Genomic DNA, 51,987 nt, shown 5'->3' on the forward strand with positions numbered 1-51,987 from the left:
ATACATGCTTGCTAAGCAGGTATCACTTTATAGAATATTACGGTGCGATGAAAGGGTATATATTATTTGTTTTTACTTTTTTATTATTGTTTTCGGCTCGGGGGGAGGAGCCGGGGCAGAAAGAACTGTTAAAGAAAGAGGTGGACGAATATATTCGTAGGGCGCATCAAAGTACTTATGCAGATCCGGTAAAGGCTGTTTCGTATTCCAATACGGCAATATTGAAAGCCGAATTGTCGGGGGATGCAAATCTTATTTGTTTGTCGCTGCTGGCACTGGGACGTTCTTACATCAATCTGGGATCGTTCGATATGGGCTTTGAAGCGTTTTATAATGCATTGGATAAATGTCCGTCCGATAATAAAGGATTGTTAGCAGAGATTCATGTAAATATCAGTTATTTGTATATCAGTCTCGGGGATGTTAAGAAAGCTTTTCAATTTGTAGATAAAGGGCTGGAATATTTTTGGGAATTGCAGGATTCTTCAGGAATAGCCAGGTGTTATAATGCCAAAGGATTGGCTTATGAACGCTCGGAAAATAATCCGAAGGCAGAAGAGTGTTTTAAATACGCGCTCAAGATTAATCGTGAACTGAACGATTCCAAAAATGTGGCGGCGAATCTGAATAACCTGGGATTGCTGGAAGAAAATCCGGATGAAAAAATCAAATGGCTGGAAGAAGCCGTTCAAATCAACAGGTCCTTGGGAGCAAATTGGTCGTTGGCGGAAAATTACAATAATCTGGCCACGCAGTATTTCAACAAGCGGGATTACAACAAAGCCTTGGAATGGTTGCAGAATGCTTTTATTCTGGCCAATAATTTAAGTGCAAAAGAGTTGATTTGTGATAATTACCGCTATCAGACCTGGGTTTATAATGCACTCGGCAATTATAAGAAAGCCTACGAATGCATGCAGAGCCTTTATGAAATAGAAAAGGTTATGCTGTCGGAGCGGAAAATCCGGGAAATCGAACTGAATGTCGCGGACCGGCGTTTTAAATCGCAGCAGCAGGAATTGAATCTGAAGCAAAAGGAATTGAAGATTAAAGGACTTCAGCGGGATATGTCGGTAATGCTGGCTATCGGCTTGGGGATTTTATTGTGTCTTTCTTTCGTTGTATGGAGGGTGCGGCAGCGTCGCAAATTGATCTTATTGGAAGCTACTCAAAAAATCGAAGCGCAACAGAAAGAAATGATGCAGCTTCAACTCGAAAAAACAGAGAAGGAACGTGAGAATGTCCAGATCGAGTTGGAACATAGTAAAAAAGAATTGACGAACTTTGCCTGTTATGTGCGTAGTAAGAACGAATTGATCGAAAAAATCAAATCGATGATCAAAGAGTCTTATAAGGAAGCCAAACCTGATGTAAAGGCGCAATTGAAAACAATAAATGCTTTTATTACCCAATACCAGAATAAAGAAGATAATCTCGGTTCTTTGATTACGGAAATCGATCGTATTAATGCTGAATTTGTCGTGCGTCTGACAGAAGCCCATCCGGATTTATCCAAAAACGAGAAACAACTTGCCTCTCTATTGCGAATCGATTTTACGACCAAGGAAATTGCACTTTTGGTCGGTTCGACTCCCAAAACCGTCAATATGGCCCGTTACCGGTTGCGTAAAAAGTTGGGTTTGGAAACGGACGAGGGATTGAATGAATACATGAAAAAGATGTAATATTGGAAGGGTTTTGCTGAACTTTCTAAATTTTTTATCATTATTTATATAAATTGGCCTGAATGTAGGTTAAATTTTGTTATCATCTGGTTGTAAATAAGATGTTTAATTTTTGTAATGTAGGTATAAAACGTCTTTAAAATCCCGTTTTGTAGTACTCATATAAAAACGAAAACGATTTCGTTGGAGGTGGTTTAATTAATATTGTATTCGGAAAATTGACTGAAATTAACAATCAAACCATAATTGAGTATGAACAAAGCTAAAATTTTTTTGACTTTTTTCCTGTGGTTTTGTATGATTTGTATTGCGATGGGGCAATCCTCGCCAAAACATAATCATCGACCGGGAGAAAAATGTTTAGATTGTAGAGCCTCGGAAGTAAATGAGGTCGCTGCAAGAGAAGAAGCGGAGTATTTGAAGACCCGTCCTTTGAAATCGCGTGCAAAATCGGTTCGGGTGACAACCCCGCCGGACGATTTTGAATATGTAATACCGGTCGTATTCCATGTTTTTGGTGCAGAGTATGACAACGGGGCAAAAATAACTGTCGATCTTATCCGGAATGCTTTGGTGGAAACCAATAAGGATTATTGGGGATTGCAGGCTGACTGGCAACAGTTGCATCCGGAGCGGGATCCTTTTAAATGTCCCCTGAAAATAACATTTCGTCTGGCAGAAAAAGATCCGGACGGAAATCCGACGACCGGTGTTACCTTTCATGATTGGAACTCGGGTTTCGGTAACGGTGGCGGATACGATGCCGAGATACAAAAATATGCCTGGGATAACTACCGGTATATGAATGTATACATCATGCAGGATTTGTACAATGATGGAGCTACCAATAACTCGGGTGTGGCCTGGTATCCTTCTGTCAGGATGAGTGATGCGAACCTGGCCCGTGTCGTATACAACGGAAGTTATATCGGAACGAATACCGACTCGGAGTTCCGTTCCGTATTGACCCATGAGTTCGGGCACTTTTTTAATTTGATGCATACGTTTGAAGGATGTGAGAACGGTGAGTATACTTATCCGAATGATGAGATAGACGACACGCCGGTTCATCTTAAGAACTCGAATCTTCGGGAAGGCGATAAGAACCCTTTCGGTGAAGTGATAGACGTGTGTAATTTTATGAACTACCCTCGTGAATACAAGAATTTCACCAAAGGACAGGTAGCTCGTATGAAAGAGGCTTTGATGCATGAGGCACGCGTTACCTTATGGCAGGAGGAAAACCACAAAAAGGTGTTCTATACAGAACCGACGCCGCGGATTGAAGTTGCAGAAAATACAATACGTGAAGCTGCTGCGAACGACGGTTCGTTTACGGCTGTATATAAAATTTTATTGCGCGATTGTAATTTAAAAGTAGTGGAAGGTGAATATCTGGCAGCAACGGATTATACGGTAAAAGATTTGCCGGAAGGTGTGACCCTGAAATTAAAAGCGGCTCCTGAAAATTATCTGGAAGGTGAACTTACCGGAAAATTTGCAGCTCATGCAGCAGCTAATAACGGTTCTTTTTCCGTAACCCTGAAAAACTCGATGTTAACGGAGGGGACGATCCTGAATCCGACCTTTACTTTGAACTATACTTTCCGGGATACTTATACTATTATATATGGTGATGCCGGAAATATTTCCATTTCTCCTGCGAATACCTGGAAATTCTTTTCTTTAGGGGCAGGCAATGCAGAATACGGAGCCTGGTATTCCAATAACAGCGATATTGTAGATGCTTATAAATTGCAGAGTTATAAAAAACCGCTTGTTATTTATCCGGGAACATTGAATATCAAGCCGTTGATCTTGGGTGAGGTTATTGATGAGAATGCAAGCTGGGGAACGCCGGCGGATGAATATGCAGGTGTTTTTGATTTGAAATCGCCGGATTATAACGAATGGGTGGGGCAGAATGCTTATGTCGGCATACAATTCGTTGCAAACGGCGAAACGCTTTACGGCTGGATGAATATCAGTTTCAATGCGGACGGTAAAGGATATACGATTCATGACTGGGCTTATAATACGGAACCGGGAGGAGCGATCAAAGCCGGGGAAACGGCTGACGGTATTCAGGAAAAGGTACAGGTATCTCCGTCGGAAGTCGTTGAGGATGTGGTAAATGACGGAACTGTAAATGAAAAAGTATCCCTGAAAATATCCGGGGTAACTTCGGAGTTTACAAAATCCGGTCTTTTGGTGGCTGGTACCGATTATACAATTACCGGCATACCTGAAGGTTTGGCTGTTAAAATTTCTTTGACAGATAAAACGAATGGAGTGATCGATATCAGCGGTAAAGCTGTACAGCACAGTGAGGCGGATGGAAAAACGATAAAGATCGACTTGAATAAAGCGTTGGTAAGCAATGCTAAGATCGGAGGTCTTTCACAGAAGATAAAGATTGTGTTTAAAAATCCGTATGATATTTTCTATAATGATATGGATGATTTGTGGTGTGCACCGAGCGGAAGTTGGGGAGAATTCAGTTTCGGTATCGGTAATGCCGATTATGAAGTGTGGTATGCTGAAAAATTGGGCGGAAAATACAAATTGGTAAGTGCGAACAATCCGTTGATTGTTCATAAAGGAACTTCAAATATCGTAGCTTTGGAGTTCGGGCAGACGATAGGGGAGACATTGATGGAAGGTATGGAATGGAAACAACAGAAAACAGGTGTTCCACAGCCGGAAATCGACGAAAGTATGCTGGATGTAAAATCTGATACTTATTTGGATTGGGTTGGAAAAACCGCTTATGTCGGTATTCAGTTTGTGAATGACGGATTGTTGCATTACGGTTGGATCGGTATCCGTTTCGAGGCCGACGGCAATATGATGACGGTGGAAGATTGGGCTTATAATGAAGCTCCGGGTGAACCTATTCAGGCCGGTTATAAGAAAAAAGATCAGAAACCTTATCTGGCTTGGACGACAACAGAGTTATACGAACCTGTTATTAACGACGGTAGTCTGGATTCTGTATCTGTATCGGTAAAAGGAGCGGAGTTTGCTGTGGCAGCCGGAGAGAAATTGACGGCAGGTACTCATTATACGGCTGATGGTTTACCGGCCGGATTGAGTGTTGCCGTGCAGGTGATCGATAAAGTAACGGCGCAGATACAATTGATCGGTAAAGCTCAGAATCATGCGGCTGCCGATAGCATAAAAGATTGGAACATTGCATTTAAAGATGCTGCTTTTACAAAACCCGTAGAGGAAAAGGAACATAAGTTCAATATTTATTTCCGGGATCCTTTCGGTATCGTATATGTGGATATTGAGGACGTTATTTGTAATGCAAGCAATACATTTACTCATATTTTCCCGGTAGCCGGACATAAAGAGATCGACTTTGCAGTGTGGTTTGATGACGAAGGGGCATTGCGTTTGGAAGCTTATAAGCAAAATATAATTTGTACCAATGCGGGGGAAAGCACTGCATTTGTGAAACCTTTGGATAAAGGTTACCTGATTGCGAATGAAGATTTATGGAACATCGGTGGTGATTGGCCGAACGAGCACTGGATTTTTGGACCTAATTATACGGATTGGGCCGGAAAAGAAGCTTATCTCGGTTTTGCATTCCAATTGGAGGGTAATTTCCATTTCGGTTGGATGCGCTTGGAGGTTACAGCCGACGGTTCTTCCTATACTGTAAAAGATCTGGCTTATCATTCCGGACCGATGACTCCGGTGCGTGCAGGCGATAACGGAACTTTAGAGCCGCCGTTTTTAGTGGCTAAAAATACGACTTTCCATGAGGGAATAAATAATGACGGTGCAGTAACGGATTCTGTCGTGATCGATCTGGTTTTTGGAAAATTTGCCAAGACTTCCGGTGTATTACAGGCCGGGACCGATTATACGTTTGATGGATTGGGAGAAGGACTGACCCTGGTTGCCGAATTGAGAGGGGATGAAAAAGTTGTGCTGAAAGTAAACGGTAAAGCAGCAGCCCATGATAAAGCAGCTTCTGTGAAGAATCTGAAGTTTTCGTTTAAAGATGCTGCATTTGTAGCCGGTACGAATTTGGCGAAAAAAGATGTGCGTCTGGCATTCGAGTTTTTGGATCCTTATAAAGTTGTGTATGTGGATATACCTAATTTCGAATGTTCCCGCTACAATACCTGGACAATTTTGGATATTGACGGTAACGCTTACGGAGTATGGTATGATATTAATGACAGATTGTCTTTGCGTTTGGAGACTTACGGTGCTCCGTTGATTTGCGAGGGTACCAGCCGGAATATTGCACCGGTGAAAGCGGGAGAGATTATCGGAGGTGCTTCTAATTGGGTGGACGGCGGTGATTGGCCGGACGAGCATTTTATTCATCATCCGGATTATACCGTTTGGCGCGATAAGGAAGCCTATATCGGTATTAAGTACGATTTTCAGGGACATACCCGTTACGGATGGATCCGGATTGAGGTTGCCGCTGACGGTCAATCCTATATTGTTAAGGACTATGCTTACAATGAAATGTTTGATGAACCGATCATGGCAGGGGCACAGACACAGCAAAACCTTATGGTTTCGTTTGCTGCCGACAAAACCCTGACATACGAAGGTTTTGATATTGATTTTACAAACTATAGCTATTCGGCTTTGCCGGTAGAAAGCTATAAATGGACTTTTGAGGGTGGAACGCCTGCTGTATTCGAGGGAGAGAAGCCCGGTAAAATTACGTATCATACGGCCGGTTCTTATGCTGTCGGATTGGAAGTAAAAACAGCCGATACGACTATTACTTTGACTCGTAAAGATTACATTACGATTGAGCCTGTTATGTTGAAAGCCGATTATACGGTTTCTGCATCCAGTTTGGTAGAAGGTGGAAAAGTAATGTTTACGGATGCGTCTACCGGTTCGTTCGATGTTGCAAAATGGGAATGGACTTTCGAGGGAGGTCAGCCTGCTTCATTCGAAGGTCAGCATCCGGGAGAGGTGACTTATGCAACAGCCGGAGATTATGAGGTGATATTAAAAGTAACGGATGAAAAAGGACGTGTACATACCCGTTTTGCGACACCGGGCGTGACCGTGTTCCCGGCCGATTATAGAGATTATTGTCAGGTAAGCGTAACACCTCCGACAGAAAATACTTATTGCTATATCAAGAATGTGATTTTCGGAGAACAGAATAATGCATCCGAATCCGGTAATTACACGGATTATAGCCGTACAGTACAGTTTGCTGCCCAAAAAGGTGAGGTTTTACCTTTCGATGTGGATCTGAACACCAATAATCAGGAAGCCCGCGTAATGGCTTGGATCGATTGGAACGGTAACGGTACCTTTGAAGATGCTGAAGTTGTAGCCAGCTATATTTCCAATTACGACAAACCGGAACATTTGACGGTTACCGTGCCGGAAGATGCAGCAGAAGGTATTGTCGGTATGCGTGTAAGGGTAAAAATCGGAGATAAGGTACTTAAACCTTGTGAGGATGAAGGATATTACGGAGAAGTAGAAGATTATTCATTGGTCATCAGTCAGCCTGCAAAATCAGGAGATATTTTGGCCGATAAACAGAATATCAAGAACGGGGAATATGTGACTTTCCGGGCTAATATCAATGAAATCACCGAAGCCGGTGTTGAATCTTATAAATGGATTTTCGAGGGAGCAACACCTGCAACTTCCGGTGAACGTGTTCCTGCTCCGGTACAATATACGGAGGTCGGTGTACATCCGGTGGTTTTGGAATTGACCTTACAGGGAGGAGAGAAGAAGATTGTCGAGAAGAAAAACTTTATTGTAGTCAATCCGGCTACTACTCTGGCAAGATTCGAGGCTTCGTCTACCGATATTGTGAAAGGCGGTAGTGTGAACTTTATCGACCGTTCGGAAAGTTCTGCCGGAATCGCTGCCTGGGAATGGTCGTTTGAAGGCGGTATGCCTGCCACATTCAGCGGACAGACTCCGCCCGATGTATTTTATAATCAGGCCGGACTTTACGAAGTCGTGTTAAAGATTACCGATGTCAACGGTGCAACCCATACACTTATTCAGCCGATGCTGATCAATGTGTATGAAAATACAAATACTTATTGTCAGATCGCCGATAAAGGAAGTTATTATTCCATTATCAATGTAGCTGTCGGAGATCAAAAACATGAGACGACTCATGCGCCTGAAAAATGGGTGAATGACTATACGGATTTTGCTTTTGTATTGTCCAAAGACAGTGCCCTGCCGTTTGTGGTGGATTTAAGTATGGATGGAACCCCTGCCAAAGTAATGGCTTGGGTGGATTGGAATCAGGACGGTACATTCGACGAAGCAACCGAAACGATTGCCCGTTATCAGGATGATGCAAAACCTGCCGAAATCATGATAACCGTACCGGCAGATGCCAAAGAAGGAGCAACCCGTATGCGGGTGCGTACCTCTTATTACAACTACCGTACTCCGTGTGATCAAATGGAAAGTATGGGAGAACTGGAAGATTATACGGTTATCGTAAAGAAGGAACGTCCGACCGGCTATATCGTGGCGGACAATACCAATCCGGCAATTGCCGAACCCGTACAGTTTACCGCTTTTGTCAATCAGATTACCGATGAGAATGTGACCGGTTATAAATGGACATTTAATGGCGGAACGCCGGCTCAAAGTACGGACCGGAAACCGGCTGAAGTGACTTATGCAGCAGAAGGTGTATACGATGTTACTTTGGAATTGACCTTGGAAGGTGGAGTGAAGAAGAATATTACGATGTATGATTTTATCACGGTCGGAGAGAAAGCTCCTGAGGTAAATGTTGATTTTACGGCTACTCCAATGGAAGTCTTCGCAGGATCGGCTGTCGATTTCAGTGCATCTGCAACAGGAACCGGCTCGGTGACAGGGTACTCATGGACTTTCGAGGGCGGCACGCCTGCAACCTCTACTGTGGCAACGCCGGCTGTCAGTTATGCAACTTCCGGCAGTTACGACGTGACCTTGGTTGCTACGTTAAACGACGGATCACAGCGTACAGTGAAGAAGAGCAATTACATTACAGTGAACCCTTTCTTGCTGAGAGCTGCTTTTACCGCTTCGTCGACAAAGGTGAACAGCGGTACGGATGTTGTATTTACAAATACCTCGATCGGGGCTGAAACTTATAGTTGGGATTTCGGTGACGGTTCGGGAACTGTTACGACTGAAAATGCAACACATGCTTTTGCGGCTGCCGGTACGTATACGGTTACATTGACTGTGACCGGTAACGGAGAAACGCAGACGAAAAGCGTTGTGATTGTTGTTTCTGCAATGAAACCTGCTGATTGTATGCCGACAGGGTCGTATACCGAATGGGCTACAATAAAGAAGGTGCAGTTCGGGGATATCAGTAATGATGTGGACAGAACACAATTTTATCATGATTTTACCGGAAATGCTCCTTTTGTTATGGAAAAAGGACAAAATGTTTCATATACTTTGCAAGCTAAGAATTCAAATTGGCCTGTTGGTATCTATGTGTGGGTTGACTGGAATAACGATGGACATTTTGACGATGCAACTGAGCGTGTGTTAGCTTTCAGAGCAGATCAAGAGTCGGACCCGGCAACCGGAACGATTACAGTACCTGCCGGTGCTGCAGAAGGAGTATTGAGAATGCGGCTTGCTACTGATTATTTTAATGAGGACATTGCAAATAATCCATTATTAGCCTGCGGTAGTCCGTATGCAATTGAAGAATATGCCGTACGTATCGGAGCTGCAGGAGGGGATGACGAATTGGTGATGAATATCGTTGCCGATAAACCGGCAGTACGTGAAAACGAAACGGTAATCCTGAGTGTAGAAGGGGCTCCGGAAGGTGCTGCATACGCCTGGACATTTGCAGGAGCTAAGACCACTACCAGTACTGAAGCACAACCGGTTGTCAGCTATGCAGCTGCAGGCGCTTATGATGTACAGGTTGTTGTAACGCCTCAGGGGGGAACGGCAAAGACGTTGCAGGAAAATCGCTTTATCGTAGTCAACTTGGCCAAAGTATCGGCTGATTTTACAACGGATAAAACGTTATGTGCAGTAAGTGAAGAAGTAAACTTTGCTTCGACTTCTACGGCAACTGCTACTATTCAATCTTTGGAATGGACATTTGAAGGTGGTGTTCCGGCTACCAGTACAATGGAAAATCCGGTTGTAACTTATGCAACGCCTGGAAAATACGATGTAACCCTGAAAGTAACGGATGAATTCGGAAAGACCGATACGAAAGTAATGCCGGCTTTTATCGAAGCCAGAGAATTTATCAAGGCTGATTTTATGGCCAGTGCCAAAGCCGCTGCTGTCGGTGAACCGGTAAGTTTTACCAACCGTTCGGTTGCTGCTGTAAACTATACATGGACTTTTGACAACGGAGAGCCTGCTGTTTCGACTGAGACGAATCCGACTGTAAGTTTCAAGGTGAAAGGAGCTGCCATGGTAACGTTGGTTGCAGAAGATGCCGATGGAAACAGAAGTGTCAAGAGTGAAGTACTGACTATTACTTCCAAGGCATTCGGCGCTATTCAATTGGATAATCTGGTGCAGGAGTATGACGGTCAGGTAAAATCGATTGATTTTACAGCTACTCCGTCTGAATTGAAAAATGATATCCGTGTCGAATACAAGCAGAACGGTGTGGAAGTAACTCCGAAAGATGCCGGTATCTACGATGTAACTGCGTCTTATGCCGGAACGATTCCGTATAGCGTGGAGGATGTTCATGCTCAGTTGGAAATACGTAAAATGCCGATTCAGATCGTTGCTTCCAATTTACGTCAGAATTATACCGGTGAGACATTGAAGGCAGAGGTTACTACTGTTCCTGCCGGATATGAAGATATGGTAACGGTGAAATATATGCAGAACGGTGTAGAGGTGGCTGAGCCGAAGAATAGCGGTAATTATGTGTTGATTGCCGAGTTGGAAGCCGATAATTATATGGCAGAACCTTTGGAAACCGAATTTGCTATCCGGAAAATAGACGGAACTGTAAGCATTATACTGGAACGGGAATACATCTTTGACGGTACTCCGAAATATGTTGCTAAGGTGAAGACTATACCGGCAGACCTTGAAACGAGAGTTACTTATAACGGAAGTGAGGAAGGTGCGGTAGAAGTCGGAGAACATACTGTCATCGCTACGATTACGGATGTAAATTACGAAGGTGTTGTTTGGGAAACTATGGTTATTAAACCGGCTGCACCGGAAGTGAAGATTCAAAAAGACAGATTTGTTTATGACGGTAATCATCACGATCTGGAATTTACGACTGTTCCGGAAAATCTGGATTATGAGATTATTTACCGGAAAGACGGAGAAGTGACGAATACGGTTGTCGACGGCGGTATTTACGAATATGCTATTCAGATTATCGATGAAAATTACGACATTGTTACGACCGGTGAAATGGAGATTACCAAAGCGTTGGCTGTCGTTCGCATTTCCGATTTGCGTTTTACCTATGACGGGAATACGAAAACGGCTGCTGTTGAAACGAATCCTGCCGGATTGGCTGTGGATGTGACTTACAACGGTTTCGCACAGTTACCCTATGCTCCGGGCGAATATACGGTGTTTGCTGAAATCCAGGATCAGAATTATCGCGGATACAAAACGGCAACAATGCAGATTGTTCGTAAGGGGGCCGATATGAAGATCATGGACTTGGTCGTATCCGACGGTACACATGATTGTATTTTCCGTATTCCGGAATTGGCCGGGATCAAGAAGAGTCTGGTGATGTACAATCAGCAGGGAGTCGTTATCTATGAAACCAAAGATTATTACGATGATTTCGATATGAGAGACCTGCCTGCCGGTACTTATTACTATATCTTGAAGTATGTAGAGAATGGTAAACCTCAGGCTGTTAAGAGCTTCGTGGAAGTGATCAGAAAATAAAAGCAAAAGCGGGTTACGGGCTTTTGCCTGTAACCTGCTTCCCTGCTGCTTAAACGATAAAGTAAGTAACAATGAAAAAAATTATATTGGTAATAGTAGCTTGCTGTATGGCAGGAACTATCTGGGCACAAACGGCATCTCAATACCTGGAATTGGCGAAACATCCGGAGTTGGTGAATCCCTCTTACGAGAGCGGTCAGAAAGGTATCAGTGCACTGGTATTGTATGGTGAAAAATGGTCGGGCTTTAAAGGGGCTCCGAAAACAACCGGATTCAATGCCCGTTATGGATTCAATAAATTTGTCGGAGTCGGTGTTAAAGGTGATTTCGAAAAAGTAGGACACCGGCATAACAACATCATCGGAGCGAATGCCGATGTAAATATCCGGATAAGTGAGCAATCCTATCTGGGATTCGGTCTGTATCTGGGAGCGGAAATGTGGCATTATTCGTTAGAAGATGCCGTTAACAGCGATAATGGTATGGTACTTGAAAATTACGATAGAAGTAATTTTATCGGAGGATTCGGTTTGACTTACCGTTGGAAAAGATTAGTGGTTGGCGCCAGTTCGTATATTTCGTTTTATGCGGATGAAACGAATATGGCCAATTGTTATTTCACCGGCTCCTATGATATTTCCGTCTCTAAAAACTGGTACATCCGTCCGCTGGCGATGTATTGCTACAATAATAAATTTGATAATTTTTACGAAGCCGGGGCGATGTTCGGTTACCGGAATCTGGCCGGAGTTGGTGCAACTTACCGTGAAAACCAGGGGATAAATATTATGGCGAACGTAGAGGTTATTAAAATGTTGACGGTAGGAGCTTGTTATGGAATCAATACCGGGGAATTGTCGGATTTGTCCAAAAAGTCATTTGAAATATCATTGGGTTTCAAGATGAACAGGGATTAAGGGATTATTTGTCGAGCGTTTGGTTGTATCATGGGGAGTGTTCCCGGGCAATCAGACGGCTGACAAATAGGTAAATTAACAATTAAGAATTAGAGATATGAAAAGAATATATTTAGTATTGATTCCGCTTGCCGCTCTGCTTTTTTCGTGTGAGAGCGATACGCCTGCACCTGCGGTGAAATTGACGGTAGGGGGACTTCATATGCGGGATGTTGTGTTGCAGGATAAGGATATCCCGGTCGTATTTGATGTTATAGCCGACCGTCCGGTAAACGAGGATACACATATTTTGTTATCGGTAAACGGAGAGACAACGGCTAAGCTGAATAAGCATTTTAGGATAGAAAAGTCTACCCTGTGGATTGGTAAAGGCAATAGCAAAACATATGGGAAACTGATTATTTTGCAGGAAAACTTTGCCGATGGGGACGCACAAAAAATCCGTATCGATATGAGTAGTTCTGATGCCGTTTTTGCCGATACCTCTTATATCGTATGCAATATTACGATGGGAGCTATTCGTTCTCCGCGTCCGGAATATTGTTTGCCCGAGTCGAACTGGGGTATGTATGCCGGAATCAATGGGTTTGAATTTGCCGGCATCAACAATGCGGTTTTGACTGCCGATGCTGCCGACTATTATGGGAATTCTGCCGTTGTGAATTATTCTGATATTCGGGGAGAAGCGGTAAAAGGGGAAACCTATAGCTACAAGTTGACTCCGGATTGGTGGAAAACAGGAGATGGGGATATTTATGAAATTGTATTCTTTATCGACTGGAACCGGGACGGGCGTTTTGACGGGAAAGACGAACTTATTTTGCGTCGGGATATGGATAAAGCTGCTGCTGCTAATCCGTTGACAGGTGAGATTACTATTCCGGCGGATGCGTCGGTCGGTCTGACCGGTATCCGGGTCGGTTTCTTTGCTAAACCCGATACAGATATCGATAATGGGGGATGCGGTTATATTGATTCCGGCGAATTTGAAGATTATACATTGTTTATTTCTGATCCCGAGTAAATTTTTATTTCGTATTTGAAAAATATCTGAAATGTAGATTTCTGCAAAAAGTTATTTTATTGGTTTATAGTATATTGGTTTGTGACGTGTAGATTTAAAATACCTGTAAAATAGCTTTTTGTAGGCTCGGAATGTGTAAAATTTAAAACGATTGTGTAGTTGCCATTCTATTTTTGCGTAACGATTTTTTATTATCAATAAATATAAACACCAGAACAAATGAAAAAGTATGTTTTACAAGCGTTATTGGTTGTGTGCAGTTTTCTGATTATTCAGGGCTGTAGTGATGACGATAATGCCATTGATTTGAAGGAAGTGAGTTCGGCAGCGGCAGCGGTGCCTGCCAAAGTTTTCTTTGCCCAGGGAGCGACGGAGGCTGCAACGGTTCAGTTGAGTGTGGCTGTCGATGCGAAATCTCCGGAAGCCATCGGGTTTGAAGTAAAGGTTGCTGATAATAGTGAGGTGAGTGCTGATAAAGTGACCTTTTCCCGGGAACATTTTACGATAGAAAAAGGAAAGCGTTCTTTTGAATTTAGTTGTACAGTGGAAGCTGATGCAGTAGAAGCAGGTATGACAAAACTTTTAAAGATCGATTTTATGTCTCAGAATGCCAAGGTTTCTCATTTGAATTTAGAAGTTCCTGTGGAGGCAGAAAAGGTTGAAGAACCGAAGCCGGAACCGGAACCGGAACCAGAACCGGACAATACGATTGTGTATATTGCCGATTTTAAAGGTACCGTAGATATGGATAAACAGAATTGGTTGGCTGTTATGCTCAATGAAGTGCAGGTTGCCGGTTTCTTCCAGACTTCTGTTGCAGTTGGAACAGCTCCCAGTGCCAAGAGAATTCATTTTGACAATTACGGACAGGATATTATCGGTGTGGCAGAAGGCGATTTGATCCATATCACACCGCTGGAAGAAGGGGCTGTAATTGGAGAAGGTGCGTCTTGGGTTGCTAATCCTGAATGGGCGGATGATGCTAATTACGTATATATGCCGGTATTGTATTCCGGAGCCTATACGGAATGGGAAGGAAAAACAGCTTATATCGGTGCGAAAATCAGCCTGTCCGGTAAAGTGTCCGGAAAGATTTGCAATGCCTGGATTAAAATTACAGTATCTGCCGGCGGTGAATGTGAGGTGGATGGAATAGCTTACGATGCGTGGGGATACGATATCAAAGCCGGACAGACGGTATCGGAAAAGTGATAAATATTAAATCTAAATAATATAGCATGAAAAATAAAGCAATAGGTAAGATGAAGTACTTGCAACAAGTACTGCTTATGATGCTCGTTTGGTTTATACCTTTCGGGGCAATGGCGCAAAGTTATTCGTTGAAGGGTACGGTGGTTGATAATAAGGGAATCACAATTCCCGGCGTAAATATCCTGATCAAAGGGACGACTAACGGTGTCGCTACTGATATTGACGGTAATTTTGAATTGATCGTGGATAAAGGAAACGTATTGGTCGTGTCTTTTACCGGTTATAAAACACAGGAAGTTCCGGTAACAGGACAGAACAATCTTAAAATCACTTTATTGGAAGATATAGAGCAGTTGGAAGAAGTGGTGGTGATCGGGTACGGTACGTTGAAAAAAAGTGATTTGACCGGTGCGATTGCTTCCGTCGATGGGGAAACGTTGGCTAATAAATCGACAATTAATCCAGCAGAAGCTTTGCAGGGACAGGTACCGGGTGTCAGTGTGGCCCGTTACGGCGGTTTGGCAGGACAGGGTGTTTCTGTAAAGATTCGGGGTGTCGGTACTTATGGCAGCAGTGAGCCTTTATATATTATTGATGGTTTTCCCGGAGATATTTCAACTTTGGCACCTCAGGATATCAAATCTATGGAGATTTTGAAGGACGGTGCTGCCGGAGCGATTTACGGATCGGTTGCTGCTAACGGAGTGGTGATTATTACGACGAAAAGTGGTAAAAAAGGAGAGGTGAAAGTCGATATCAATTCGTATGTTTCCATCAAAAAAGTGACCAATCTTTTCGATATGCTGGATGCTGAAGGTTTCCGGAAATTGGGAAAAATGATGCATGACGAATACAATAAATATGCTCCGATTCAGAAGCCCATGCCGGGGTATGTAACCAAAGATCCCAGAGCCAATACCGACTGGCAGGACGAAGTGTTCCGTACTGGTTTTGCTCAAAGCCATAGTGTTTCTGTCAGAGGAGGTGGAGATGTAACTCAATTCTCTATTTCAGCTAATGTTTACGATGAACAGGGAATTGTTTTGGATAATGACTTCTTGATGCAGAATGGACGTATGAAGATTAATACGAAAAAATCAATTTTTGATATTTCGGCTAATTTAGCTTACACAGCTAAAAAATACAATAATCCTGATTTTGCTTTATCGGAAGTCTACCGTTCCAGTCCTTTGACTCCGGTGTTGGATCCGACACAGAAATACGGTTATGGTATAGCCAGTACGACAGACGGTTTGGCTTCTACGCGGAATCCTGTAGCGGATGCACATTTCAGACATAATAAAACAAAAGTACAGGATGTGGTAGCTAGTTTTGCGGTAGCAGCTAATTTTACAAAATGGTTGCAATTTAAGACATCATACTACTATAATGGAACGAATACACAGTATTATGAAAATGCACCGGATTATATTGCCAGTCCGACACAACCAGACCTATATCCCTATGTATATGAGAAACGTACTTATTGGCAAAGCCAAGTGATTGATAACTATATAACATTTAATGATAAATTTGGAAAGCATGCTGTGACGGCTATGGTCGGTGTTTCTGTTCAAATGGATAGGAGCAGTTATGATGGATTAAATGTAGAAGGAAAAACGACAGTGGACGGAAAGGATGAACCGGCTGGTTTCCCGAATCCGAACTGGAATACTCCGAATGCAGGAGTTGGCGGTACCTATACGGGTGAAGGAACTCGGACTGAATATAATCGTTTATCTTATTTTGGACGTATCAATTATTCGTATGCCGATCGCTATCTGTTACAGGTAACGGTACGTCGCGACGGTTCTTCTAAATTCGGACCTGAGTCTAGATGGGCAACCTTCCCTTCTGTGGCTGTAGGCTGGAGAATCAGTGAAGAAGAATTTTTCCCGAAAAATACAATTATTTCCAATTTGAAATTAAGAGGAAGCTGGGGACAATTGGGTAATGAAGGACGCTTGAAACTTTATGAATATTTGGCGTTGATGACGCAAGGAAACGGCGGAAGTCTGGGATATGTACAAGGAACCGGTAAAAACCCTTGGGTTGCTACTATAGCCAATATGATGGAGAATCGGGGAGTTAAGTGGGAAACCAGTGAGTCAATGAATATCGGTTTAGATTATGCGTTGTTTGACGGTAAGTTATCCGGTTATGTGAATTATTACAATAATAAGACTCGGGATTTGTTGATCCCGAAAGTGCTGGCTCCTTCTGCCGGTATTGGAGACCCAACCTTGAATGTGGGAACGATGCAGAATACCGGTATCGAATTGGATATCAATTATCGGGAAAGCCGGGGTGAATTAAACTGGAATGCCGGATTTAATATCGCTTTCATGAAAAATAAAGTGAAAGAGATGGCAAATAAAAATCAGATCTTATACGGTAGTTACAGTGCAACACAAACCAGATCAGGCAAGGCAATAGCAACATTTTATCTGTATGAAACGGACGGTATATTCCAGAACATGGCGGAAGTATATGCACATAGTAAAGACGGTAAGCTGATTCAGCCGAATGCCAAACCGGGAGATATCCGTTTTAAAGATAATAATGGAAACGGAGAGATTGATGCAGCTGATAAAGTGGCTATGGGATGTGGTGCGCCGAAAGTAGAAGCTAACCTTTCCTTAGGCCTTGAATATAAAGGATTTGATTTTTCAGCTTTATTCGGTAGCGGTTGGGGCCATAAAATATACAATTACAACCGGGTAAGATCGGAAAGTATGGATGAAATCTATAATATGTTCTCTTCGACCTTAAATGCCTGGACTCCTGAAAACCGGAATACCAATATGCCGCGTGCCGTATTGGGTGACCCGAACCAAAATAAGCGCGAGTCGGATCGTTTTCTGGAAGACGGAGATTTTATCCGCTTACGTCAGATACAGTTAGGCTATACTCTGCCGAAAGCCTGGTTGAACAAAATCAATATGGAGAAGATTCGGGTATATGTAAGTGCAGATAATTTATGGACTTGGACTAAATACAGTGGTGTAGATCCAGAATTTGCTCAAGAAGAGGTATTGAATACCGGTATCGACAGTAGTATTTATCCGTTTACCAAATCGTGCGTATTCGGATTGCAGGTGACATTTTAATTAAACGGACTTATAAAATCGATAGATATGAAAAAAATATTAAATCTGATATATGTACCTTTGCTGGTATTAGGGTTGTCCGGATGTGAGGATTTTCTGTCAGTTGAATCTCCAGATCAATCGACTTCCGGTAACTATTGGACAACTCAGGAGGCAGCTTTATCCGGCTTGTCGGCCGCTTACTCGCAGTTATATAATGGAGGCGGATGGCGATTTCACGAATACGGTTATACTTTGGAACCTTTCCGGGAAGATATGATTTCCATGGGCCCCGGAGCTTCCGGTTATGGTTATATGACCTCTATTTTTAATTTTACCTACAATGCCAGTAGCAGCCTTCCTGCTTATTTATGGAATTATAATTATTGGGGATTGAGTTATTCCAATCAGGTAATAGATAAAGTCGGAGCTATGGACCCTGCCGTATTTGAACAAGGAATGCAGGAGCGTATTATTGCCGAAGCCCGCTTTATGAGAGGTTATTATCACATGAAATTGTTATTGAATTGGGAAAAGATCGTTGTACGGGAAAAATACATCACTTCTGAGGCAGATATCGATAAAGCCTTATCTCCTCGGGATTATGCCTGGGATTTTATCGTGAAGGATTTCAAATATGCAGCCTCTAAATTACCGATGACACGTGGGACTTCCGATAAAGGACGGGCAACTTCTGCTGCTGCAAATGCTTATCTGGGATATGCTCTTTTGACCCGTTCTTATGAAGAAACGGCTCGGAGAGACGAATTTCTGACAGCGGCTGCAGAGGCATTGAAACCTGAAAATTTTGTAGGTTATAGCTTGGTACCGATGAACCAATGGTTGGGAATGTTTAACGGAACGAATGAGAATTCAAGCGAATCTATTTTTGAAATTCAGTTTTCACCGGTAACTTCCGGAAATGCTTATTATAAGCATCAGATGCACTATTGGGTTGCTTCGGAGGAACTTGGCGGTTGGGAAGGTATTTTACCCTCAGACGGATTGGTAAAAGAGTTTAAAAAAGAAGGAAAAGTTTCGACCTTGGGTGGATATGATTCCCGTATGTATTCTACTTTATTTTTTCAGGATGATTATTTCAATGATGATAATGGTAAAGTCATGGGAGAAAACTATGATTACTGGTTCTGTGAATGGAAAAAGGGTACGGATGGTAAATATTATCCTGATTTAACGACGGCCTATAATAAGCCGGTATTTAGGAAATTTATTCCAATAGATGCATCTGCAATGGTGCCTGACGAAACGGCAATGAATATCATGTTGATGCGTTATGCTAATGTGATGTTGATGCGGGCAGAGGTATTGAATGAGCAAAATCATCCGGAATTGGCTAAGCCGATCATTAATGAATTGAGGGCTCGTGCCAATATGCCGGGAATGAAAGGTTCTTCTCAGGCAGAAGTAAGAGCACAGATCGAACACGAACGTATTGTAGAATTTGCACTGGAAAACTACCGTTTCTATGATTTACGCCGTTGGGGAAAAGTGAAGTCAGCACTGGAAGCTGTCAGTCGTACCGGATTCGATCCCTCGCGCCATAACTTCCTGTTTACTCCGCAAGGTGAGATTGATTCAAATGGACAGATAAAAAAATAGTTAGATTAGGCTGGGTGGAATGTCCCGCTTTTGGGGCATTCCACTTTTTAAAAAAAATTGTAAATTGCGTGCGTTTTATATAACGTCATACTGAAATTATGCTGATAGTAATAGGATTAATGGTAAGTGGTATCCTGTTGGGATATTTGTTCCGGGAGAAAAATCTGAAATTTGTTCAGAAACTGATTACTCTTGCCATATTCGCCTTATTGTTTTTGTTAGGATTGAGTGTAGGTACAAACGATCAGATTATGGATAATCTGGATACGATAGGCTTAGATGCTCTGGTTATTACATTCGGAGCTATTGTCGGGAGTGTATTGTGTGCCTGGGGGATTTATAAATTTTATTTTTCAAAATAAAAAAGATTACGAATTGGCAATAAAAGAAATAATCATTGTCAAAAGTCATCAATTAGAAAAGAAATCCTCATTCGTCATTTGAATCAGAGGAATTGTTTTAAACGTGGGGAATATATGTTAGGAAGTTTAATTATAGTAACTTTTTTTGTACTGGGAGTTGTACTCGGACGATTTGTTGAGATGCCGGGTTTTATTACGGAAAATGATCCGACTTTGTATGCTTTGTATGTTTTGATGTTTTTGGTAGGTGTCAGTATTGGAAGTGATAAAAAAGCATTGCGGGCATTGCGGCAGCAAAACATAAGAATTGCATTGGTTCCGCTGGGAACAATCCTGGGAACATTGGGCGGTTCTGCCTTGATTAGCTTTTTCTTGCAGCACAGAAGCATGACTGATTGCCTGGCTGTAGGTTCCGGATTTGGTTACTATTCGTTGTCTTCTATTTTTATTACGCAATATAAGGGAGCCGAGCTGGGGACAATCGCTTTGGCTTCCAATATTATCCGGGAGTTGGTGACATTGCTGGCTGCCCCCTTTTTGGTGCGTTACTTTGGGAAACTGGCGCCTATATCTGTGGGAGGAGCGACGACAATGGATACGACTTTACCGATTATCACCCAGACTTCAGGTAAGGAATTTGTCGTTGTATCGATTTTTCACGGTATAACGGTAGATTTTACCGTACCTTTTCTGGTTACTTTTTTTTGTACGATCTGATTTTTATCAACTGGGAAAATATATAGAATGGCGACCTAAAGTTGCTATAATGGGATAGATGTTGTAATTTTTAATGGATTTGAGATGAAAAGATATATCTTCATTGTATGGGTTCTACTGTCTTGTTTTGTCGGAAAAGCGCAGTACACAGGAATGGAAAGAGAAAATCCGGCTGTTAATCAAATAAACCGGGAGCGGATGCATGCTCATTTTATTCCCTATACCAAAGAGGCTGATGCTGTTGCTAAGGAACGGAAGGCTGCTTCGCGGGTATCCCTAAACGGTATATGGCAATTTAAATACTCCGTAAATCCGGCCAGCCGTCCGCAGGATTTTTATAAAAAAGGGTTTAAGACCAAAGGATGGAACAAGATAGAGGTTCCGGGAAGTTGGGAATTACAAGGATTCGATGCTCCGATATATACGGATACAAAATATCCTTTCCCGGCAAATCCGCCTCATATCCCGGCAGATTATAATCCTGTCGGATCTTACATCCGGGAATTTACATTGCCTGAAAACTGGACGGGTAAAGATATTATTTTACATTTCGGCGGTGTTGAATCGGCTTTTTATTGCTGGTTAAACGGGGAATTTGTCGGATATAGTGAAGACAGCCGTTTACCGGCGGAATTTGATATTACCCGCTTGGTGAAAAAGGGAAAAAATAAATTGGCTGTAGAGGTATATCGTTACAGTGACGGTTCCTACCTTGAATGTCAGGATTATTGGAGATATAGCGGTATTGAGCGTGACGTATGGCTGATCGCCCGTCCGTTGTCGCGTATGCGTGATTTTGAAATTTCACAGCAATTGGTAGATAATTACCGGAACGGGGATTTTCAGGTGAAAGTAATGGCTGAAAAACGGGGACTGACACCGGGGACTGCTTTTGAAGTGAAATTGCTGGACAAGGACCGGGTGATCTTTTCGGAAAAATCGGCAGTAAAATCCGTTTCGGATACCTTGCATGTATTTTCGAAAAAGGTGATGGATGCCCGGAGATGGACGGCTGAAACGCCGGAATTGTATACATTGGTAATCAATACGTTGAATCCTACGGGTAAAGTGACCGAATCTGTGGCTCATCGCTTGGGCTTCCGGACGGTGGAAATCCGTAACGGCATGTTGCAGGTGAACGGGGTGCCTGTTTTTATCAAAGGGGTCAATCGTCATGAGCACGATCCGTATAAAGGAAGAAGTGTCAGCTATGAAAGTATGCTACACGATATCACTTTGATGAAGCAATTCAATATCAATGCGGTACGTTGCAGTCATTATCCGAATATAGAAGAGTGGTACGAATTGTGCGATGAATATGGTATTTATCTGGTTGATGAAGCCAATCTGGAGTCACACGGTATGGAAGATACTGAAGTCGGCACATTGGCAACTACTCCGGAGTGGATAACTCCATTTATGGAAAGAATGAGCCGCATGGTAGAACGGGACAAAAACTATACATCCGTCATTACCTGGTCTTTGGGAAATGAATCCGGTTACGGAGAGCATTTCGAAACAACGTATCACTGGACCAAACAACGGGATACGACTCGTCCGGTACAATATGAAGGTTCGGGCCGTGAAGGCGCGACCGACATTTATTGTCCGATGTATGCCCGGATATGGCGTTTACGCGAACATGCCAATCAAAGACGTTTGGAACCATTGATTTTGTGCGAGTATGCACATGCAATGGGAAATAGTGTCGGAAATCTGCAGGATTATTGGGACCTTGTATACAAGTACGATCAATTGCAGGGGGGCTTTATCTGGGATTGGGTTGACCAAACTTTTGCTATAAAAGATAAAAACGGGAATCCGATCTGGGGATACGGCGGTGATATGGGATATGTGGGCGTGAAAAACGATTCTAATTTCTGTGCTAACGGATTGGTTGCTGCCAACCGTTTCTTACATCCCCATATCTGGGAAGTGAAAAAGGTGTATCAGGGCATCCATTTCGCCGGTGAGCCTTTCCAGCCCAATCGTCTGAAAATAACCAACCGGAATGATTTTGTGACTTCCGGTGTCTACGATTTTATCTGGAAAATAAAAGCTGACGGAAAGGTGGTAGCACAAGGTGTTTTAAATGTACCGGAGGTGCAACCTCACGGGTTTGCAATAGTGGAACTGCCGCTACCCGTTTTACAACCGTTGGCCGGTACGGAATATTTCTTACATCTTGAGGCCCGTACCAAACAAGCAACCGACCTTGTACCTCAAGGTCATCTGGCAGCCAGTGAACAATTCTTATTGCCGGTGGAGGTATTGGCACCTGTTGCACCTGCAATTGAAGGCACTCTGGCTTTGACGAAGGAGAATAAGCAAATCCGGGTTTCCGGTGCGACTTTTGAAGTTCGTTTTTCGGAAGAAACCGGAGACCTTACCGGATTGAAATATGACGGGAAAGAAATGTTGAAAGAAGGATTGCGCGCTAATTTCTGGCGGGCACAAACGGATAATGATGTTGCCAATCGTATGATGCAACGGTGTGGGACCTGGCTGAATGCAGGTAAGGAGATGGTTTTGCAGCAACTGGAAACTCATTCCTCCGGTAACCGGGTGATTGTATCCGCTGTTTATCGGATGCCGGAACAGGCTTCTGTGTATAAGGTCGTATATACTGTATATGCAGACGGAGCCGTGAATGTCGACAATGTATTTCTGGCCGGACAGAAGGCTTTGCCTGAAATGCCTCGTTACGGGATGCGGATGATATTGCAGAGTGAATACGATCAGATGACATGGTTCGGACGCGGACCGCATGAAAACTATTTCGACCGGAAGTCTTCTGCCGATATCGATTTATATAAAGCTACGGTGTGGGAGCAATTTCATCCTTATGTGCGCCCGCAGGAAACGGCCAATAAGTCGGATGTACGCTGGTGTGCTTTACGGAATAATGACGGAAATGGGATATTGGTTATCGGGGCACAACCATTGAATGTGAGCGCCTGGAATTTCCCGATGCAGGATATTATGCATGTTAGCCCGAATGTTGAAAGAAAGCACGGCGGGAGTATCCTGAAACAGGATATGGTATGGTTCAATATCGATTTACAGCAGATGGGGGTCGGCGGAGATACATCCTGGGGAGCGCAAACGCATCCAGAATATACGATTACTCCGGATAATAAGCATTATTCCTTTACGATCGTACCTTTACGGTCCGGAGACGAGCCTTTAAAGCTTTCTAAAAAAGGCTACGGGAAGTAGAAATAAAATAGTTAGGTTAAAAAATAAATGCAATGAAAAAATTCTGGTGGATTGGGTTTGTGGCTTTAGCAGCGTTCGGATGTTGCCGTAACGAAGCTTGTAAAGAAGAACAGGCCCTGAAGTATCCGAACATTTTGGACATCAATTACACGCCTGAAACAATTCGTGGAGGGGCCGGTTGGTTTACCGATCAGGGTGCCTGGATGGGGTTTACGCTCCCGACGGCAGAGAAATTTACGAATGGATTTTGCGGTCCTTTCGATTTGGATAATCGTCATTGGTTAAGCCGCTCATTGGTAAGACCGGGATTTATTGATAACGGCAAAGTCGTTTCACCGGAAGCTTTTCAGGCTGACAGTATGGCTTATTTCCCGGGACAACTGTATATGCAGAGTAGTTTCTCGGATATCCGCATAGTTCAGCGGCTCTTTTTTACAGATAAGAATCATGCCTTGCTCGTATGTGAAAGCAATCGGAAGATCGACTGGTTTTTCGAGGGGAAACTTTGGGATGAAGACGATACGGTGGAAGTCCGTGATAAAAGTCTGATCATTTATTTGCCTCGGGGAGAAGTTGCTGCGGTGACTTTTCAGAACGATGCGGAATTGATGCAAATGTCTTCCGTATATAAAGCTTCATTTAAGCAGGTTGCCGATGTGCGGGCGGCTGTTTTCTCCTTTTTTAATACGAAGGAGGAAATGGAAGCCGGATTACCGGTGGCTGAAACAATCCTGGAAAACATAAAAGCCGAAAAGGCGGCTCATTGCAGCAGATGGAACAATTACCTTTCCAGTGTTTTGCGGACAGATATGCCTGCTGCTTATGACCGCGTAGCCGTGAAGGCGATGGTAACGCTTTTGGCTAATTGGCGGAGCAGTAAGGGAGATATGCTGCATGACGGAATGGTGCCTTCACATGCCGTTGGATATTTTGTCGGCTTTTGGGCTTGGGATACCTGGAAACAGGCCGTTGCAACCGTACATTTTGAGCCTGAATTGGCAAAGAATCAAATTCGTTCCATGTTCGATTATCAGGATGAGTACGGAATGATAGCCGATTGTATCTATAGCGATAAACGTGAAAATAATTATCGCGATAGCAAACCGCCTTTGGCAGCCTGGGCTGTGATGGAAGTGTTTCGTCATACGGGAGATACGGCATTTATCCATGAAATGTATCCTCAATTGTTGAAATATTACCGTTGGTGGTATCAATACCGGGATCATGACCGGAACGGTATTTGTGAGTTCGGTGCAACTGACGGAACCGAAGAAGCCGCTAAATGGGAGAGCGGTATGGATAATGCGGTTCGCTTTGACGAGGCCACTATGGTCCGGAATGCTGAGAATGCCTGGAGCTTTAATCAGGAATCTGTCGATTTGAATGCTTATCTGGGATATGAATACGAGCTTTTACAAGAGATGGCCGGAATAATCGGTGAAAGCTTTGAGGAGCCCGATTATCGTGAAAAAATCCGGACTTATTTTTTCGATCCGCAACAAGGTTATTTCTTTGATCGGGTTTTGAACGGAGATTTGGTAAGGGTGGAAGGACCTGAAGGTTGGACGCCGATATGGACGGGGCTGGCTTCCAAAGAACAAGTGGAGGCTGCCATGAAGATCATTGCAGATACCAGTAAGTTTTCGACTTATATACCTTTCCCGACTTTGGCTGCCGATCACCCGAAGTTTTTACCGAAAGGATACTGGAGAGGTCCGATTTGGTTGGATCAGGTGTATTTCGGTATTTCCGGTATCCGGAAGTATGGCTATATAAAAGAAGCGGATACATATACCGATCAGGTGTTTACCCGGTTGCAGGGACTGACGGAGGGAGCTCCTATTCATGAAAATTACGGAACCCATGACGGAGGACTTTTGAAAGCCCCTCATTTCAGTTGGTCTTCGGCACACTTGCTGATGCTTTATTGGGAGTATGGGAAAAAATAAAGTTAAAAAGAGATTGTCTCGCGGCAATCTCTTTTTTATTCATATTAATCATTATTTTTGCTGAAAATCAATTGTAACGTTATGAATAAATTCCTTTTTTCTTTGTTTTTTGCATGGGCTGTCAGTTTTTCTGCCGATGCGCAGTTCGATAAGTATTTTCAGGATAAGACAATGCGTTTTGATTTTTATCATTGCGGAAATCAGGAATCTGAAAATTACTTTTTTGACGAGTTGATAGAAGAGCCTTATTGGGCCGGTTCCAAGACTTCTTTGATCGATGATTCCGGTTACGGAAATCAGATGTTTAAGATATGGGATGCCGCTAGTGGAGAGTTGCTCTATTCCCGTTCGTATTGTACACTTTTTAATGAGTGGCAAACGACTCCCGAGGCGATGGAAACATCCAAATGTATGCCGGAATCCGTAGTGTTCCCGTTTCCTAAAAAAGATGTGAAATTGGAATTATATGCCAGAAACAAGAAAGGAAAATTTGAGAAAAAATTCGAATATGATATTCGGGTAAATAGTTATTTTATTAGAAAATTTATTCCGAAATACGAGACTTTCGAGGTAAGATACAATGGGAATCCGGAACACCGGGTGGATATTGTCTTGTTGCCGGAGGGATATTCTGCCAACGAGAAAGAGAAATTTATGGAAGCGTGCAATACGTTTGCCGGGGAATTTTTCACCTATTCACCTTATAAAGAAAATGCTTCCCGTTTCAATATCCGTGCCGTATGGGCTCCGTCAGAAGAAAGCGGTGTGACCATACCGGGGGAACATATCTGGAGAAGGACGGCTTTAAAGGGAGCTTATTATACATTTGATTCGGAACGTTATCAAATGGTGGAAGACTTCCAGAATGTACGGGATATTGCAGCTCATGTTCCTTATGATTATATCTATATTTTATCAAATACCCAAAAATACGGAGGAGGAGGTATTTATAATTTTTATGGAATCAGTGCGGCGCATCATCCGACCCGTACGGGAAAAATTTATGTACATGAATTCGGGCACGTATTGTTGGGATTGGGAGATGAATATGTAGGGAATGTTTCTTATAATGACATGTATCCGCTGGATGTCGAACCGTGGGAAGAAAATCTGACAACATTGGTTGATTTTGAGAGAAAAGACTGGTACCGTATGCTGGATGCTAAAACACAAATACCGACTCCGCTGAATACAAAGGATATGCAGGCTTTAGGGGTATATGAAGGCGGGGGATACGTACAAAAAGGTGTTTACCGGCCCTGGCAAAACTGCCTGATGAATAATTTGCATAAAACAGATCAGTTCTGTCCGGTGTGTACACATGCTATTCAGAAACAGATCGATTTTTTGTGTAAATAATGGAAAATATATAGATAAAAACGTTGGAATACGACCTTTTTAATTTTAGATTTACGATTTACGATTTTAGATTAGAAAATCTGATAACGAATCAGGTTGCCTGGCAATTTACAATTTGCAATTTATATGAACGTATATCCGGCTGTGTTTTGAATCGGGGGTGTGCTTTATCACAACCCCGGTTTATTGTATCTGGACAAATGAATGAGTTTTATCTGTTCTGGTTGCCCATTGGCTCTGAGGCTTTTCTCATGCAGGGAAATGTCCGGATTCGTAGAAATATTGTGTTTAGGAGATGATGTGATGCATAATCAGTCTGCCTGTTCCTTTTGACCTTCCAAATTCCCGATTATTTTTTTAATTGGTATTGAGACAATCCGAGGTAGTCGGCAATTTTGGTCAGGGGAATGCCGTCTGCCTGCATTTTCCGTACGGTTTCTTTCTGGCGCTGCTTCTCCTCCAGTTGGTCGGATAGGATGTCGGTAAGCGTATCGGGACGACATGGTGTTCTATGTAAGAATTGTAAGTCAGAACAAGATCGTTTCGGGGAAACTTTTTGATGAAGAAGAAGGAAATAAGATACCACTTTCTCCTGATGTTTGTGAGCAGATGAAAAAGATGCGGGATCAAAGGCATGAAGAGATGGTAAAATACAGCGATGCTGAGCTGAATGAGGGGCAGAGTTCATTGAGATTTATGAACTTAAACGTTATGACTTATGTAAATATGCCGTTTTTACCGGGTAAATATGAAATTTGGTACATTTTCAGGGGCTTGGAGTTTAATCACTCCGTGATAGAAATAATCTCCGGGAAACCGATGTAAGTGTTTCAAAAAAAGGATACTGAAACCAGTATCCTTTTTTATTTTCGTTGTGGTAATTCTGTTACTTAACGGTAGACATGTGAACGATCAATTCCAATACTTTGTTTGAATAACCCCATTCGTTGTCATACCAGGAAACAAGTTTCACGAAGTTTTTATTCAAAGCGATACCGGCTTTGGCATCGAAGATAGAAGTACGGGCATCTCCCAGGAAGTCAGAAGAAACGACTTCTTCTTCAGTATATCCCAGAATACCTTTCAATTCACCTTCAGAAGCTTCTTTTACAGCAGCTTTGATTTCATCGTAAGATGCTTCTTTAGCCAAACGACAAGTTAAATCTACAACAGATACGTCCAATGTCGGAACCCGGAAAGCCATACCGGTCAGTTTACCGTTCAATTCCGGAATAACTTTACCTACAGCTTTTGCGGCACCGGTAGAAGAAGGGATAATGTTACCGGCAGCAGCGCGACCACCTCTCCAGTCTTTCATAGAAGGACCGTCAACTGTTTTTTGGGTAGCGGTTGTGGCGTGAACTGTGGTCATCAAACCTTCGATAATACCGAATTTATCGTTGATAACTTTGGTTAACGGAGCCAGGCAGTTGGTTGTACAAGATGCATTGGATACAATAGTTTCACCTGCATATTTTTTGTTGTTTACACCCATTACGAACATTGGGGTATCGTCTTTTGACGGAGCTGACATAACAACACGTTTTGCTCCGGCTTTGATATGTGCTTCAGCTTTTTCTTTGGTCAGGAAAAGACCGGTTGATTCAACAACGTATTCAGCACCTACTTCATTCCATTTCAGGTTTGCCGGATCTTTTTCTGCAGTTACGCGGATAGCTTGGCCGTTAACAACCAATTTGCCGTCTTTTGCTTCTGCGGTTCCGTTGAAACGACCGTGCATCGTGTCGTATTTCAACATATAAACCATGTAGTCTACATCGATCAGGTCGTTAATACCTACGATCTCAATATCATTTCTGCCCATTGCAGCGCGGAATACCAAACGTCCGATACGTCCGAATCCGTTGATACCAACTTTAATTTTTGACATTTTCGTTGTTTTATTAGGTGATACAAATTCAAAATTTTCCTCAAATTTATAATAAAGCATTTTATTATATGCATAAAGGAATTAAAACCGACAGAAAAATTAACTCAAACGATTACAATCAATTCTGTCGTTTTTAAGCTCAGACTGTATATGAAATCGTGTTTGCAGGAGCCTGAGTATAAGCCGGACATTTACGGTCGATGGCACATGATGAAAGCAGACCGGCTAAAAGTAATGAAATAAGGATGTATATAATCCGTTTTTTGTTTTTCATGATCAGATAAGTTTTAAAACAATGATAGTCACAAAGGTAGAAATAAAAATCAAAATTAAAAATAGCAGGGTATGCTTCTGGCTTGCAAATAGAATTAAATGAAATAGAAAAAGGCCAAGAGTAGATAATAACTTATAATTAAATACTTCTGTTTCTCAAAAAAATGTAAGTTTTTTCCTTTTTTTTCTTAAAAATGTTTTGTGCAAACGTTTTAAGTTTTTATATTTGTAGCACGATATAGGAATATATTGCTTTATAAGTGTAGTAAATTTATTGTTAGTGTGTTTAAAAAGAGGCTTCGGCCTCTTTTTATTTGTATTTTGGAATGTCTATCCGTTTGCTACGTTTTTTGCGTTGCCGTTTTGTCCGATACGGAGATTTTCAGGATGTTTTGGGTAACAGAAATAATTTTGAAGCGTTCGTCCGGACGATGTCCGATCACCCAGGCAATGTGTTCCCCGGATAAGAGGAGAAGGCAATCTTTCTTTTGTTTGGTGCTGAATTTTTGGTCGATAAAAAAATCACTTATTTTTTTTTGTAGTTTTTTCATACCGAGCGGGCAAAAGCGATCTCCTTTTTCCCAATTTCTGATTTTCAAGGGGAAGCCGAGTTTATCCGCATCCAGGCAGGCAATCGATGAATCGTCCGGAATTTGGAAATCCGGTGTTCGGGGGATGATTTCGAATCGGTAATGTTTATCGTTAATTGTGTATTCTCCCGGTTTTGGAATTTCGATATTCGTTACCGTTTGGGTGGTGTGACAAAACATGCGCCAGTAGGTTCTGCCTTTTACGAGTGTATAATTTTCGGAAAGAAATTGTTTTCCGGATAAGGCGTCCCGACTGTTGAATATGTCTCTGATCTGCGTTTTGTTGAACCCGAAAGGAGTCAAAAGTTCGTAAAGTAATGTGCATGGGGCCGGAGTGGCCAATGTTTTTCCGATATGTATCAGTATTTCTTCTCCCTGATGTTCCATGACCTGCGTTTTTAATTGCCCGATGGCATATCGGTAGATTTGTTCCGTTTCTTTTAAGGTTTCACAGTTTTCGCGGATGACATTTAAAAATGCCGGATTGATTTCTTTACATACGGGAATAATCCGGTGTCTGATTTTGTTCCGGACAAAATCCAGGGAATTGTTGGTTGAGTCCGTCCGGTAACCCAATTGGTTGTCTTGTATATATTGTAAGATATCGGTTCTGGAACAATCGAGCAGGGGGCGCAGCAGGTCGCCGTTTATGGGCTTGATACCTGTCAAACCTTTGATACTGGTACCTCTGCACATATTAATCAGTACCGTTTCTGCCAGGTCGTCGGCATGGTGGCCGGTGACGATATAGTCCATTTTTTTCTTTTCTTTCATTTCCCGGAACCAGTTGTAGCGCAGTTCACGGGCAGCCATTTCGATACTCAGACTGTTTTGCCGGGCATATCCGAGGGTATCGAATTTTTTTACACTTAATGGAATGCCGTAGCTATCACAAAACCGCTTGACGAATTGTTCATCCATGTTGGATTCTTTTCCCCGTAATCCGAAATTACAATGAAGTGCCTGAATCCGTAAATTCATGTATTTGAAAAGATGCAACAAGGAAATGGAGTCGGCACCGCCGCTAACGGCGATCAGAAATCCGGCAGATGCCGGAATACGGTATTTTTCCAGAAAATTTTCGATAATCTTCCGCATGGTATTGTGTATCTGAATGTCTGAAACGTTAAAATAAACAAGTGAGCCTTTCGGTCTTCTGTAAATATAGGAAGAATTTTTATATTTCGCTAAGTTCCAGCCAGCGCATTTCTTTTTTGTCGAGTAAGGCTATCACTTCGCTGATACGTTCTGACTTCCGGACTAATTCTTCTGTAGAAAGACTGCCGGAGCTTAGTGCAGACTCGATTTCTGTTTTTTCATTCGTCAGGGATTCGATTTCTTGCTCTAATCGGAGCATTTCCTGTTGTTCTTTAAAGCTAAGTTTTCTTTTTTTGGAGAGATTGTCTGACGGAGCGGACTTGGGTTCTTTGGGTGTTTGTTTTTTTGCCCGTTGTTTTTCTTCTTCCTCTTCTTCTTTGTGGTTTTTATATATGGTATAATTCCCGGGGAAGTCTTTGATTTTTCCGTTCCCTTCAAAAGCAAATACCCTGTCGACTACTTTGTCTACAAAAAAGCGGTCGTGGGATACGATCAGCAAGCAGCCTTTAAAGCTTTGCAGGTAGTCTTCCAGTACGTTTAGGGTGATAATATCCAGATCGTTTGTCGGCTCGTCCAGAATCAGGAAATTGGGGTTACTCATCAAAACGGTAAGCAGATACAAACGTCGGCGTTCGCCTCCGCTAAGCTTGCTTACTAATGAATACTGCTGTTTGTCGGTAAACATGAAATATTCCAGAAATTGTGAGGCCGACATGATACGGTCGTTGCCCAAATCGATTCGTTCGGCAATATTTTTTACAATGTCGATGACCCGGTCTGTTTCAGAAAATTCGATGCCTGATTGCTTGTAATAGCCGTAAACGACGGTTTCTCCTATGTCGATTTTTCCCCGATCGGGTTCCAGATTACGGGTAATGATATTCAGAAAAGTGGATTTTCCGACGCCGTTTTTTCCTACAATTCCGATTTTTTCACCCCGGACGAATTTATAGGAGAAGTCGTCAATCAGGCATTGGTCTTCATAGCTTTTGCTGATGTGTTCCAATTCCAGTATTTTTTTCCCTAACCGTTGTCCTTTTATGTCCAGTTCCAGTTTTTTTTCATCGGTTTTCTGGGAAGCTGTTTCCTGAAGCTTATAAAAGTTATCGATCCGGTATTGTGCTTTATGGCTGCGGGCTTGTGGCATTCTGCGCATCCATTCCTGTTCGGTACGCAATAAATTCCGGGCTTTATCGATGGTAGCATTTCGTGTTGCTATCCGTTGAGCCCTTTTTTCCAGGTAATAAGAATAGTTTCCCTCATAATTGAAAATACCGAAATCATCTATTTCAATGATATTGGAGCAGACCCGGTCCAGGAAATACCGGTCATGGGTAACCATGAGTAATGTTGTATTCGATTTTTCAAGGTAATTCTCCAACCATTCGGTCATTTCGATATCCAGGTGGTTTGTCGGCTCGTCCAGTATCAGAAAATCGGGATTACTGATCAGTACTTTAGCTAATCCGACTCTTTTTTTCTGTCCTCCGGAAAGATTGGCGATTTTTTTTTCGTAGGTATCGACTTTCAATTCTGACAGGATTTGCTTGATTGTCGTATCATAGTCCCAGGCTGATTGGGCATCCATCTGTGGAATGAGAAGTTCCAGTTGCTTCAGGTTGTTTGTTGCAATCGCTTTTTCATATTCCTTGATAATATTGAGTATCGGGGAATCGGAACTGAAAACTTCTTCAAAAATCGTATTGTTGTCGTTTAAATCGGGATTCTGTTGCAGGTATCCGATGGATATGTCGTTTCTGAAAATGACACTTCCGCTTTCAGGTATATCTTTGCCGGCAATAATCTGTAACAGGGTGGATTTCCCCATACCGTTTTTGGCGATTAAGGCGGTTTTCTGATTTTTTCCGATACCGAAAGAGATACCCTCAAACAATAATTGTTCACCGAAACGTTTACTGAGATTTTCAACCTGTAAGAAACTAATCATAAGATAAAGAATTTGTGATAAATTGTCATGTTACTGTGCCGGATCAATAATTTTTACGGCTTTTGGAATTTTAAGGGCTATTTTTTTATACGATATTTTTTTCTCGTTTCTTCCGGGAAACGTTCGATGGCATACCGGAGCATCGTCCGGGGCATTTTAGAGTAACGGGATGCCAGAAAATCCACCAGCGTTTTTTCGTCTTTTTTACCGGTTTCCCGGAGTAGCCAGCCGACGGCTTTTTGTATCAGATCGTGCGGATGTTGCAAAAGCAGGTCTGCAATTGCCAGACAATCTTTGAAGTCCCCTTGCCGGACGAAATGCATGCAGGTAACCATTGCGATGCGTTGTTGCCACAGATGTTCTGATTTTGCCCATTCGTATAATAAGGACCGGTCTTTGCCCATAAACCATTCGCCCAGTAATTTGTAACAGGACAGATCGACCAGGTCCCAGTTGTTGATATATTCCGTATGGGAAATATAGAAGTCGACATAGGTTTTCCGGCCTTCTTCTGTCTTGCATTTATGAAATTTGTACACTAAAATCAGCAGAGCCGTCAAACGTTCTTCGTGCCAGGGAGAACGGATCAGTTTTTCAAGTACACTGAAATCAGCGTCTGTATATTTCTGGGCAATATTCCTTTGCCGGGGTACTGTGACACCGATAAACCGGTCGCCTTCTCCGTATTCTCCTTTTCCGGTTTTGAAAAAACGGGAAAGATGAGCGGCTTTGTCGGGACTACCGGCTTGCCGTAATTCTTGTGTTATATTTTCGTAGATGTTCATTGGTCATTGTAATTTTCTTCTCCATACCCATTGTTCTGCCAATAGAGCGATTACTGCCAGGAGCAGAAACCAGCGAGTCAGGTATTTATTATTGTCTTCGGAGACTATTTCTTTTACAATTTCGCTGTTACGGTCGAATTGTGTCGTTTTGATATTTTCTACCCGGGCTTTGGGAAATTGTTTTTGTAATTCCTGCAGGTTGCAAAAATGCAGTTGGGATTCTGTGCGGTCGAAATTGCAAGCCAATACATCGATGATTCGGTTTCCGGCGATGACTTCGTACAGACCGGCATTTTCCAGGTTTTCGGTGTTTTGTAATATCAGATTACCACTGATGTCTTTTCGGATTTCCGGAATGAACTCCAATTGTGAATGTTGTCCGGTAATTTTCAACGGGGTATTGTCCGGCAAGTTCTTACCGTTGATGACAATGCGTTCATCGGAATGAATCGTCCATGAGTTTTTTAGGTTTGAGTTGATGTTATAAGCCATATTTACCAGCAGAGGTACGAAGAGCGGATGGAAGACCAGGTCGCTGTTTTCCGGTTCGAAGGAAAAAGCTGAAGTATATATATTTCCGCTACCGTAGGTATAGGCCGAAAACAGCGTATTCCCTTTTTTGTCCGTCAGTAATTTTTCGCTGTTTGCCGTAATTTGCAACGGGTAAAAAAGGTTGACGGAAGGCAAGGTCGTGTTTTTATCCTGTTTTTCGAATGCGTCTTTAAAAAGGAAGGCTTCGCTTTCCAGATGAGCGATCACTGTGTTACTATCGGCTTTGCCGAATTGCGGGGCATGTATTTTTTGCAGTAATTGATTCAAGGTGTTGGCTGAAATTTCTGTTCCCGGTAAAAATAGCAGGTTTCCTCCTGCAATGACATAATTTTCGAGTGCGCTTTCCAGGCCTGTCCAGGTGGTTGAAAGCCTGTCCAGGATAATCAGATTGTATTTTTGAAAATCGATGTTTGCCGTTTGGTTGATATTGACATAGGAGATCGAATAGGATGAAGTGTCGGAAAAAAGTTTTCCGAAATAGGGACAATGTTTGTCCTGTTCGATGCAGAGGACATTGATTTTATCGTCGATCTTATAGCTGAAATAGAATGTATTGTCGAATATCAATGGAAAATCGGTAATTTCTACACAGCCTTTATAAAAGCCGTTTTCTGTATTTAAATAACTGATTTCAACGGATCGTTCGCTTCCTGCTGGAAGATTTACTTTACTGATGCTTTTTTTCTTGTCATTGATGGTCAGGCTTACTGGTACGTTGTTAAAATCTTTCGGGGATGAATTGACGAGGTGAATTGAAATTTTATCGTTTTGATTTTTTTTGTGGAAAGCCTGATCGAAAGATACCTCTTTTATGTAGAGATTATTCCGGTTTTCCGGTTCCAACAGCAGAAATACCGGTTCTATCAATGAATCGGGAGAGATGCTCTGAAAGTCGCAATTGCGGGTTTGGAAATCGGAAAGCAGGAAAAATGTTGTTCTTTTTCCGGCACTTATTTCTCCGGCTTCTTTGAATAAGTCGGAAAGTTTCTTGTTACGGGAGGTCGTTTTGACAATTCCTGTAACGGTCTGGATTTCCTCTTTTGTTTTATTGACCGATTGCAGAGGGTCATTCGTCAACAGGGTAAACGATATGCCGGGCGGGTAGGTATTGAGAATATCGAATATTTGTTTTTTGGCTTCTTCCAATAATATTCCTTTACTTCCTGTGTTTGACATTGAAAATGAATTGTCCAGGTATATGACGACTTGTGGCTTTTCGCCGTTGTTGCCGGCAGAAACAGTGCGGGTTGCGGAATAGGGATTGGCAAATGCAATGACGATCGCAGCCAGTACGGTCAGGCGTAACAGTAGCAATAACAGATTCTTTAGCCTGGAACTGTTTTTTTTCTGTTGTTGGAGTGAGGCCAGAAAATTGAAATTGCTGAAATATATTTTTTTATATTTCTTAAAACTGAAAAAATGCAGGATAATCGGTATGGATAGAGCGAAAAGACCGTATAAAAATTCAGGATATAAGAAATGAATCACCAGCAACATATTTTTCCTTGTTTAAGCGGCATAAAATTAGCAAACAATTTTGTATTTTGGATGAAGGGTATTCCGGATTTTCAGAAGAGAAGCGTGCTGATTTGTATGTTATTGAAATATAACGTATTAATAATGGTTGTTAGTAAAAAGGCAGGAGTTGTTATTAAAAAATCAGGCAAAAAACAGTAAGGTTTGCTTTTTATATGTATTTTTACGACATAATATAAAATGGTCATTTATGTCTAAAATTATTGCTATTGCTAATCAAAAAGGTGGTGTAGGAAAAACGACGACTTCCGTTAATCTGGCGGCAAGTTTGGCTGTATTAGAAAAAAAGGTTTTGCTGGTAGATGCCGACCCACAGGGGAATGCGACGTCAGGGTTGGGATATGAGCTGAAAGAACTGGACAGTTCTACAATTTATGAATGTATTGTGGACGGTCTGGAGCCTAAGAAAGCAATTTTGAAGACTGAAATTGACGGTTTGTTTTTGTTACCTTCGAATATTGATTTGGTCGGGGCGGAGTTGGAAATGTTGAATTTTGAAAACCGGGAAAAGGTTTTATCCGGTATTCTTGATTCTGTCCGTGATGACTATGATTATATTTTAATAGACTGTTCCCCTTCGTTGGGATTGATTACGGTAAATTCTCTGACTGCTGCGGATTCGGTAATTATTCCGGTGCAGTGTGAGTATCTGGCGTTGGAAGGATTGGGTAAATTGTTGAATACGATAAAGATCATTCAAAAACGATTGAATACAAGCCTGGAGATAGAAGGGTTTGTATTGACGATGTACGATGCCCGGTTGAGATTATCCAACCAGGTTGCTGCAGAAGTCAAAAAACATTTTGAAGATATGGTTTTTGAAACGATGATTCAGCGGAATACCAAATTAGCCGAGGCTCCGAGTTACGGTCAACCGGTAATTCTTTACGATGCAGAATGCCGGGGAACGGTGAATTATCTGAATTTGGCAAAAGAATTGCTGGATAAAAACAGCAATGAGGTAAAGAACTGAGACGTTTTGTTTGTTAATATTCTAATGCTGTTCTGACAGCGATAACATTTTGAATATGGTGAAAAAAAGTGCATTAGGAAGGGGTTTGGGTGCTTTGATAACAGATGCGGCAGAAGATCCGAAACCCCGGGTTCAGGCTGTGTCGGCTATTCAAGAGCTGCAATTGGAAGATATCCGTCCGAATCCTTTTCAGCCGAGAACGGAATTTGACGAGGAAGCATTGAATGAGTTAGCGGCTTCCATAAAATCAATAGGGATTGTACAACCCATTACCGTAAGGACGGTAGAAGAGGGAAAATACGAGATTATTGCCGGTGAAAGACGTTTCCGGGCTTCTAAGATTGCCGGTTTGACGACGATACCTGCATATATTCGCAAGACAGAAGATGAAAGCTTGTTGGAGCTGGCTTTGATTGAGAATATTCAGCGGGAAGACCTGAATGCAATTGAGGTGGCTATCAGTTACCAGCGTTTATTGGATGAATGCAGTCTGACACAGGATGCATTGAGTGATCGTGTGGGGAAGAAGAGGGCAACTATTGCCAATTATTTGCGTTTATTGAAATTACCGGCACAGATACAGTTGGCGATACGGGATAAAAAAATCAGTATGGGGCATGCCCGGGCCATTATAAATATAGAGGATCCGGATACCCAGTTTATGATTTTCGAGCAGATTCTGAAGTACGATTTCTCTGTACGGAAAGTGGAAGAGATTGTGCGAGAGTTGGCCAATCCGCGGCCTGAAAAACCGGAAACGGATGCTCCGCAAGCAGGGAAGCAAAAAAATGAGCTGGGAGATTATATCGAATTACAGAAACATTTGTCCCGTCGTTTCGATACGAAAGTAGAATTGAAGCGGAACGAGGCCGGAAAAGGAAAAATCGTTATTTCTTTTAAGTCTGATGAAGAACTGGAAAAAATAATAGAGTTGTTGGATAAAATCGAAGGCTAACGGATAAGCGGGAGAAATAAGTGAGAGCATTTTTAATAGTCATATCGGTATTGTTGGCATGTGTCAGTGTCCGGGCTCAAAATGTGGAAAGCAGTGCGGATACGGCGACCGTAGTAACGACAGATACACTTATTGTTGCTGAAAAAATTACCAAAAAGCCGCATTCTCCCAAAAAAGCGACCTATATGGCTTTGGCCCTTCCGGGGTCCGGACAGATTTATAACGGACAGTGGTGGAAAGTACCTATTCTGTATGGTGGTATCGGAGCTACGGTATATGGTATCAGTTGGAATACCAAGCAATTTAAGAAATATAAGAATGCTTTTGTGGACTATACCGTTTATTTGGAAGAGAAAGCCAAAGATCCCAATACTCCTTATCCTGAAAATCCATCCTGGGATAAGGTATATGTCGGAGGAGATGTTGAGAATTTTACACCTCAGCAGCAGTCTAATTTTAAGCGTCAGTTACAGAATAAGAAAGATAATTTCAAACGTAACCGGGATTTGCTTTACATTACAATGGGAGCAATCTATGCTTTGCAAATTATCGATGCCTGTGTTTTTGCTCATTTTTATGATTTTGAAATAGACGACGATCTTTCGTTGAATATACAACCTTCTTCTTTTTACAGTCCTTCTTCGGGTGGAATGGTAGGACTGACTTTAACCTTAACTTTTTAATCGGATTGAATTATGCGTTTGTTGGTTTGGATTGTATTTTTATGTGTATGTAAGATTGCCGGAGGTCAGGAGCTTGTGTCGGTAGAGGATAGCAGTATGTTGAAGTCCGAAGGGCAGTTGACGGATAGTATTCAGCCTTCTTTTATTCAGACAATAGATAATTACTATCTTCAATGGTTGCAAAACCAGAAGAAAACAGACACTTATGTCGATTCGGCCTATATTGCAGAGATGTTGAAAACCGTTCCGGAATTCCCGGATTCTCTTTATCTGTTGCGGTTGGATTCCCTGAATCCTGCTATAAATTTGTCTTATAATAATATTGTCCGGAATTTTATCGATTTGTATACGGTACGGAAACGGATGCAGGTAGCGACGATGCTGGGGGCAAGTGAATATTATTTCCCGATTTTCGAAGAAGCTTTGGCGGCTAACTGTATGCCTTTGGAATTGAAATATCTACCGGTAATCGAAAGTGCCTTGAATCCGGTTGCCCGCTCCCGGGCCGGGGCTTGCGGATTATGGCAGTTTATGTATCCGACAGGGAAGATGTATAAACTGGAAATCAACTCGTTTATCGATGAACGTTTCGATCCGGTGAAATCGACACAGGCAGCTGTACGTTATTTGAACGATTTGTACAGCATATATGAAGACTGGATACTGGTGATAGCTGCTTATAATTGCGGTCCTGGAAATGTCAACAAGGCCATCCGGCGTTCCGGCGGGAAAAAGAATTATTGGGATATATATTACCATTTGCCGAAGGAGACCCGCGGATATGTACCTGCATTTATTGCAGCAATATACGCTTTCAATTACAGCAAGGAACATAATATTTATCCGATAGAGAGTACTTTACCTCCGATTTGTGATACGATTGTGGTTGAGGACGCCCTTCATTTTGACCAGATATGTAAGAATATGGATATTTCAGTGGAAGAGTTACGTGATGTAAATCCACAATATACTAAAGATATTATTCCGGCCGGGTTAGGAAAGTCGTATGTTTTGAAAATGCCTTATAATTATGTCGGTAATTTTATCGATAATCAGGATACGATTTTTGCCTATAAGCGCAATGTGTATTTTGACAATAGCGACCGGACGGCTAATCCGAACGACCGTTTTAAACGTTATGCCCATGTTGCGAGTGTGACGGGGGATAAAGCCCGGTTGGTTTATACCGTTAGGAGCGGGGATGTCCCGGGAGCGATTGCTGCTAAATTCAATGTTCGTCTGGCTGATTTGAAATATTGGAATAACCTGAACAGACGTTTGACGATCCGGGTTGGTCAGAAGCTGGTGGTATATGTACCTAACAGTAAAGTCGGGAAGTATAAAGATAAGGCCAGCTATAGAGGGAAAGTGACGAATGAAACGGACGTTCCGAAGGTGGAAACAATAGACGGCGAATTTGTATATTATACTGTTAAAAAAGGAGAGAATCTTTGGACGATAGCCAAAAAATATCCGGGAGTGACAAACCGGGATATTATGCGTTGGAACGGAATCAGTGAAAACGACGTTAAAGATATAAGGCCGGGCCAGAAACTGAAGATAAAAATTTAAGGATATAAAAGCTGTTGGAAACGACAGCTTTTTTCATCAACAAACGAGATATACATGGTTGATTTTAGATTTACAGTTTTAGGCGGAACATACCATTCTCACTGTACAGAGAAAGAAGAACCGTAGATCAGAATAAATCGGCATTTCAGGATGGAGCGATCGAAAAGTGTCAGTTGCGGATCAATAATTCCGGTTAAACCGGCGGATATGGCCTGTTTACAATTAAATCCGTTTTTACATTTGTCGGTATTGATTTTTGAGCTAATTTTGATAAGACTACAATATAGAATCGGTTATGAAGCTTATTTATGTATACCACAGTGGTTTTATACTCGAGAATGACAATATCGTCGTTGTGATCGATTATTATAAAGACAGCGGTTGGAAGGGAAAAGAGGGAACTGTTCATGAATATTTGAGGAATACGGAGAAAAGAATGTATATACTCGCTTCCCACGCACACCCCGATCATTTTAATCCGGAGATATTCGGTTGGTCGGAGAAGAAAAATCTTCGTTATATCCTTTCTTCGGACATACGAAAAGGAAATAAAGAGTGGGAAGATGATGTGGTTTGGTTGGATAAGGGAGAAACATGGCAGGATGATTTCTTACGGATTAAAGCATATGGATCGACGGATGTCGGCATTTCTTTTTTATTGCATACAGAGGGGAAGCGTATATTTCATGCCGGAGATTTGAATAACTGGCATTGGAGAGAGGAATCTACCGAACAGGAAGTGGAAGAAGCGGAAAAAGCTTTTTTACGGGAAGTGGCTGTTTTGGCAAAGGATGCCGATTTTTTGGATTTGGCGATGTTTCCGGTTGATCCTCGTTTGGGAGCGGATTATATGTCAGGCGCAAAACAGTTTATAGATCGTATTCCGGTCCGGAAATTTGTTCCGATGCATTTTTGGGAAAGGTATGAGAAAGCAAATGCTTTTCGGGAATATGCGGAGAATCATGGAACGGAATTCATTGTATTGACACATCCCGGCATGTCGGTTGAATTTTAAGTTATTTTTCCTTTCGGGAGAGGCTATAAACAGGAATTAAAAATAAAAGTTATGGAAATCAAGAGCAGGTTTGATCATTTCAATTTTAATGTATTGGATTTGGACAAAAGTATTGCCTTTTATAATAAGGCTTTGGGATTGAAAGAAATACGTCGTAAAGTGGCGGCAGACGGTTCTTTTATATTGGTATATCTGGGGGATGGGGAGACCGGTTTTTCGTTGGAGTTGACATGGCTTAAAGATCGTAAAGAACCTTATGATTTGGGAGAAGGAGAATATCATCTGTGTCTTCGGGTAGCCGGAGATTATGAGCAGGTACGTGCTTATCACAGGGAGATGGGATGTATCTGTTATGAAAATGTGCAGATGGGGTTGTATTTTATCTGTGATCCGGATGGCTATTGGATTGAAATATTACCTCAGAAGTAGGTTGCAAACGGAGTTTAGAACCTAATAAAGAAATATTTCTCCTCTTCTGCCGTTTTTTAGGGATAAAATCATAATTTTGTTTCGTCACTAACGCTAACGTATGCGGACTTTTTTAATTAATAAAATCTAAACTATGAAATTTTTTATAGATACAGCAAACTTAGATCAAATCCGGGAAGCAAACGAGCTTGGAGTTTTAGACGGTGTTACAACAAATCCTTCTTTAATGGCGAAAGAGGGTATTAAAGGAGAGGAAAACTGCAAAAAGCATTATGTCGAAATTTGCAAGATTGTCAATGGAGATGTAAGTGCAGAGGTGATCGCTACCGATTATGAGGGAATGATTAAGGAGGGAGAGGAATTGGCTGCTTTGCATCCGAATATAGTTGTAAAAGTTCCCTGTATTGCAGACGGAATCCGGGCCATTAAATATTTTACCGGAAAAGGGATCCGTACCAACTGTACGTTGGTATTTTCTCCGGGACAGGCATTGTTGGCTGCGAAAGCCGGTGCAACTTATGTTTCTCCTTTTGTAGGGCGTTTGGATGATATTGCCAGTGATGGCGTTGAGTTAGTGGTGAAGATTGTAGATATGTATGGTTATTATGGATTTAAAACGCAGGTGTTGGCTGCTTCGATACGGTCAACGCAGCATATCATTCAATGTATGGAAGCCGGAGCAGATGTTGCTACTTGCCCGTTAGCAGCAATCAAGGGATTGTTAAAGCATCCCTTGACAGATAGTGGTTTGGCAAAGTTTTTGGAGGACTATCAGAAAGTAAATTCATAATTTTTGCCGGATTCCGGCAAAAGAGTCTCAAGGGCACCGGTCTGGAATAGGCTTGATGACTTTGAGACTCTTTGACTTTGAGACTCTATATTATGCTGATTAAATTATTTGAAGATAATCCCAATGAAAGGGATATCCTCAAAATTGTAAGTCTGCTGCGAAAAGGCGGAATCATTATTTATCCGACGGACACTGTATATGCTATCGGGTGTGATATCAATAACGTAAAAGCTGTCCAGCGGATTGCTGCATTGAAGGGGATAAAGCCGGAAAAAGCCAGTTTTTCGATGATATGCCGGGATTTGAGTAATATTGCGACCTATGCTAAGGTGAGCGATGAGGTTTTCAAAATAATGAAACGTTGCCTTCCCGGGCCTTTTACATTTATATTGAATGCGACGACAAAGCTGCCTAATGTTCTGATGAATCGCAGAAAAACGATTGGAATCAGAATTCCGGCCAATTATATCGCAATGGCTATTGTGGAGGAATTGGGTAATCCTTTGCTTACGACTTCGGTGCATGATGATGACGAAATTGTCGAATATACGACAGATCCGGAATTGATTCACGAGAAATATTGCAGATCGGTCGATTTGGTTATCGATGGCGGCTATGGGCATAATGTAGCTTCTACAGTTGTGGATTGTACGGGAGATGAGCCGGAAATTATCCGGCAGGGGATCGGAGAGTTGTAAGCGGTTATAATGAATTATAGTGAATGTCGGTGTTCTTGCGTAGAATACCGGCATTTTTTATAACGGGGTGTCGTATATCCTGTTCTTCAGATGTGGTTTGATAGGTAAAAAAGGGAAATCAGTCGATAAATAGCTGGCCTGTGTCGAATAAAATTGTCCTTAAAATGATCGCTTTCTATTTTTGTTTGTATAAAATACAATAAAAGATATGAAAGGGGTTATAACTTCGATAATGATTTGGCTGGCATTTTCCCCTGTAGGGGTAAAAGCCCAGGATAAACCGGAAGAGTGGAATTTGTCAAGGTGTATCCGATATGCTCGCGAGCAAAATATCCAGGTGAAGAAAAGCAAAATCTCTTTGGAGGAGAACCGGGAGCAGTATTTGAAAAGTAAAGCACAATTATTCCCTTCTCTTTCCTTCTCAAGTTCGCACAATTGGGTAAATCGTCCGAAGTCCGTGGAGGCTGACGAGAACAGTTATAGTGGAAATTACGGATTCAGCTCTTCCGTTGCCTTGTATCAGGGAGGACAATTACGAAAACAGGTTCGTCAGCAGGAATTACAGAATCAGATACAGGAACTGTATATCCGGGAAGCTGAAAACAATATAGAGATCGCAATCACGGAAAGTTTCTTGCAGGTATTATATGCGATGGAATCAGTCGGAATCAATAAAAACACCGAAGAAGTTTCCAGACAACAGTGTGAGCGTGCCCGGCAGTTGTATACGGCCGGTTCGATTTCGAAAAGCGATTTGGCTCAACTGGAATCCCAATACAGCACCGATAAGTATCAAACGGTGGCGGCCCGGGCGACTTTAGAGGAAAACAGGTTGTCTTTAAAGCAATTGCTTGAATTGAATATAATGGACGATATCCGTTTGAATATTCCTTCTCTGTCGGAGAGCGATGTATTGAAACTATTGCCGTCGAAACAAGAGGTATATACGGCGGCATTGGATTTTATGCCGGAAATTGCGGGGAGCCGTTTGTCGGTAGTGTCAGCACAGAGCGATGTTGCTATTGCAAAGGCCGGTTATCTTCCTTCTTTGAATTTGACGGCAGGTATAGGTACAAGTCATGTTTCCGGTTCCGGTTACTCTTTTTCAGATCAGTTAAGGCATAATTTCAACGAGAGTGTAGGAGTTACTCTGAGCGTACCCATTGCCGGTAACCGTAAGAACAAATCGGCAGTAAAACTGGCTCAATTGAGTGTCGAAAATGCAGAATTGGATTATTTAAATTCCCAAAAGGAGTTGTTGAAAACCGTTGAGACGGTGTATTTGGATGCCCTGTCTTCGCAAAATCGTTATAAAGCTGCCATGGAAAGCGTAAAGGCTGCCATGCAGAGTTATAGCCTGGTGGAAGAACAGTTTAATCTCGGCATGAAAAATACGGTAGAATTGTTGACTGAAAAAAATAATTTGCTGGCAGCACAGCAAGAATTGGTACAAGCCAAATATATGGCTGTATTGAATTTACAATTGCTGAATTTTTACCAGGGAAAAGGGATACAGTTGAATTAATTAAAGAAATCGATAAATAAAACGATATGAAAATGAAAAAGATTGTTTTAGGAATTGCCGGAGTAGCGGTTATCGGGGTTGTCTGCTATTTTTTTCTGGGAGCTTCGCCCGGGAGAGCACTCAGCTGGGAGACAACACAGGTGAAAAGAGAACGTATTTCGAATATGGTCTCTGCAACAGGAACGGTTGAGCCGGTGACGAAAGTCGATGTCGGTACCCAGGTATCCGGAATCGTAGATAAAATTTACGTCGATTACAATAGTGTCGTAAAAAAAGGGCAGTTGATAGCAGAAATGGATAAAGTGACTTTGCAGGCCGAACTGGAATCACAGGAGGCTCAATTGGCGAATGCCAAGGCCGAATATGATTATCAACAGAAAAATTATGCCCGGAGCAAGGTACTTTTTGAGAAAAAACTGATCAGTGATACCGATTACGAGAGTGCGACCTATAATTACGAAAAAGCGAAAAGCACTTATGACAAATCCAAAGCAGATATTGTAAAGGTAAGGCGTAATCTGGGGTATGCTGTGATAACCAGTCCGATTGACGGTGTCGTGATCAGCCGGGAGGTGGAAGAAGGACAGACGGTTGCTGCCGGTTTCGAAACACCGACTTTGTTCACAATTGCTAAAGATTTGACGGAGATGCAGGTAATTGCGGATGTAGATGAGGCCGATATCGGTCAGGTGATGGACGGACAGCGGGTGACATTCTCTGTAGATGCCTATCCGAACGATATTTTTGAGGGAGTGGTAACTCAGGTACGCCTGGAAGCGACTGTCGAGTCGAACGTCGTGACTTATGAAGTCGTTATCAGCGCACCGAATCCCGATCTGAAGCTGAAGCCGGGATTGACGGCGACGGTATCTATTTATACCCTGGAAAAGAACGGTGTGCTGACAATTTCTCCGAAGGCCCTGAAGTTTGTCCCCGATTATCAGGTTGCTGAAGCAAGCGGAGTTATTTTGGAACCGGTACAGGTGGAAAATCCGGCATTGCAAAAAACGGTGTGGGTGAAGAAAGGAGATACGTTGGAACAGAAAGAGGTTCGGTTAGGTACTTTGTTGACCTCTGTTGTGGAGGTGGTAAACGGCTTGCAGGAAGGAGAGGAGGTCGTGATCGGGATGCAAACGGGTAAACCGGCTATGGGGCCTCCGCAAACCGGAGAAACCGAATCCAGTCCGTTTATGCCTAAACCGCCGGGAAGCGATAAGAAAAATAAAAAGTAAGAGACGACAGATTGATGGCAGATAAAAGGAGAGAGGCCTGGAAACAAGGTGAAAAGTAATAACAGGTAATTTGCGATCGCCTAAATGTGTTTCATAATTGTAAATGAGTGGTTTGTTGGGGATAGCCGGAAAGACAGATAAATATAAATGAGTGATGAATGCGATTATAGAATTAAAGGATATCAAACGGGATTTTGTTGTAGGAGATGAAATTGTTCACGCTTTGCGCGGAATATCATTTTCCATACAGGCCGGAGAGTTTGTCACGATCATGGGGACAAGCGGTTCGGGAAAGTCTACATTGCTGAATCTTCTGGGATGTCTGGATACTCCGACGACAGGCGAGTATTGGCTGGATGGCTATTCGGTACGGCAGATGGGAAAGAACGAGCGGGCGGAACTGCGGAATCATAAGATCGGTTTTGTTTTTCAATCTTATAATTTGTTACCTAAGACAACAGCCATTGAGAATGTTGAATTGCCGTTGATGTATAATGCGGCTGTTTCAGCCAAAGAGCGGGAACGCCGGGCTATTGAAGCTTTGAATGCTGTTAGTCTGCAGGACCGGCTTTACCATAAATCGAATCAGATGTCGGGGGGACAGCAGCAACGTGTGGCCATTGCCCGGGCTTTGGTTAATGATCCGGTATTGATATTGGCGGATGAGGCAACGGGGAATCTGGATTCCCGTACTTCTTTTGAAATTCTGACGTTGTTTCAGGATTTACATGCCCGTGGGCGTACCATCGTGTTTGTGACACATAATCCGGAGTTATCGGCTTACAGCAGTCGGACCATTGTTCTGAAAGACGGGCATGTGATACAGGATACCCGGAATGAACATATCGCTTCAGCTAAGGAAACATTGGCTGCCCTACCGAAAACGGATGACTGATACCGGTTTGAGAAATTACCGGGGATGAACGGTATTGCCGTGAGGATTTCCGGTTTTAATAATGAAAAAGAGTAACCCGGTCTGTGGCGACGGGGATACCCAGAAACGGAGAAGATATGAATTTTACAAACTTATTCAGAATAGCTTTAAAAGCTTTGGGAAACAATAAGATGAGGGGATTCCTGACGATGTTGGGAATTATCATCGGTGTCGCTTCGGTGATCACTATGCTCGCTATCGGTCAGGGATCTAAACGCAGTATCAAGGCGCAGATTTCTGAGATGGGATCTAATATGATTATGATTCATCCGGGAGCAGATATGCGTGGCGGAGTACGTCAGGACCCCGCCGCCATGCAGAGCCTGAAATTAGAAGATTATAAAGCGATTGTGAATGAAACACGCTATGTGGCAGCTTGTTCTCCTTCCGTGAGCAGTAGTGGACAGACGATTTTCGGAGCGAATAATTATCCGACTTCCATTTATGGGGTGACTCCGGATTACCTGGACATCCGGAAATATTCAATAGCAGAAGGTGATATGTTCGGAGAACAGGACATTGTGAGTTCTGCTAAGGTATGCGTGGTCGGAAAAACCATTGTGGAGAATCTTTTTAACAACGGAGAGAATCCGATCGGTAAGATCATCCGTTTTGGTAAGATACCTTTTCGTATTATCGGCGTATTGACATCTAAAGGTTACAATACAATGGGGATGGATCAGGACGATCTGATTTTAGCACCTTACACCACGATTCAAAAACGTGTTCTGGCCATCACCCATTTACAGAGTATCTTTTGTTCTGCATTGAGTGAAGGGCAGACAGAGGCTGCCGAGGAAGAGATTTCGAGTATTTTACGGCGTAATCACAGATTGAGGGATACAGATGATGACGATTTCAATATCCGTTCGCAACAGGAATTGAGTTCGATGATGAATTCGACCTCAGATATGATGACGGTGCTGTTGGCTTGTATTGCCGGAATTTCGTTGTTGGTAGGGGGTATCGGAATTATGAATATTATGTATGTATCCGTGACCGAGCGAACCCGGGAGATCGGTCTGCGGATGTCTATCGGGGCAAAAGGCAGGGATATTCTGGCGCAATTTCTGATAGAGGCGATTTTGATTAGCGTGACAGGGGGACTGATCGGAGTTGTTTTCGGTATCGGAGCTTCCTGGACGGTGAAGCTGTTCGCAGGCTGGCCGGTATATGTAGAATGGTATTCCGTCATACTTTCTTTTGTTGTATGTACGGTAACGGGTATATTTTTCGGTTGGTATCCGGCACAGAAGGCTTCCGGACTGGACCCGATAGAAGCTATCCGTTATGAGTAGTGGGCGGAGGTAAATCCCGAAGGGAGATGAATGTATAAAAGAAATTATTATTTTTGAGACAGGCTTTTGTCGGGTAAAAATTGTATGATGGAACAAGTAAAGGATAGGTCGAAATTATTTTGGCTGATACATGTGATCGGTTGGGGTATTATGTTCGGTTTTCCCCTGTTTTTTGCAACACGGGAGGGAAATGCTATAACCTGGCGTTGGTTTTTAGGATATGCCTTTGTACCGCTGGCTTTTATGATTGTTTTTTATACGAATTATTTTTGGCTGATCCGGCGGGTTTTGTTTCGTAAGAAATTATGGCGGTATATTTTTCTGAACCTTTTGCTCATATCGATTATATGCGTATGTCTGGATGCGTGGATGACTTATCATTTTACACATTTTGCGGAAAAAACGGTTTCGACACATCCGGGACCTCCAAAACTGCTGTTTATTTCCCGTGATTTTGTGTTGATGGCTTTGACAGCCGGTTTAAGCGTAGCTATCCGGGTGACCGGGAACTGGTATCGTTCTGAAACAGAACGAAAGGAGCTGGAACGGGAGCATGCCGAAGCGGAATTAAAAAATTTGAAGAATCAGTTGAATCCGCACTTTCTTTTCAATACGCTTAATAATATTTATTCTTTGATTGCTTTCAGTCCGGAAAAGGCACAACATGCCGTACATGATTTGAGCCGGTTGTTACGTTATATGCTGTATGAGAATAATCAGACATACGTTCCTTTTATGAAGGAAATCGAATTTGTGAATAATTATATTGCCTTGATGAAAATACGGCTACCGGAAAGGGTACACATCGAGACCGATATTTATGCGGAAAGCGATCCCGAAGTGGCCCCTTTGTTGTTTATTACTTTGGTGGAAAATGCTTTTAAACACGGGGTTCATCCGGTAGGAGAGTCTTTTATACATGTAAATTTACATACCATTGGGGAACGGGAAATTATTTGCCGGGTAGAAAACAGTTATTTCCCGAAAGCGGAAAACGATAAGAGCGGGTCGGGGATCGGATTGGAAAATTTACGGAAGCGTCTGGCTTTGCTTTATCCGGGGCGATACGAGCTCGGAATGGAAGTGAAGGAAGGACGTTTTATTGCAGAGTTAAAATTGAATACGTTGTAAATCGGGGGTATGAATCTGAATTGTTGTATTATCGATGATGAGCCTTTGGCTTTGGAGTTGATGGAGAGTTATGTGGCAAAGACTCCTTTTTTGAAGTTGGCCGGTAAATTTTCCAGTGCTTTGGAAGCTATGGAAAAAGTAGGCTGGAGAGATATCGATTTGATTTTTCTGGATATTCAGATGCCTGAATTGAACGGGATGGAGTTTTCCCGGATCGTAGGAGAACATGTCCGGATTATTTTTACGACGGCTTTCGAACAGTATGCGGTGGATAGCTATAAGGTGAATGCTTTGGATTATTTGTTGAAGCCGATCAGTTATCCTGACTTTTTACAGGCTGCCAATAAGGCTTTGCAATGGTATGAGATGGTTCGTCGTATACCGGAGGAAGAAAAATTAAAGAGTATATTCGTGAAAACGGATTACAAACTGCTACAGATAGAATTGGACCGTATTCTATATGTAGAAGGATTGAAGGATTATGTCAAAATTTATCTGGAAGGAGAGGGACAACCTATCGTTCCGTTGATGAGCCTCAAAGCTCTCGAGGAAATATTGCCTTCTTCCGATTTTATCCGGGTACATCGCTCGTTTATTGTCCGGGCCGATAAAATCCGGGTTGTAGAGCGAAACCGGATTGTTTTCGGTAAACAATATATCCCGGTTTCGGATTCTTATAAAGATAAATTTATGACTTTGTTGAATCGGGGAGGGATAAAGTAGGTTTTGATTTTAGATTTTAGATTTTAGATTTTAGATTGGGATCTGAAGCAGAGGGGAAAATGGAAAGGCTGTTCCAATTTACGTTTGGCAGTCTGTATGTATTTTTTCCATGCGTTCGATCAGTTCATTCCCCAATGCCGTTTTGTCGGAGATGTGATGACGGACGGTTTCTACAAAAGGATTGCTTTCAAAATCACCTCTGACTTGTTCGAAGTCCATCTGTTTTTGATGATTTGTACCGTCTACCCCAAAACCGGTTTGGGCCATTAATGAAAATTCTTTCCGGGCATCGTTATAAAGCATTTCATCCAGTGATATGACGGCTTCTTTCCATATATTTACGATACGGATGATATCCTGAGCCGTGATTGAGTCGGGAGAGATATCATACCATTTCTGTATGGTATCCCAAGCCCAGGTCCATTCCAGGGTATAGTAATCACGGTGTAAGGCTTCCAAAAAAGAACAGATTTGTTCTACCGAATCGATTTCTCCGTTTTCAATGGCGGTAATCAGATTTTCTATTTCCTTTTGCGGAACAATCAGTCCTGCAAGATCGATCCATTCTCCGGCCCCTTTGGAGGTATCCGGTTTGAGGCGTGAACGTATTTCTTCATTTGTCCGGAACCGGATGTTTTCAAGACGTTTTATTAACGAGTTACCCAAAAATTTGTTGATGGCCTTGGCATATAAAACGATGCCTTTTTCCAGTGAACTGTTTTTGATCCGGGCACTTTGGTAGGAGTATTCTTCAGAAGTTTCGCCCGATACGGAACGAAGGGAATGCAGTACTTCGATACCGGCGATCATTTTGCGTATGGTGTATGGGCTAAGTAAATTGAAATTGATATAATCCAATTTGCAGGGATCAGTGCGTTTGTCCCGTTTGGGCCATTTCAGTGCATCACGAATTGTTCCGACGCTTCGTAGATTCACTCCCGGAACCAGATACGTCTGGTTATTTTTTTCAATCAGATAGGAAAACGGAAGGTCGGAGGTATCGGGATGATTTACATGGCGTCCCATGATTAAGGAAAATGCTCCGATTTTGGCCGGCCACAGTATATATGAATCGCTGGTAGTCTTAGATCCCCGCTCTACAATTCCCTGATGTATCGGTCCCAATTTATAGAGGTGGTTACTCTGGTTCGAACCGCTTCCGGCGTTCAGGAACGAAAACATACCGGCAATCAACAGACTGGATTTGTGCATCGTTACGGTATATGGACCGGCAAATACGGCGCAGGCTTCTCCGTTTTCTCCCTGGCAATTGCTGAAAAATAAAGAATCGTGAGCCGAGAACAAATGTCCCAGATGACAGGCTTGTCCGATAAAGCAGCGCACCAATGTCGCCCCGTCTGTAATACTGGTGCCGGAAGCGATGATGAAATCTTCGGCGACAACGTTATGCCCGATATAGACCGGAGCGGTTTCGTTACTGTTTATTGTCCCGTTTTTTAGTCGGGAAGCACCGTCAATCGTACATTTGTCGCCGATTATGACGTTACGGATACTACCGCTGCTGACAATGGTGACACCCCGGCCGATCGATCCTGTTTCAGAGCTATGTTTTTCGGTGTATCGGTCGATCAGCCGTTTTAATTTTTCAGTTAATACGGGAAGATGGCGGTATAAAGCTATAATATATGCCAGATGTGCGGATAATTCATTGAAGATCGGAACTTCACGTCCTCCGGTTTCATTCAGCACGGAAACCGGTGTTCCGTTTCCGAAACTACTTTTCTGTTCGACGACGATGAGGTTTACATTCTGGATGAAACAATCGTCACCGATGGTGTAGTTGGCAATATAATTCGGTATGTTTTCGATTAATACATTGTTCCCGATACGACAATTGTGCAGTGTCGCATAATATATGCCGGAATGTTTGCAGAGTCCTCCGTCCAAATGGAACGATTGGGAAAATTCACCCAAATAGATATCTCCGGAAAACCGGACATTTGAAATGTAGTCGGTAGTGAAATGAGGGGCTACTTTTATGTGATTCCAGTCGGTAGCAGTACAATTTTGTTTTTTTAATGTGATTATTTCTTCTTGGGTAAGCGGTCTGTATATTTCGTTCATATTCTTCTTTTTTGTGGTCTTAAAGATAATACATTCTCGACTTTCAACCAGATGTTTTTGTAAATATTTAAATGCTAACGTTTGATATAGAATGAGTTGTGTATTATTTTATAAAACAGTCGTTCTCTATGCATATAATTTTACGAAGCCGGTGAAACTATGTATAAAATATTTTGCAATAAAATAAAAATGACACACTGGGACGGACTCATTGT

At 42.3% G+C, this 51,987-nt stretch carries 34 protein-coding genes; 27 read left to right on the plus strand and 7 right to left on the minus strand.

Features of this window, described 5'->3' with window-relative positions; translation table 11 throughout:
* From DD657_RS07180 to DD657_RS07240, 13 genes are all read left to right on the plus strand, one after another.
* Window positions 1–1,685 (plus strand): hypothetical protein (locus DD657_RS07180; RefSeq protein ID WP_287049243.1); only part of this gene is annotated, 1,685 nt, incomplete at its 5' end.
* A 252-nt stretch (window positions 1,686–1,937) separates the two neighbouring features.
* On the plus strand, window positions 1,938–11,588 hold the full coding sequence (locus DD657_RS07185; RefSeq protein WP_287049245.1) for a PKD domain-containing protein: 9,651 nt from the start codon (window positions 1,938–1,940) through the stop codon (window positions 11,586–11,588).
* A 71-nt stretch (window positions 11,589–11,659) separates the two neighbouring features.
* Window positions 11,660–12,505: a PorP/SprF family type IX secretion system membrane protein gene (locus DD657_RS07190; RefSeq protein ID WP_118773155.1), complete on the plus strand. Its 846-nt coding sequence runs from the start codon at window positions 11,660–11,662 to the stop codon at window positions 12,503–12,505.
* A 97-nt stretch (window positions 12,506–12,602) separates the two neighbouring features.
* Complete coding sequence (locus tag DD657_RS07195) at window positions 12,603–13,529, plus strand: GEVED domain-containing protein (RefSeq protein WP_118773154.1); 927 nt, start codon at window positions 12,603–12,605, stop codon at window positions 13,527–13,529.
* A gap of 219 nt (window positions 13,530–13,748) precedes the next feature.
* The gene (locus DD657_RS07200) at window positions 13,749–14,741 is read left to right on the plus strand and encodes a hypothetical protein (RefSeq protein WP_287049247.1); all 993 of its coding nucleotides are present in this window, start codon (window positions 13,749–13,751) and stop codon (window positions 14,739–14,741) included.
* 26 nt (window positions 14,742–14,767) lie between these two features.
* Window positions 14,768–17,851, plus strand: a complete 3,084-nt coding sequence (locus DD657_RS07205; RefSeq protein ID WP_287049249.1) for a SusC/RagA family TonB-linked outer membrane protein — start codon at window positions 14,768–14,770, stop codon at window positions 17,849–17,851.
* A 27-nt stretch (window positions 17,852–17,878) separates the two neighbouring features.
* On the plus strand, window positions 17,879–19,450 hold the full coding sequence (locus DD657_RS07210; RefSeq protein WP_287049251.1) for a RagB/SusD family nutrient uptake outer membrane protein: 1,572 nt from the start codon (window positions 17,879–17,881) through the stop codon (window positions 19,448–19,450).
* A gap of 98 nt (window positions 19,451–19,548) precedes the next feature.
* On the plus strand, window positions 19,549–19,812 hold the full coding sequence (locus DD657_RS07215) for a LysO family transporter (RefSeq protein WP_021987506.1): 264 nt from the start codon (window positions 19,549–19,551) through the stop codon (window positions 19,810–19,812).
* Between the two features lie 114 nt (window positions 19,813–19,926).
* Window positions 19,927–20,529, plus strand: a complete 603-nt coding sequence (locus tag DD657_RS07220; RefSeq protein WP_287049254.1) for a LysO family transporter — start codon at window positions 19,927–19,929, stop codon at window positions 20,527–20,529.
* An 84-nt stretch (window positions 20,530–20,613) separates the two neighbouring features.
* Window positions 20,614–23,748, plus strand: coding sequence for a beta-galactosidase, LacZ type (gene lacZ / locus DD657_RS07225; protein WP_484054560.1), 3,135 nt, complete (start codon window positions 20,614–20,616; stop codon window positions 23,746–23,748).
* A 32-nt stretch (window positions 23,749–23,780) separates the two neighbouring features.
* Complete coding sequence (locus DD657_RS07230) at window positions 23,781–25,697, plus strand: MGH1-like glycoside hydrolase domain-containing protein (RefSeq protein WP_021987509.1); 1,917 nt, start codon at window positions 23,781–23,783, stop codon at window positions 25,695–25,697.
* Window positions 25,698–25,778: 81 nt separating this feature from the next.
* On the plus strand, window positions 25,779–27,056 hold the full coding sequence (locus DD657_RS07235; protein ID WP_021987510.1) for a M64 family metallopeptidase: 1,278 nt from the start codon (window positions 25,779–25,781) through the stop codon (window positions 27,054–27,056).
* A 501-nt stretch (window positions 27,057–27,557) separates the two neighbouring features.
* Window positions 27,558–27,881, plus strand: a complete 324-nt coding sequence (locus tag DD657_RS07240) for a hypothetical protein (protein ID WP_287049257.1) — start codon at window positions 27,558–27,560, stop codon at window positions 27,879–27,881.
* Between the two features lie 61 nt (window positions 27,882–27,942).
* Here DD657_RS07240 and gap read toward each other — a convergent pair whose 3' ends face one another.
* From gap to DD657_RS07270, 6 genes are all read right to left on the minus strand, one after another.
* Window positions 27,943–28,947 carry a type I glyceraldehyde-3-phosphate dehydrogenase gene (gene gap / locus DD657_RS07245; protein WP_068692213.1) on the minus strand — a complete coding sequence of 335 codons (1,005 nt, stop codon included), beginning with the start codon at window positions 28,945–28,947 and terminating at the stop codon, window positions 27,943–27,945.
* A 139-nt stretch (window positions 28,948–29,086) separates the two neighbouring features.
* A complete protein-coding gene (locus DD657_RS07250; RefSeq protein ID WP_287049260.1) occupies window positions 29,087–29,221 on the minus strand; it encodes a hypothetical protein in 135 nt (44 codons plus the stop codon).
* A gap of 340 nt (window positions 29,222–29,561) precedes the next feature.
* The gene (tilS, locus tag DD657_RS07255; RefSeq protein WP_287049262.1) at window positions 29,562–30,908 is read right to left on the minus strand and encodes a tRNA lysidine(34) synthetase TilS; all 1,347 of its coding nucleotides are present in this window, start codon (window positions 30,906–30,908) and stop codon (window positions 29,562–29,564) included.
* Window positions 30,909–30,987: 79 nt separating this feature from the next.
* Complete coding sequence (locus tag DD657_RS07260) at window positions 30,988–32,856, minus strand: ABC-F family ATP-binding cassette domain-containing protein (RefSeq protein WP_287049264.1); 1,869 nt, start codon at window positions 32,854–32,856, stop codon at window positions 30,988–30,990.
* Between the two features lie 77 nt (window positions 32,857–32,933).
* Window positions 32,934–33,641, minus strand: a complete 708-nt coding sequence (locus tag DD657_RS07265; RefSeq protein WP_068690341.1) for a DNA alkylation repair protein — start codon at window positions 33,639–33,641, stop codon at window positions 32,934–32,936.
* A gap of 3 nt (window positions 33,642–33,644) precedes the next feature.
* Entirely contained in the window at window positions 33,645–35,690 is a 2,046-nt protein-coding gene (locus DD657_RS07270; protein WP_287049266.1) for a BatA domain-containing protein, read from the minus strand.
* Between the two features lie 229 nt (window positions 35,691–35,919).
* On the opposite strand from DD657_RS07270, the gene DD657_RS07275 reads away from it, so the two are divergent.
* From DD657_RS07275 to DD657_RS07340, 14 genes are all read left to right on the plus strand, one after another.
* Entirely contained in the window at window positions 35,920–36,702 is a 783-nt protein-coding gene (locus tag DD657_RS07275) for a ParA family protein (RefSeq protein ID WP_021987518.1), read from the plus strand.
* 55 nt (window positions 36,703–36,757) lie between these two features.
* Window positions 36,758–37,657: a ParB/RepB/Spo0J family partition protein gene (locus DD657_RS07280; RefSeq protein ID WP_021987519.1), complete on the plus strand. Its 900-nt coding sequence runs from the start codon at window positions 36,758–36,760 to the stop codon at window positions 37,655–37,657.
* A 20-nt stretch (window positions 37,658–37,677) separates the two neighbouring features.
* The gene (locus DD657_RS07285) at window positions 37,678–38,340 is read left to right on the plus strand and encodes a DUF5683 domain-containing protein (protein ID WP_068690335.1); all 663 of its coding nucleotides are present in this window, start codon (window positions 37,678–37,680) and stop codon (window positions 38,338–38,340) included.
* A gap of 12 nt (window positions 38,341–38,352) precedes the next feature.
* Window positions 38,353–39,912: a lytic transglycosylase domain-containing protein gene (locus DD657_RS07290; RefSeq protein ID WP_148453263.1), complete on the plus strand. Its 1,560-nt coding sequence runs from the start codon at window positions 38,353–38,355 to the stop codon at window positions 39,910–39,912.
* Window positions 39,913–40,207: 295 nt separating this feature from the next.
* Window positions 40,208–40,927: an MBL fold metallo-hydrolase gene (locus tag DD657_RS07295; protein WP_118773146.1), complete on the plus strand. Its 720-nt coding sequence runs from the start codon at window positions 40,208–40,210 to the stop codon at window positions 40,925–40,927.
* Between the two features lie 51 nt (window positions 40,928–40,978).
* Window positions 40,979–41,356 (plus strand): VOC family protein, encoded by a 378-nt coding sequence (locus tag DD657_RS07300; protein ID WP_021987523.1) that lies wholly within the window; start codon window positions 40,979–40,981, stop codon window positions 41,354–41,356.
* Window positions 41,357–41,489: 133 nt separating this feature from the next.
* Window positions 41,490–42,146 carry a fructose-6-phosphate aldolase gene (gene fsa / locus DD657_RS07305; protein ID WP_021987524.1) on the plus strand — a complete coding sequence of 219 codons (657 nt, stop codon included), beginning with the start codon at window positions 41,490–41,492 and terminating at the stop codon, window positions 42,144–42,146.
* Between the two features lie 92 nt (window positions 42,147–42,238).
* Window positions 42,239–42,844 (plus strand): L-threonylcarbamoyladenylate synthase, encoded by a 606-nt coding sequence (locus DD657_RS07310; RefSeq protein ID WP_021987525.1) that lies wholly within the window; start codon window positions 42,239–42,241, stop codon window positions 42,842–42,844.
* 208 nt (window positions 42,845–43,052) lie between these two features.
* Window positions 43,053–44,369, plus strand: a complete 1,317-nt coding sequence (locus DD657_RS07315; protein WP_068690332.1) for a TolC family protein — start codon at window positions 43,053–43,055, stop codon at window positions 44,367–44,369.
* A 26-nt stretch (window positions 44,370–44,395) separates the two neighbouring features.
* On the plus strand, window positions 44,396–45,601 hold the full coding sequence (locus tag DD657_RS07320) for an efflux RND transporter periplasmic adaptor subunit (RefSeq protein WP_068690329.1): 1,206 nt from the start codon (window positions 44,396–44,398) through the stop codon (window positions 45,599–45,601).
* Window positions 45,602–45,755: 154 nt separating this feature from the next.
* A complete protein-coding gene (locus DD657_RS07325) occupies window positions 45,756–46,496 on the plus strand; it encodes an ABC transporter ATP-binding protein (RefSeq protein ID WP_021987528.1) in 741 nt (246 codons plus the stop codon).
* Window positions 46,497–46,612: 116 nt separating this feature from the next.
* Complete coding sequence (locus tag DD657_RS07330; protein ID WP_287049271.1) at window positions 46,613–47,833, plus strand: ABC transporter permease; 1,221 nt, start codon at window positions 46,613–46,615, stop codon at window positions 47,831–47,833.
* 87 nt (window positions 47,834–47,920) lie between these two features.
* A complete protein-coding gene (locus tag DD657_RS07335) occupies window positions 47,921–48,964 on the plus strand; it encodes a sensor histidine kinase (RefSeq protein ID WP_021987530.1) in 1,044 nt (347 codons plus the stop codon).
* A gap of 9 nt (window positions 48,965–48,973) precedes the next feature.
* Entirely contained in the window at window positions 48,974–49,687 is a 714-nt protein-coding gene (locus DD657_RS07340; protein ID WP_287049272.1) for a LytR/AlgR family response regulator transcription factor, read from the plus strand.
* A 78-nt stretch (window positions 49,688–49,765) separates the two neighbouring features.
* On the opposite strand, the gene DD657_RS07345 is transcribed toward DD657_RS07340, so the two are convergent.
* Window positions 49,766–51,772 (minus strand): DUF4954 family protein, encoded by a 2,007-nt coding sequence (locus tag DD657_RS07345; RefSeq protein ID WP_021987532.1) that lies wholly within the window; start codon window positions 51,770–51,772, stop codon window positions 49,766–49,768.
* Window positions 51,773–51,987: the final 215 nt, after the last annotated feature.

Origin of the sequence: Culturomica sp., from assembly GCF_003524185.1 — a bacterium.
In the GTDB taxonomy this organism is placed as follows: domain Bacteria; phylum Bacteroidota; class Bacteroidia; order Bacteroidales; family Marinifilaceae; genus Culturomica; species Culturomica massiliensis.

Coding starts and splice junctions, on each gene's coding strand:
- lacZ (WP_484054560.1), top strand. CDS start 20,614: ATGAAAAGATATATCTTCATTGTATGGGTTCTACTGTCTTGTTTTGTC.
- DD657_RS07315 (WP_068690332.1), top strand. CDS start 43,053: ATGAAAGGGGTTATAACTTCGATAATGATTTGGCTGGCATTTTCCCCT.
- DD657_RS07280 (WP_021987519.1), top strand. CDS start 36,758: ATGGTGAAAAAAAGTGCATTAGGAAGGGGTTTGGGTGCTTTGATAACA.
- DD657_RS07265 (WP_068690341.1), bottom strand. CDS start 33,641: ATGAACATCTACGAAAATATAACACAAGAATTACGGCAAGCCGGTAGT.
- tilS (WP_287049262.1), bottom strand. CDS start 30,908: ATGCGGAAGATTATCGAAAATTTTCTGGAAAAATACCGTATTCCGGCA.
- DD657_RS07290 (WP_148453263.1), top strand. CDS start 38,353: ATGCGTTTGTTGGTTTGGATTGTATTTTTATGTGTATGTAAGATTGCC.
- DD657_RS07200 (WP_287049247.1), top strand. CDS start 13,749: ATGAAAAAGTATGTTTTACAAGCGTTATTGGTTGTGTGCAGTTTTCTG.
- DD657_RS07185 (WP_287049245.1), top strand. CDS start 1,938: ATGAACAAAGCTAAAATTTTTTTGACTTTTTTCCTGTGGTTTTGTATG.
- DD657_RS07190 (WP_118773155.1), top strand. CDS start 11,660: ATGAAAAAAATTATATTGGTAATAGTAGCTTGCTGTATGGCAGGAACT.
- DD657_RS07345 (WP_021987532.1), bottom strand. CDS start 51,772: ATGAACGAAATATACAGACCGCTTACCCAAGAAGAAATAATCACATTA.
- DD657_RS07210 (WP_287049251.1), top strand. CDS start 17,879: ATGAAAAAAATATTAAATCTGATATATGTACCTTTGCTGGTATTAGGG.
- DD657_RS07340 (WP_287049272.1), top strand. CDS start 48,974: ATGAATCTGAATTGTTGTATTATCGATGATGAGCCTTTGGCTTTGGAG.
- DD657_RS07335 (WP_021987530.1), top strand. CDS start 47,921: ATGGAACAAGTAAAGGATAGGTCGAAATTATTTTGGCTGATACATGTG.
- DD657_RS07205 (WP_287049249.1), top strand. CDS start 14,768: ATGAAAAATAAAGCAATAGGTAAGATGAAGTACTTGCAACAAGTACTG.
- DD657_RS07325 (WP_021987528.1), top strand. CDS start 45,756: ATGAATGCGATTATAGAATTAAAGGATATCAAACGGGATTTTGTTGTA.
- DD657_RS07320 (WP_068690329.1), top strand. CDS start 44,396: ATGAAAATGAAAAAGATTGTTTTAGGAATTGCCGGAGTAGCGGTTATC.
- DD657_RS07270 (WP_287049266.1), bottom strand. CDS start 35,690: ATGTTGCTGGTGATTCATTTCTTATATCCTGAATTTTTATACGGTCTT.
- DD657_RS07310 (WP_021987525.1), top strand. CDS start 42,239: ATGCTGATTAAATTATTTGAAGATAATCCCAATGAAAGGGATATCCTC.
- DD657_RS07215 (WP_021987506.1), top strand. CDS start 19,549: ATGCTGATAGTAATAGGATTAATGGTAAGTGGTATCCTGTTGGGATAT.
- DD657_RS07275 (WP_021987518.1), top strand. CDS start 35,920: ATGTCTAAAATTATTGCTATTGCTAATCAAAAAGGTGGTGTAGGAAAA.
- DD657_RS07220 (WP_287049254.1), top strand. CDS start 19,927: ATGTTAGGAAGTTTAATTATAGTAACTTTTTTTGTACTGGGAGTTGTA.
- DD657_RS07260 (WP_287049264.1), bottom strand. CDS start 32,856: ATGATTAGTTTCTTACAGGTTGAAAATCTCAGTAAACGTTTCGGTGAA.
- DD657_RS07230 (WP_021987509.1), top strand. CDS start 23,781: ATGAAAAAATTCTGGTGGATTGGGTTTGTGGCTTTAGCAGCGTTCGGA.
- DD657_RS07330 (WP_287049271.1), top strand. CDS start 46,613: ATGAATTTTACAAACTTATTCAGAATAGCTTTAAAAGCTTTGGGAAAC.
- DD657_RS07250 (WP_287049260.1), bottom strand. CDS start 29,221: ATGAAAAACAAAAAACGGATTATATACATCCTTATTTCATTACTTTTA.
- DD657_RS07240 (WP_287049257.1), top strand. CDS start 27,558: ATGGTGTTCTATGTAAGAATTGTAAGTCAGAACAAGATCGTTTCGGGG.
- DD657_RS07195 (WP_118773154.1), top strand. CDS start 12,603: ATGAAAAGAATATATTTAGTATTGATTCCGCTTGCCGCTCTGCTTTTT.
- DD657_RS07235 (WP_021987510.1), top strand. CDS start 25,779: ATGAATAAATTCCTTTTTTCTTTGTTTTTTGCATGGGCTGTCAGTTTT.
- fsa (WP_021987524.1), top strand. CDS start 41,490: ATGAAATTTTTTATAGATACAGCAAACTTAGATCAAATCCGGGAAGCA.
- DD657_RS07300 (WP_021987523.1), top strand. CDS start 40,979: ATGGAAATCAAGAGCAGGTTTGATCATTTCAATTTTAATGTATTGGAT.
- gap (WP_068692213.1), bottom strand. CDS start 28,947: ATGTCAAAAATTAAAGTTGGTATCAACGGATTCGGACGTATCGGACGT.
- DD657_RS07295 (WP_118773146.1), top strand. CDS start 40,208: ATGAAGCTTATTTATGTATACCACAGTGGTTTTATACTCGAGAATGAC.